This is a genomic window from Synechococcus sp. CCY9202 (genome assembly GCF_034931685.1).
In the GTDB taxonomy this organism is placed as follows: domain Bacteria; phylum Cyanobacteriota; class Cyanobacteriia; order PCC-6307; family Cyanobiaceae; genus CBW1002.
On sequence record NZ_JAYGID010000024.1, the window covers coordinates 1 to 52628 of the forward strand.

At 65.8% G+C, this 52628-nt stretch carries 67 protein-coding genes and 1 tRNA gene; 28 read left to right on the top strand and 40 right to left on the bottom strand.

The window, feature by feature from the left end:
- Nucleotides 1-537 precede the first annotated feature (537 nt).
- A complete protein-coding gene (locus tag VB777_RS02600) occupies nucleotides 538-1374 on the bottom strand; it encodes an alpha/beta fold hydrolase (protein ID WP_323246909.1) in 837 nt (278 codons plus the stop codon).
- Nucleotides 1375-1560: 186 nt separating this feature from the next.
- Here VB777_RS02600 and VB777_RS02605 point away from each other — a divergent pair, with 186 nt between their 5' ends.
- Nucleotides 1561-2862 (top strand): cation:proton antiporter, encoded by a 1302-nt coding sequence (locus VB777_RS02605; protein WP_323246911.1) that lies wholly within the window; start codon nucleotides 1561-1563, stop codon nucleotides 2860-2862.
- On the opposite strand, the gene VB777_RS02610 is transcribed toward VB777_RS02605, so the two are convergent.
- Both VB777_RS02610 and VB777_RS02615 read right to left on the bottom strand, forming a co-directional pair.
- Nucleotides 2843-3541, bottom strand: a complete 699-nt coding sequence (locus VB777_RS02610) for a Coq4 family protein (RefSeq protein WP_323246913.1) — start codon at nucleotides 3539-3541, stop codon at nucleotides 2843-2845. The two genes, VB777_RS02605 and VB777_RS02610, sit on opposite strands and share 20 nt — an antisense overlap.
- A 628-nt stretch (nucleotides 3542-4169) precedes the next feature.
- Nucleotides 4170-4234, bottom strand: a tRNA-Ser gene (locus VB777_RS02615).
- Nucleotides 4235-4490: 256 nt separating this feature from the next.
- Between VB777_RS02615 and VB777_RS02620 the strand changes: the two genes are divergently transcribed.
- Complete coding sequence (locus VB777_RS02620; RefSeq protein ID WP_323246915.1) at nucleotides 4491-5582, top strand: site-specific integrase; 1092 nt, start codon at nucleotides 4491-4493, stop codon at nucleotides 5580-5582.
- 18 nt (nucleotides 5583-5600) lie between these two features.
- Here the strand turns inward: VB777_RS02620 and VB777_RS02625 are convergent, their stop codons facing one another.
- The 8 genes from VB777_RS02625 to VB777_RS02660 all read right to left on the bottom strand — a co-directional run bounded on the left by VB777_RS02625 (nucleotide 5601) and on the right by VB777_RS02660 (nucleotide 9747).
- Nucleotides 5601-5804: a hypothetical protein gene (locus tag VB777_RS02625; RefSeq protein WP_323246917.1), complete on the bottom strand. Its 204-nt coding sequence runs from the start codon at nucleotides 5802-5804 to the stop codon at nucleotides 5601-5603.
- Between the two features lie 326 nt (nucleotides 5805-6130).
- Nucleotides 6131-6442 carry a hypothetical protein gene (locus VB777_RS02630; protein ID WP_323246919.1) on the bottom strand — a complete coding sequence of 104 codons (312 nt, stop codon included), beginning with the start codon at nucleotides 6440-6442 and terminating at the stop codon, nucleotides 6131-6133.
- Nucleotides 6442-7095, bottom strand: coding sequence for a hypothetical protein (locus VB777_RS02635; protein ID WP_323246921.1), 654 nt, complete (start codon nucleotides 7093-7095; stop codon nucleotides 6442-6444). Before VB777_RS02635 ends, VB777_RS02630 begins: the two co-directional genes overlap by 1 nt.
- Nucleotides 7085-7324 (bottom strand): hypothetical protein, encoded by a 240-nt coding sequence (locus VB777_RS02640; protein WP_323246923.1) that lies wholly within the window; start codon nucleotides 7322-7324, stop codon nucleotides 7085-7087. Before VB777_RS02640 ends, VB777_RS02635 begins: the two co-directional genes overlap by 11 nt.
- Complete coding sequence (locus VB777_RS02645) at nucleotides 7321-8091, bottom strand: hypothetical protein (protein WP_323246925.1); 771 nt, start codon at nucleotides 8089-8091, stop codon at nucleotides 7321-7323. Before VB777_RS02645 ends, VB777_RS02640 begins: the two co-directional genes overlap by 4 nt.
- A gap of 115 nt (nucleotides 8092-8206) precedes the next feature.
- A complete protein-coding gene (locus VB777_RS02650; RefSeq protein WP_323246927.1) occupies nucleotides 8207-8890 on the bottom strand; it encodes a helix-turn-helix transcriptional regulator in 684 nt (227 codons plus the stop codon).
- A gap of 30 nt (nucleotides 8891-8920) precedes the next feature.
- Nucleotides 8921-9460, bottom strand: coding sequence for a hypothetical protein (locus VB777_RS02655; RefSeq protein ID WP_323246928.1), 540 nt, complete (start codon nucleotides 9458-9460; stop codon nucleotides 8921-8923).
- Complete coding sequence (locus VB777_RS02660) at nucleotides 9406-9747, bottom strand: hypothetical protein (RefSeq protein ID WP_323246929.1); 342 nt, start codon at nucleotides 9745-9747, stop codon at nucleotides 9406-9408. Before VB777_RS02660 ends, VB777_RS02655 begins: the two co-directional genes overlap by 55 nt.
- An 83-nt stretch (nucleotides 9748-9830) precedes the next feature.
- Between VB777_RS02660 and VB777_RS02665 the strand changes: the two genes are divergently transcribed.
- From VB777_RS02665 to VB777_RS02700, 8 genes are all read left to right on the top strand, one after another.
- Nucleotides 9831-10007, top strand: a complete 177-nt coding sequence (locus VB777_RS02665) for a hypothetical protein (protein ID WP_323246931.1) — start codon at nucleotides 9831-9833, stop codon at nucleotides 10005-10007.
- Nucleotides 9994-12510, top strand: coding sequence for an AAA family ATPase (locus VB777_RS02670; RefSeq protein ID WP_323246933.1), 2517 nt, complete (start codon nucleotides 9994-9996; stop codon nucleotides 12508-12510). The genes VB777_RS02665 and VB777_RS02670 overlap by 14 nt, the downstream gene beginning before the upstream one ends.
- Nucleotides 12511-12900: 390 nt before the next feature.
- Nucleotides 12901-13614: a hypothetical protein gene (locus tag VB777_RS02675; RefSeq protein ID WP_323246935.1), complete on the top strand. Its 714-nt coding sequence runs from the start codon at nucleotides 12901-12903 to the stop codon at nucleotides 13612-13614.
- A 97-nt stretch (nucleotides 13615-13711) separates the two neighbouring features.
- The gene (locus tag VB777_RS02680) at nucleotides 13712-14059 is read left to right on the top strand and encodes a hypothetical protein (protein WP_323246936.1); all 348 of its coding nucleotides are present in this window, start codon (nucleotides 13712-13714) and stop codon (nucleotides 14057-14059) included.
- Nucleotides 14060-14062: 3 nt separating this feature from the next.
- Nucleotides 14063-14467, top strand: coding sequence for a hypothetical protein (locus tag VB777_RS02685; RefSeq protein ID WP_323246938.1), 405 nt, complete (start codon nucleotides 14063-14065; stop codon nucleotides 14465-14467).
- Complete coding sequence (locus VB777_RS02690; protein WP_323246940.1) at nucleotides 14464-14997, top strand: hypothetical protein; 534 nt, start codon at nucleotides 14464-14466, stop codon at nucleotides 14995-14997. The genes VB777_RS02685 and VB777_RS02690 overlap by 4 nt, the downstream gene beginning before the upstream one ends.
- Nucleotides 14994-17681 carry an LAGLIDADG family homing endonuclease gene (locus tag VB777_RS02695; protein ID WP_323246942.1) on the top strand — a complete coding sequence of 896 codons (2688 nt, stop codon included), beginning with the start codon at nucleotides 14994-14996 and terminating at the stop codon, nucleotides 17679-17681. Before VB777_RS02690 ends, VB777_RS02695 begins: the two co-directional genes overlap by 4 nt.
- Nucleotides 17682-17689: 8 nt before the next feature.
- On the top strand, nucleotides 17690-18379 hold the full coding sequence (locus VB777_RS02700) for a sigma-70 family RNA polymerase sigma factor (protein ID WP_323246944.1): 690 nt from the start codon (nucleotides 17690-17692) through the stop codon (nucleotides 18377-18379).
- Between the two features lie 49 nt (nucleotides 18380-18428).
- On the opposite strand, the gene VB777_RS02705 is transcribed toward VB777_RS02700, so the two are convergent.
- The 3 genes from VB777_RS02705 to VB777_RS02715 form a co-directional block, all read right to left on the bottom strand.
- The gene (locus VB777_RS02705; RefSeq protein ID WP_322757562.1) at nucleotides 18429-18770 is read right to left on the bottom strand and encodes an NIPSNAP family protein; all 342 of its coding nucleotides are present in this window, start codon (nucleotides 18768-18770) and stop codon (nucleotides 18429-18431) included.
- A gap of 62 nt (nucleotides 18771-18832) precedes the next feature.
- A complete protein-coding gene (locus VB777_RS02710) occupies nucleotides 18833-19306 on the bottom strand; it encodes a GNAT family N-acetyltransferase (protein WP_323246946.1) in 474 nt (157 codons plus the stop codon).
- A 62-nt stretch (nucleotides 19307-19368) separates the two neighbouring features.
- Nucleotides 19369-19893, bottom strand: a complete 525-nt coding sequence (locus VB777_RS02715) for a GNAT family N-acetyltransferase (RefSeq protein ID WP_322757564.1) — start codon at nucleotides 19891-19893, stop codon at nucleotides 19369-19371.
- 445 nt (nucleotides 19894-20338) lie between these two features.
- Here VB777_RS02715 and VB777_RS02720 point away from each other — a divergent pair, with 445 nt between their 5' ends.
- From VB777_RS02720 to VB777_RS02745, 6 genes are all read left to right on the top strand, one after another.
- Nucleotides 20339-21664, top strand: a complete 1326-nt coding sequence (locus tag VB777_RS02720; protein WP_322757565.1) for a dGTP triphosphohydrolase — start codon at nucleotides 20339-20341, stop codon at nucleotides 21662-21664.
- Nucleotides 21665-22107: 443 nt separating this feature from the next.
- The gene (locus VB777_RS02725) at nucleotides 22108-23562 is read left to right on the top strand and encodes a DUF4055 domain-containing protein (protein ID WP_323246948.1); all 1455 of its coding nucleotides are present in this window, start codon (nucleotides 22108-22110) and stop codon (nucleotides 23560-23562) included.
- A 20-nt stretch (nucleotides 23563-23582) separates the two neighbouring features.
- The gene (locus VB777_RS02730; RefSeq protein ID WP_322757567.1) at nucleotides 23583-24080 is read left to right on the top strand and encodes a hypothetical protein; all 498 of its coding nucleotides are present in this window, start codon (nucleotides 23583-23585) and stop codon (nucleotides 24078-24080) included.
- A 3-nt stretch (nucleotides 24081-24083) separates the two neighbouring features.
- Nucleotides 24084-25253 carry a LysM peptidoglycan-binding domain-containing protein gene (locus VB777_RS02735; protein ID WP_322757568.1) on the top strand — a complete coding sequence of 390 codons (1170 nt, stop codon included), beginning with the start codon at nucleotides 24084-24086 and terminating at the stop codon, nucleotides 25251-25253.
- 69 nt (nucleotides 25254-25322) lie between these two features.
- Entirely contained in the window at nucleotides 25323-26270 is a 948-nt protein-coding gene (locus tag VB777_RS02740) for a hypothetical protein (RefSeq protein ID WP_323246951.1), read from the top strand.
- A gap of 21 nt (nucleotides 26271-26291) precedes the next feature.
- Nucleotides 26292-26591: a hypothetical protein gene (locus VB777_RS02745; protein ID WP_323246953.1), complete on the top strand. Its 300-nt coding sequence runs from the start codon at nucleotides 26292-26294 to the stop codon at nucleotides 26589-26591.
- Between the two features lie 179 nt (nucleotides 26592-26770).
- Here VB777_RS02745 and VB777_RS02750 read toward each other — a convergent pair whose 3' ends face one another.
- The 14 genes from VB777_RS02750 to VB777_RS02815 all read right to left on the bottom strand — a co-directional run bounded on the left by VB777_RS02750 (nucleotide 26771) and on the right by VB777_RS02815 (nucleotide 35650).
- The gene (locus VB777_RS02750; protein ID WP_323246955.1) at nucleotides 26771-27871 is read right to left on the bottom strand and encodes a hypothetical protein; all 1101 of its coding nucleotides are present in this window, start codon (nucleotides 27869-27871) and stop codon (nucleotides 26771-26773) included.
- 309 nt (nucleotides 27872-28180) lie between these two features.
- On the bottom strand, nucleotides 28181-28399 hold the full coding sequence (locus VB777_RS02755) for a hypothetical protein (RefSeq protein ID WP_323246957.1): 219 nt from the start codon (nucleotides 28397-28399) through the stop codon (nucleotides 28181-28183).
- A 274-nt stretch (nucleotides 28400-28673) separates the two neighbouring features.
- Nucleotides 28674-29009 carry a hypothetical protein gene (locus VB777_RS02760; protein WP_323246959.1) on the bottom strand — a complete coding sequence of 112 codons (336 nt, stop codon included), beginning with the start codon at nucleotides 29007-29009 and terminating at the stop codon, nucleotides 28674-28676.
- 115 nt (nucleotides 29010-29124) lie between these two features.
- On the bottom strand, nucleotides 29125-29406 hold the full coding sequence (locus VB777_RS02765; RefSeq protein WP_323246961.1) for a hypothetical protein: 282 nt from the start codon (nucleotides 29404-29406) through the stop codon (nucleotides 29125-29127).
- A complete protein-coding gene (locus VB777_RS02770; RefSeq protein WP_323246963.1) occupies nucleotides 29403-30134 on the bottom strand; it encodes a L,D-transpeptidase in 732 nt (243 codons plus the stop codon). Before VB777_RS02770 ends, VB777_RS02765 begins: the two co-directional genes overlap by 4 nt.
- 138 nt (nucleotides 30135-30272) lie before the next feature.
- Complete coding sequence (locus tag VB777_RS02775) at nucleotides 30273-30470, bottom strand: hypothetical protein (RefSeq protein ID WP_323246965.1); 198 nt, start codon at nucleotides 30468-30470, stop codon at nucleotides 30273-30275.
- Nucleotides 30471-30732: 262 nt separating this feature from the next.
- Nucleotides 30733-31080: a type II toxin-antitoxin system PemK/MazF family toxin gene (locus VB777_RS02780; RefSeq protein WP_254942885.1), complete on the bottom strand. Its 348-nt coding sequence runs from the start codon at nucleotides 31078-31080 to the stop codon at nucleotides 30733-30735.
- Nucleotides 31080-31298: a hypothetical protein gene (locus VB777_RS02785; RefSeq protein ID WP_323246967.1), complete on the bottom strand. Its 219-nt coding sequence runs from the start codon at nucleotides 31296-31298 to the stop codon at nucleotides 31080-31082. Before VB777_RS02785 ends, VB777_RS02780 begins: the two co-directional genes overlap by 1 nt.
- Nucleotides 31299-32195: 897 nt before the next feature.
- Nucleotides 32196-33470, bottom strand: a complete 1275-nt coding sequence (locus tag VB777_RS02790) for a 4Fe-4S dicluster domain-containing protein (RefSeq protein ID WP_197169793.1) — start codon at nucleotides 33468-33470, stop codon at nucleotides 32196-32198.
- Complete coding sequence (locus tag VB777_RS02795) at nucleotides 33467-34114, bottom strand: TetR/AcrR family transcriptional regulator (protein ID WP_323246969.1); 648 nt, start codon at nucleotides 34112-34114, stop codon at nucleotides 33467-33469. Before VB777_RS02795 ends, VB777_RS02790 begins: the two co-directional genes overlap by 4 nt.
- A 247-nt stretch (nucleotides 34115-34361) precedes the next feature.
- Nucleotides 34362-34637: a DUF1651 domain-containing protein gene (locus VB777_RS02800; RefSeq protein WP_197169795.1), complete on the bottom strand. Its 276-nt coding sequence runs from the start codon at nucleotides 34635-34637 to the stop codon at nucleotides 34362-34364.
- A gap of 10 nt (nucleotides 34638-34647) precedes the next feature.
- Nucleotides 34648-34935: a galactose oxidase gene (locus VB777_RS02805; RefSeq protein WP_197169796.1), complete on the bottom strand. Its 288-nt coding sequence runs from the start codon at nucleotides 34933-34935 to the stop codon at nucleotides 34648-34650.
- Nucleotides 34936-35009: 74 nt separating this feature from the next.
- Entirely contained in the window at nucleotides 35010-35345 is a 336-nt protein-coding gene (locus tag VB777_RS02810; protein ID WP_323246971.1) for a hypothetical protein, read from the bottom strand.
- Entirely contained in the window at nucleotides 35342-35650 is a 309-nt protein-coding gene (locus VB777_RS02815) for a hypothetical protein (RefSeq protein WP_323246973.1), read from the bottom strand. The genes VB777_RS02810 and VB777_RS02815 overlap by 4 nt, the downstream gene beginning before the upstream one ends.
- A gap of 224 nt (nucleotides 35651-35874) precedes the next feature.
- Here VB777_RS02815 and VB777_RS02820 point away from each other — a divergent pair, with 224 nt between their 5' ends.
- The 7 genes from VB777_RS02820 (at nucleotide 35875) to VB777_RS02850 (ending at nucleotide 40319) form a co-directional block, all read left to right on the top strand.
- The gene (locus VB777_RS02820) at nucleotides 35875-36846 is read left to right on the top strand and encodes a major capsid protein (RefSeq protein WP_323246975.1); all 972 of its coding nucleotides are present in this window, start codon (nucleotides 35875-35877) and stop codon (nucleotides 36844-36846) included.
- A 33-nt stretch (nucleotides 36847-36879) separates the two neighbouring features.
- Nucleotides 36880-37314, top strand: coding sequence for a hypothetical protein (locus VB777_RS02825; protein ID WP_323246977.1), 435 nt, complete (start codon nucleotides 36880-36882; stop codon nucleotides 37312-37314).
- Between the two features lie 10 nt (nucleotides 37315-37324).
- Nucleotides 37325-38023 carry a hypothetical protein gene (locus VB777_RS02830; protein ID WP_323246979.1) on the top strand — a complete coding sequence of 233 codons (699 nt, stop codon included), beginning with the start codon at nucleotides 37325-37327 and terminating at the stop codon, nucleotides 38021-38023.
- A gap of 77 nt (nucleotides 38024-38100) precedes the next feature.
- The gene (locus VB777_RS02835; RefSeq protein ID WP_323246981.1) at nucleotides 38101-38343 is read left to right on the top strand and encodes a hypothetical protein; all 243 of its coding nucleotides are present in this window, start codon (nucleotides 38101-38103) and stop codon (nucleotides 38341-38343) included.
- A 38-nt stretch (nucleotides 38344-38381) separates the two neighbouring features.
- Entirely contained in the window at nucleotides 38382-39059 is a 678-nt protein-coding gene (locus VB777_RS02840) for a hypothetical protein (protein ID WP_197169802.1), read from the top strand.
- Between the two features lie 12 nt (nucleotides 39060-39071).
- A complete protein-coding gene (locus tag VB777_RS02845; RefSeq protein WP_323246983.1) occupies nucleotides 39072-40121 on the top strand; it encodes a hypothetical protein in 1050 nt (349 codons plus the stop codon).
- A 3-nt stretch (nucleotides 40122-40124) separates the two neighbouring features.
- Nucleotides 40125-40319, top strand: coding sequence for a hypothetical protein (locus VB777_RS02850; RefSeq protein ID WP_323246985.1), 195 nt, complete (start codon nucleotides 40125-40127; stop codon nucleotides 40317-40319).
- Between the two features lie 11 nt (nucleotides 40320-40330).
- On the opposite strand, the gene VB777_RS02855 is transcribed toward VB777_RS02850, so the two are convergent.
- From VB777_RS02855 to VB777_RS02865, 3 genes are all read right to left on the bottom strand, one after another.
- A complete protein-coding gene (locus tag VB777_RS02855) occupies nucleotides 40331-40576 on the bottom strand; it encodes a sigma factor-like helix-turn-helix DNA-binding protein (RefSeq protein ID WP_323247097.1) in 246 nt (81 codons plus the stop codon).
- A 60-nt stretch (nucleotides 40577-40636) separates the two neighbouring features.
- Nucleotides 40637-40963, bottom strand: coding sequence for a sigma factor (locus VB777_RS02860; protein WP_323246987.1), 327 nt, complete (start codon nucleotides 40961-40963; stop codon nucleotides 40637-40639).
- Between the two features lie 362 nt (nucleotides 40964-41325).
- Entirely contained in the window at nucleotides 41326-41538 is a 213-nt protein-coding gene (locus VB777_RS02865; protein WP_323246989.1) for a hypothetical protein, read from the bottom strand.
- A 467-nt stretch (nucleotides 41539-42005) separates the two neighbouring features.
- Between VB777_RS02865 and VB777_RS02870 the strand changes: the two genes are divergently transcribed.
- Genes VB777_RS02870 through VB777_RS02880 form a run of 3 tightly spaced genes read left to right on the top strand, consistent with a single transcriptional unit; the run spans nucleotide 42006 to nucleotide 43315 of the window.
- Nucleotides 42006-42608 (top strand): hypothetical protein, encoded by a 603-nt coding sequence (locus VB777_RS02870; RefSeq protein WP_323246991.1) that lies wholly within the window; start codon nucleotides 42006-42008, stop codon nucleotides 42606-42608.
- Entirely contained in the window at nucleotides 42592-43092 is a 501-nt protein-coding gene (locus VB777_RS02875) for a hypothetical protein (RefSeq protein WP_323246993.1), read from the top strand. The genes VB777_RS02870 and VB777_RS02875 overlap by 17 nt, the downstream gene beginning before the upstream one ends.
- 25 nt (nucleotides 43093-43117) lie before the next feature.
- A complete protein-coding gene (locus VB777_RS02880; RefSeq protein ID WP_186696699.1) occupies nucleotides 43118-43315 on the top strand; it encodes a hypothetical protein in 198 nt (65 codons plus the stop codon).
- Here the strand turns inward: VB777_RS02880 and VB777_RS02885 are convergent.
- From VB777_RS02885 to VB777_RS02910, 6 genes are all read right to left on the bottom strand, one after another.
- On the bottom strand, nucleotides 43293-43697 hold the full coding sequence (locus VB777_RS02885) for a PPC domain-containing DNA-binding protein (protein WP_323246995.1): 405 nt from the start codon (nucleotides 43695-43697) through the stop codon (nucleotides 43293-43295). The two genes, VB777_RS02880 and VB777_RS02885, sit on opposite strands and share 23 nt — an antisense overlap.
- Nucleotides 43694-44254, bottom strand: coding sequence for a GNAT family N-acetyltransferase (locus VB777_RS02890; RefSeq protein WP_323246997.1), 561 nt, complete (start codon nucleotides 44252-44254; stop codon nucleotides 43694-43696). The genes VB777_RS02885 and VB777_RS02890 overlap by 4 nt, the downstream gene beginning before the upstream one ends.
- Nucleotides 44255-44726: 472 nt before the next feature.
- The gene (locus tag VB777_RS02895) at nucleotides 44727-44873 is read right to left on the bottom strand and encodes an excalibur calcium-binding domain-containing protein (RefSeq protein ID WP_323246999.1); all 147 of its coding nucleotides are present in this window, start codon (nucleotides 44871-44873) and stop codon (nucleotides 44727-44729) included.
- A gap of 144 nt (nucleotides 44874-45017) precedes the next feature.
- Entirely contained in the window at nucleotides 45018-45410 is a 393-nt protein-coding gene (locus tag VB777_RS02900) for a DUF302 domain-containing protein (RefSeq protein WP_186696702.1), read from the bottom strand.
- A gap of 8 nt (nucleotides 45411-45418) precedes the next feature.
- Nucleotides 45419-46150, bottom strand: a complete 732-nt coding sequence (locus tag VB777_RS02905) for a DUF305 domain-containing protein (protein WP_323247003.1) — start codon at nucleotides 46148-46150, stop codon at nucleotides 45419-45421.
- Nucleotides 46151-46258: 108 nt separating this feature from the next.
- Nucleotides 46259-46753, bottom strand: coding sequence for a heavy metal-responsive transcriptional regulator (locus VB777_RS02910; protein ID WP_323247005.1), 495 nt, complete (start codon nucleotides 46751-46753; stop codon nucleotides 46259-46261).
- A 169-nt stretch (nucleotides 46754-46922) separates the two neighbouring features.
- Between VB777_RS02910 and VB777_RS02915 the strand changes: the two genes are divergently transcribed.
- Both VB777_RS02915 and VB777_RS02920 read left to right on the top strand, forming a co-directional pair.
- Entirely contained in the window at nucleotides 46923-49022 is a 2100-nt protein-coding gene (locus VB777_RS02915) for a copper-translocating P-type ATPase (protein WP_416238298.1), read from the top strand.
- Nucleotides 49022-49498, top strand: a complete 477-nt coding sequence (locus VB777_RS02920; RefSeq protein ID WP_323247007.1) for a cupredoxin domain-containing protein — start codon at nucleotides 49022-49024, stop codon at nucleotides 49496-49498. The genes VB777_RS02915 and VB777_RS02920 overlap by 1 nt, the downstream gene beginning before the upstream one ends.
- A 35-nt stretch (nucleotides 49499-49533) precedes the next feature.
- Here the strand turns inward: VB777_RS02920 and VB777_RS02925 are convergent, their stop codons facing one another.
- The 3 genes from VB777_RS02925 to VB777_RS02935 all read right to left on the bottom strand — a co-directional run bounded on the left by VB777_RS02925 (nucleotide 49534) and on the right by VB777_RS02935 (nucleotide 52508).
- Entirely contained in the window at nucleotides 49534-51069 is a 1536-nt protein-coding gene (locus VB777_RS02925; protein ID WP_323247009.1) for a multicopper oxidase family protein, read from the bottom strand.
- A gap of 7 nt (nucleotides 51070-51076) precedes the next feature.
- Nucleotides 51077-51463 (bottom strand): DUF411 domain-containing protein, encoded by a 387-nt coding sequence (locus VB777_RS02930; protein WP_225875591.1) that lies wholly within the window; start codon nucleotides 51461-51463, stop codon nucleotides 51077-51079.
- Between the two features lie 307 nt (nucleotides 51464-51770).
- Nucleotides 51771-52508 (bottom strand): DUF305 domain-containing protein, encoded by a 738-nt coding sequence (locus VB777_RS02935; protein WP_323247011.1) that lies wholly within the window; start codon nucleotides 52506-52508, stop codon nucleotides 51771-51773.
- Nucleotides 52509-52628: the final 120 nt, after the last annotated feature.

A 52628-nucleotide genomic window follows, 5' to 3' on the forward strand; every position in this document is an offset into this window, starting at 1 on the left:
GCGCCGTGTTTGGCCTGCATGTAATCGCCTACAACCTGATCCGCCTGGGCAACCTGCTCAAACCTGAGCTGGAGGCGGCATGAACAGCCCATTGTCCAGAGGTGTGCCCAATAGGCCTCAACCAATGCCTTGCAGTCAGGCCAACGATGCCGAAATCGGTCTGTTTGCGGATCTGATAGCCACCGATCCGACTTTTTGAGCCAGAAATCCACTGATGCCTGTGGAAAACGGGCTCGTGGGTTGGTTTTTCAGCAAACTCCTAATCAACTGAGAAGCTTCCCAAGCTGAACGTCGCCGGTTCGAGTCCGGTCACCCGCTTTTCACTTCTGGGCTAATCATTGTGTCGCTCGGGCGACAGTCTCGCTTGGCACGCGCTGACTGCATATGAGAAGCCAACTGGGCACGAAAGGTGATAACAGCGATTGGTTCAACTTTCTTACAGGGCTTCTTGCTGCTTGGTCATGTCATGGCCCACTTCACCGACCTTGATCGTTCCGGGTCGCCGACATGGATCGGCAGAACCCGAGCCAAGTCGGCTCAGTCCTCGTGTGTCTGGAGGAATGCTTCTAGGTGAGCTCCATAGGCCTTAGGCCTCTCGAGCAGGGCATGGTGGGCCACTCCCGGAAGAACCACCAGGCGCTGATTCGCGAGTTGTTGCCATCCCTGCATCGAACGGGAGGTGACAAAGTCGTACTCCGCAGCGAGACGCAATACAGGTGTGGTGAAAGAAGCCAGGCTCGCCTCGGGCACACACCACTCCGCAATCACATCTACACCCCGCCAATGGCTGCCTGGGTGCCCTGGCGCATAGGCCGCCAGCAGTGCCGCTGGCCGGGGGATCGCTCGACAGACGTGGGTCGCATCAAAGCGGGAGCCGTCGTCGCCAAGATCCGCCAGTAGGGCCGCCACATCCTCAAGCAACACCGGCACCGAGCTCGGCACGTTGGACAGGCTCAACGAGCGCGGCGGCGGTGGACCACTGGCCGCATTGAGGGTCTCAAAGGCCAGGATGCCGCCGAAGGACTGGCCGTACAGGTGGTAAGCCGGACGCCCATCACGGATCGGGATCCAGGCCTGAGCCACCAGTGCATCGATCACCGAAACGAGGTCCCGCACGGAAGCGGCAATCGAGTACTCCTGATCAGCGGGTTCAGGCCGGTCACTGCGCCCACAGCCCAGTTGGTCGAAGAAAATCACCGGCCGCTGCAGCAGCTCCACCAAGGGAAACAAATAATCACTGGGGATACCTGGGCCGCCATGACACACGAGCAACGGCCATCCATCCGTAGAAGCTGCTGGCAGGTGCCGGCCAGCCCAGAGGCGGCAGGCGCCACCGCGCACCGGCAACATCAACGACATCAACTCAGGAGTCATGACTGTCTTCTCAACGGCAGTTCTGTCGGTACGCGCGAGATCGGAACGGGTCAGCCCCGGCCCTGCCAGTAGGGAGCGCATGGGATCAAGGCAATGCACCAGGTCTGGCAGACAGCTGACAAACAGCTGTTGGAGAATGGCATTCAGCGGTTGCGGCTTCGGCGGGTGATGCCAGTGTTGATAGCCGTGTCCCAGTCCAACGCTCACCTGGCAGGCACCCTGTTGCCACGTGGCTTCTTTCTAGGCGTGGGCCTGGTCTATCTGGCGGCATTGGCGCTCGACCAGCTGGCTGCACGCTGGCGGCTCCCGGGGGCTGCGGCGATTCTGCTGCTTGGCTTTCTCATTCCGAGTGATCTCGGAGCAGTAGGCCAGAGTATCGGCCCGATGCAGGTGGAAACCCTGCACCGGGTGGCGCTGGCCCTGCTGATCTTCTACGCCGGTCTCAACACCGACCTGCGCCGCATCCGCGGCATGACCGCGGCGGGCCTGAGGCTTGGCATCCTGGGGGTGCTGATCACCCTGGCGATCACGGGGCTGGCCCTGCTCGGGCTGACGCCGCTGGTGGCCAGTGGCTTGCCGATCTCTGCCGCCTTTCTCACGGTGTGCTGTCTTGGGGCCACCGACAGCAGAGCCCTCGAAGATCTGCTGGCGGCGCTGCACCATGGCATCCGCGGAGGTCTCCGGCACCTGCTTGAGTTCGAAGCCGCGGTAAGCACGGTGATCACGCTGCTGGCCTTTGGCTTGGTTGCCGGTGTGCTTCGTGAGCAGCCCCATGGCGGCCATCTGGCCGTGCAAGGGCTGTTGACGAGCCGTCTGCCAGATGAGCTGGGAGCGGTGGGGTTGCACGTGATCGCCGGCCTGCTGGCCGGTCTGGTTGTCGGGGCTGTGGCGCCGCGCCTGATCGATGCACTGGCGCGCTCCGAGCAGATGCTGCTGCTGGTGGCTGTGGCTCTGGCCTTTGTGACCTATGGCTTCGGCCAGCTGCTGGGGGGCGGTGGGCTGATCGCGGTGTTCGTGGCCGGGGTGCTGCTCTCGAATGGCCGCTACCGGATCGGCCGCTTTGAGCAGCAGGCCCTGGGCAGGGTGATGCACCCCTTGAACACCGCTGCCGAGATCACGGTTTTGCTCCTGCTTGGCGTGCTCGTGCAGCCCGCCGCACTGATCGCGGTGCTGCCGTTGGGGCTGCTGCTCGCGATCGTGCTGCCCCTGGCGCGCCTGCTCGCAGTGTCGGCAGTGCTGCCGGCAGCCCGCTTCCCCTGGCCAGAGCGCCTGATCGTCTCGGGCTGCGGCCTGCGGGCGGCGGTTCCCCTGGCCCTGGCCGTCTCGATGGCCGAGGAACTGCCCCACCTGCGCGGCATCACCCCGGAGCTGGCGGAACCTCTCGCAGCCCAGCTGCTGGCGCTGATTTTCGTGGTGGTGCTGGCCGACCTTTTGCTGCAGTCGCTGCTGATGCGCCGCCTGCTACCGATCAGGCTCGAGGGGGCGTGATCTCCCGAAAGGGTGAACGTTCCACCAGCGCGGCAATGCCCAGTTGCTGCCGCCACTGGGCCAGCGGCCGCGCCCAGCCCTCCTCCCAGCGCTGTGCCAGCAACGGCGCGCAGACCCTGCCCAGCTCCAGGCCGTAGGCCACCGCTTGACCCAGGTCGACCTCGCCACTGGCCGGCCCCTCCAGGCACCGGTGCAGCAGATCGGCCCCCAGCAGCATGGCGCTGCCCGGCCAACGCAGCTGCATCACGTTGACGGCACTCATCGCTGCCTCCCCAGCCGCTGTGGGCGGGCAGCCACACACCACATGCCAGAGGTCGTGGGTGTGGCGAACGCGCTGGTGCAACCAGATGTCGTCGCCCTCACTGCCGGCCTGCAGCTCCGGATCCGGCAGGGGCTGGCCGCCGGCCTGGGCGAACCAACTGGCGTAGGCATGGCCAAGGCTCTCTGTCTGCAGCGCCAGCAACTCGACCTGGCCTGGCCAGGGCCCCCAGTAACGCTCTGCGATCAGTGGTGCTATCGCCGGGTCGTGGCGCAGGGCAGCGCGGGCGGCATCGGCCACCGGGGTGGCGTAGCTGCGGGTGAGCAGATCGAAGCCGTGGCCCAGGTCATCGGGGTTCGCCGTCAGGGCTGAGAGATCGGTGGCGAGGTGCAGCAGCTGGCGGCGCAGGGAGGAACGCATGGGAGGGGAAGCCGACAGGAGTGGGAAACGTTGCGGCGGTAAGGCTTGTGGAAGGTGGTCAGGATGAGGCCATCAGCAGCAAGCATTGCCGAAACCCAGATCGGACCGACCCGAAGAAGCCCTGGTGCCGGTCGAGCCCCATGCCTGGCCCCGGCAACCCCAGCGCTGGATCCGCCACAGGGCCTTGCCGATTTGAAGTTGGATCGACACCCCCCGAAATCCAGTTCACCTGAATTCCCACCTGGCCGCGCAGCCGCGCGAGGAGGCATGGGGCTCACCTCTGCCCGCATTGATGCGGACGAATGCCCGGCCACCGCAGCCGCGGGAGAGGAGCCCTGCCCACCACACCCACTCCGGCCCCGGAGCGGAGGGCGTCCGTCGCCGACCGAAGCCCTGCGGTGCCTGCAAGCCCGCAGCAGCTCCGCACAGACGAAGGGCTGCAAGAGATGCAAGAGAAACTCGGACCTTGCGCCTTGGTCAAAACGGATGGACCTGACTCCAACCAGCACTGACCCATGCCCTCACGGGAGGAACGCGAGGCCTGAAACCCCTCTGTTCTCTTGCACTTTCTCTTGCAGGCAAGAAAAAAGGGTTCCCGGCATCGCCGAGAACCCTTGGTGTGATTGATCGGGGCGACAGGATTCGAACCTGCGACCTAGTGCTCCCAAAACGAAAGGCACTATCTGTGGCCCCAAGGGTGCTCTAGTCATAGCAGCGCTTCTGGGGGAGTCTGTCTTGCCCTGTCCGGACCAAACGGGCTAGTTTTGGGCACGTTTTGGGCACGCCCTTGCCGATCGTCTCAAAGCACTCGCCCTGGGAGCTGTCATTCCGCAAGCAGGTTCGTGCCCTGGCCAGTGGCTGGAATGTGGTGGAAGCCCGTGGGCGCATTCGCCTGAAAGTTCGACCTCCAGGTCTATCTGAGCAGTCAGTTGTGCTCCCCTTTCGCTGGGTGGAGACCGATGTTGGTGATGCCTATGTACGCATCCGCAATATCTATAAATTGATGGCGGGCGGCCTTGATCTCCGGACTGCTGCTGAACAGGCAGATGGGAACGCTCCGCAAGTGGTGCGCGACTGGAAAGGTGCCGTGGAGCGGTTTCAGCAGCAGAAGCTCAACCACGGCAACACGATCTCCATGGCGACGTGGAACAAGGCCTACGGACCGGTTCTGGAGATGGCCGTGCTGTTGCTCACCGGCCCAAAGCCTCCGGGGCGCCCCGTGGATCTGATCGATCGCTGCGTGGCTGACTGGGAACCCGGTTCCCGCATGCGCCAGATCCGCTGCCAGTCCCTCGCCCAGTTCCTGCGCCACTGCGTCCAGCGGGAGCAGTTCCCGGGTCACTGGCTGCCGCCAACAGACCTCTCCCACCACGTCGGCCGCCAACCGGCCGGTGTTGAGGCCAGGGGTGGTGGAGACCCGATCAGTGATGCCGAGATCCTGCGGCTCATTGACGCCCTGCCCGAAGACAGCGCCGGTCAGCGCTGGCGTGATGCGATCCGGTTGCTGGCCGAGCTTGGCCTGCGCCCCGTGGAACTGCTCCACCTGAGCGTGCGCACCGACCGCACAACCGGTGTTCCCCACTGGTGGTGCAGCTACCGCAAGCGCAGCGGCGGTGGCATCACCGAGCCGCGGCGGATCTACCCCTTGCCCCTCCAGGACGACGGAACGGTGGTGAGCTGGCATCTGCTGGAGCGCTGGCAGGCCCGACTGATCCAGCTGCCACCACTGCAGTCCGGCAACGGTGCCGCCGATGGGCTCGGCACTTATCTCAAACGCCAGTCCGCCTGGAAGAGCCTGCGGGCGGAGCTGGAGGCTCGTGGCGAGCGGCTGGTGCCTTACTGCTTTCGCCACAGCTACAGCCTGCGGGCCCACCGGCGCAACATCGATGCCGGCTCCGCCGCCCGCTCCATGGGCCACAGCCTGGAGGTGCACCTCCGCTCCTATCCCTGGGCGTCGGCGGCAGGAACGGAGGCGGCCTTCGAGCGGGCGAACCGGGCCTTGCTGGCTGCGGCACACCGACAGCAGCAGAGCGAAACCTGAAGACCTGAGACCCGACCCTTAGGTTTCCAGTACGGCCGCGCTGCGGGCTGTGACCTCATTCATGGTTCGGTTGCACAGCTCCAACTGGTAGAGAACGGGTGAATTGGCGCTGGGGAACTTGCGACGCCAGTGGATGCCGACCTGCAGCAGGCCAGCTTTGCGCCAGCGCGCCAGCGTCTTCTCGCTGACGCCCAGGGCCCTCCCTGTAGCGCGAGCATCCAACCACTGGAGATCTACTCCGGTTGAAGATGACAATCGCGATGGTTCCGACGGTCGCGGGCGGGGTCGTGGCAAGAACATGCATCAACTCCGGATGCGGGGTGAGCGGTGTCTTAACTCCGTCGCGATCGTCTTCACCAAGGCGTCCCTACCGCAGAGGAGGCTCAGATCAAGGGCCGTGGTCAGTGCGTCGGTGGGGCACTCTCTGAGGTGGGTCATCAGCCGTGCGATCAACTGCTGCTGCACCTCTCTTCCTCTCTCCTCAACACCTCCTCCACGACCGGTTTCCAGACGATCTGGGGTCTGCTGATTCTCAGAGCAACAGGGCTTCAGTGTGGATGTGTTGCTGTCCATCGTTGCGGATATGGAGTGACAGAAGGCGCGGACCCGTCATGGACGACGGCCGTGGCGTTGCTCAGGGAGGGGGCAGTAGCTGGTCGTAATGGCCGTGGCGGCACAGGCCCGGCGATCATCAGCAGGATCGTGCTCAGCTGAAACACGAGCACCAGGAGCACGAGGCGCTGCAGGGCGGCCAGGCTGCTGACGCTGACCGTGACGGTGGGGCGTCGGGTGCGGCAGAACGCCGGCAGTTGCGGCCGGTTGCTACGAGGCGCAACACGGGCGGGGGGATGGTGGCTCATCAGAACGGCACCTCCTCATCGGCGAACTCATCGCCGTAGTCCTCCCCATCCGCCAGCGGGATCGCCTGCTGCTGGCGGGCAGCGGCTTCATCGGAGCGGTAGGCCTGCTCCGCCGCCTCGATCCAGGCCGCATCGGTGCCCTCGCGGATGCTCAGTGGGCCGTAGAAGCCGATCGTGACGTTGCGCGGCACCGCATCGGCGGCCGCCTGGTCTTCGATCTTGGGGCCCTTGGGGTTGCCGTCCTGGTCGTACTGCTGGGCCCAGCGGGTCTCCAGCACCAGCACATCCCCCACAGTCAATCGGCCGCGGCGGTGCTGACGGCGTGCCTCGATCCACTCGCCGAAACCCTTGGCCTTGAGGATCAAGCGCACTCGGTCTCCCGGTGCTGGAACGCCGCCCTCATCGCCGATGCGGGCCTCCATCGTCGTGCCCGGCATGGCGATCGCATGCACCACCATCTCCTGCTTCACCTTCGGCCGGCCCTGGCGGTCGGTGCCGTTGGGGATCGGCTCCATCGCCCCGGTCGTCAGGTTCTTGCGCAACCGGTCGCGCTGCTCGGGGCGCACGATCGCCAAATAGGCCACCTCACCGAGGCGCTGCTGCCTGATCACCGGCGCCGCGATTCGGCTGCCGTCGTTGAGTTCAATCGCCATGGGACTTGCTCGAAAGAGTGGACGGGGAAGAGGTCAGGGGCAGCAGGGGCTCCAGGCCAGCGCCCAGCCGCAGCAGGTGATGGGCGGCGCCGGAGAGGCTCAGCTGGTGCTCGGCGGACAGCTGCCGCACCTGCCGGTAGACATCGCTGTGCACGCAGACGCACAGGTAGTGGCGGCCGTGCTGCGACCGCTGCTGGGGCCTGGCGTAGGCGCGGCGGCAGACGCTCATGGCGTTCCCCCCGCCAGCTCGCGCTCGAACACGTCGATGAAGTCCTTGTGCCGCCGCTGGGTGATGCGGTCCTTGATCGTCCGCACCTCCCTGGGCACCTGGAAGTGATGGCGGAACTCGATCGTGAAGCGCTTGCGCGCCGCCTGAGGCATCGCCCCAAGGAACTGGTGCAGGGTGGCGATCTCCTCTGCCGACAACGGCTCCAGGCCGGAGTCGCTGGCTTCGGGGCCATCCGGGGTGCCGGTGTCCCACTCGTCCTCTGCAGCTTCAGGGTCGTCAGCAGCGGGGGCGGCGGCCGCAGCGCCGGTGGCGGCAGAGGTCACGCCTGCGGAGCCCGAATCCAACGGCCGAGGCTGTTTCGGCTCGATAGTCCGAGGCAATATGCCCACGGGAATGCCCAGCAGGCCCGCCAGCAGGGAGGCGGTGAGCGCATGCCAGGCCGCACTGCCCTCCTGGGGTGCCTGGGCTTCGCTGAACTCCTCGGCGCCGCCGCGGTGCCGCAGGGTCACCCGCAGCACTTCATGCTCCTCGTTGATCAGCTTCTGGGCCGAGAAGGAAAAGCCCAGGGCAAAGGCCGGCGCCGCTGCTTGAACGACCTCCTGCATGGAGGTTTCGGCGATGGCGGCCATCTGGGACTGGAACTGGGCCAGACCCTCGGCCCACTGGGCGCGGGCCTGCTCGCGGCTCTGCAACAGGGCCTGGTTGAGATCAAAGGCGGCGGTGGGACCTGGCGTCGGCTCCATCCGCCCGCAGGGGGTGGTGGTCATCGAAGGCACTGCGGGACCGGCGCCCGCTTGTCCAAAATATTAGCGGCTCGCTAATCCGAATCTGTATCTTGCACAACGCAAGATATGGCGTACACCGAGCCTGGTCGTGCTTGCCTCAGCTGGCGCTCGACTTGGTGGACCATTCCTCCAGCCAGCGCTGCGGCAGCCACGCCTCTCCGTCCCACATGCCCTGCAGCTGCTCGGCGGAGTACGGCTCAAAGCCGGCCAGCATCGCCTGAAAGGCCTGCCGCTGCTTGGCTGGCGCCGCCTTGGCGGCGGAACTCAGGGCCTCCATCACGCCGATGCCGTGCTGCTTGGCGGTCTGCACCAGCTGGCCGCGCCACTGCTCGCTCAGCTTCGCTGCTTCTGCGGCATCGACCTCTGGTTGGGTCGGCACCGCAGGCGCCTGGTAGGTGGTCGGCACCGCCAGTAAGCCCAGGTGGCAGCTCCAGAACTCTGCTGGTCCCCACACCCGCCCCTCGTCATCCATCAGGGGTTTGGCCTGGCTGATCAGATCCTTAAGGGCCCGGGTGCGCACGCCACTGAAATCCCTGGCGGCCAGGCGGCGATTCACCTCGGCGAGGGCAAAGAAGCTCTCCGGGCGGGGCTTGGGGGCCTTGCCGTTCTCGAACACGCTCAAGGTGCTGGGGGCCATCACTTCAAAGCCGGCCTCCTTGGCCCACTTGTAGGCCGTGTACTGGGTCCAGTTGTTCAGCTCCCGCCAGCGCCTCAGCATCCGGCCGAACTGCTGACCGGCTTCGAGCTGCTTGGCCTCGATGTACCGGTACTCAGAGGACATCAGGACTGGGATCTGGCCATTAGCGAAAGGCTAAGGCTTCTGCTGCCGATTGGAATTGACAGCACCGTGATGCCAACGGCCATGGGGCCTGGCCCGCTGCCGCCAGTGCCGGCCCTTGCCGCGCCGAACATCAGGCTCCACCAGGCCAGAGGAAACGGCTTGATCGGGAGGGAGCAGCGGCGCTGGCCAGCAGATGGCCTCCTGCAGCCGCCGCTCCAGGTGTTGGCGTTGCTCCGGCTCCAACAGCGCCACCGGCTCCACGATGCGGCTGTCGGGTCCGAGGGTCCAGTCGTCGCGCTGACAGCCGAACTCCCAGTTGCGCCCATCGGCGGCCCGGGCCCAGAGCAGCGCCCCAAGCTGGTCGTGATCGATCGCGATCTCCAGCTGCCAGCCGCTGGCCAGATCCAGTCGCATTCGCCCCCACCAGACCTCACTCCAGGGCCGATCCGCCAGGAAGGCCTCCCCTGCCAGCAGCGCCAGCAAGGTCTGCTGGATCTCGGCGGCGCAACAGCGGCTCAGGGGGAGCAGAGCAGGTGACGCAAGCCATTGCCACGGCACCAGAGCGCCCACTCCCCCGGGCCGATCGGGCTGCCGCAACAGCGGCAATGGCCTGGATGGCGCACGCGGATGCGGCGAAAGCCCGCCTGGCCTTGCCCCTGCTCCATGCCCGTCGCCACCGGTGGCTTGGCGGGTGAAGGGCGATGGGTGGCGATCTGCAGCCCGTGCTCGCGAATCAGGCGACAGGCCAGGAAGGCGCTGGTGCGCGCCTCCTCCAGGTGGGGCGAGGCGCTCATCGCCACCAGTTTCTCGACCTTGGCCAGCGCTTTCTGCGCTGCTGCTCCAGCGTCCATCGCCATTCAGCTCATCGGTTCAGCCTAGCGAGCCTGAGTCAGTGTCGATAGGCTGGTTCGGTTCATCGAAGTCCCCCATGGCTCCGCTGATGACCCCGCTCTCGGTGCAGTTCACCCCCGAGCAGCAGGCCTGGCTGGACCGGCGCACCCGCGGCGGTCTGCTGTCGCGTTCCTCCGTGATCCGCCTGATCGTGGCCGAGGCGATGGAGCGCGAACAGTTGAGCGCCACGGCCCTGCAGCGCCAGGGGCTCCATGGCCAGCGCTGAACCAGCTGCACCCACACAGGCCTGCATCGACCACGGCGCCGCCCAGCAGTTCCTCTCCCTGCTGGGCAAGAACCCGGCCAGCGCTCGGTTGCGCGCCTTTCCCCACCGCGCCAATCCAGCAAAGGGGCAGATCGGCGCCCGCAAAGGGCCCTTCGATCTGGCGGTGGCAGAGCAATGGCAGCGGGAAGGCCGCGGCATCTACCTGGTGATCAACGACGGCGGCGACCGCAAGAGCGAGATCACGGCCTGCCGGGCTTTCTTCGTGGAATGGGACGATCGGCCGATCGACTGGCAGCTGAACGCCTGGCGGCAGCTGGCCCTGCCGGAGCCCTCGCTGATCGTGCTCAGCGGCGGCAAGTCGGCCCACTGCTACTGGCTGCTGGAGCAGCCCATTCCGCCGCAGGAGTGGGCGCCACTCCAGGCCGAGCTCATCGCCTACGCCGGCGGCGATCCCCACTGCAAGGACGCCTCACGGGTGATGCGGCTGCCGGGCTGCTGGTATGTGGATGCCAGCGGGCAGCCTGTGGCCCCGGTGGAGCTGGTGCACGTGAGCGGCCAGCGCTACGTGCCGGAGGACATCGCCTTGGCGCTGCTGCCCGATGAGTTCGCCGAAGCCGCAGCAGGCACCGCACCGCCACAAGAGATTCCGCTGGAGCAGCCCAGAGAGAGCCCAGGCACTGGCATTCCGCTGCCTGAGCTGGGCGACGAGGACTTCGGGTCAACCCGGCCGCTAGAGCAGATCCGCGCTGCCCTGGCGGCCATCCCTCGCCGCGTGGCGGGCAGCAACACCTACGCCGACTACCGCAACCTGCTCTGGGGACTGATCCAGGCCTGCGAGCAGGCCGGCCACGACCGCGAGCTGGCGATCGCCCTGATGGAGGCCCACAGCCCATCGGCCAGCTGCGGCTGGGACATCCGCCAGGTGGCCAGCTCGGGCGGCGAGCAGATCAGCGCCGCCACCTTCTGGTTCCACGCCCGTCAGCACGGCTGGCTGCCGCCGGAGCCGGCCCACACCCCCAGGCCTCCAAGGGCGCAGGCCACAGGCAGCCGCCGAAACCAGGGCGACGCCGGCGGGCGCCATCCCGGTGGCAAGAGCAGCGACCACTCCAGCAGCAGCAATGCCAGAGGCGCCCAGGGGGCTGGGTCTGGAGCTGGTCCGCAGCGCTTCTCTCCTCGGCCCGACACCCAGGTGCGCTGGGGAAAGGTGCACCTACCGATCAACCGCCGCCTCAATGCATTGGAACACTGCATCCGCTCCCTGGTGGGGCGTGAGCGCAACAGCCTGCGCCGCTCCGCCCGCGTGCGGGAGGCCCATTCAGCCCTCCAACTCAAGACCGCCCTGCGGCTGCAGGAGATCGGCCAGCTGATCCTCGAGGCCCACGACCTGCGCAACGGCAACCGCTTCCGCGGCCTCGATCAGGCCGAGCGCCTGGCGATGCCGCAACCGGTCGTGGCGTGGGAGATCCCCGGCTGTATCCCGCGCCGCGACCTCTCGATCGTGGGCGGGCGGGCCAAGGTAGGCAAGACGCGGCTGGTGCATGCCCTGGCCCGCTGCCTGCTCTGCGCCGAGGACTTCCTAGGCTTCGGGGGGCCGGAGGAACCGCGGCCGGTGATCCTGGTGACCGATGACCAGGGCGACGGCGACACCGCCCAGATGCTCCAGCAGCTGGGGATCTGGGATCACCCGTTGCTGCTCTGGTCACGCCGCTTTCGCGCCACCGAGGCCAACCTCGATGCCCTGCTGGCCTGCCTGGCCGCACACCCCGGCGCGGTGGTGATCCTGGACTCACTGCGCTCGATCACGCGCAGCTGCTGCTTTGGCGAAAACGACCCAGAGATGGGCTCCTTGATCTACGACCTCAAGCACCAGATCACCGATGCCGGCGGCACGCTGCTGCTGATCCACCACTGCAACAAGGCCAACGACACCACCGGCACTGAGGCCCTCTCGGGCCACAACGCCATCGCCGGGGCTGCCAACACGATCCTCACCCTGCACTACCTGGCCAAGGGCAATCGGCTGATCAAGGACTCCCCCCAGCGCCGCCTGGTGCGTGAGGCCCGCTCCGGCCCGCCGGCGGATCTGGTGGTGGCGATCGACGGCAGCAGCGGAGCGTTCGCCCGACTGGGCACTTACGACGACCTGCAGGAAAAGCAGGAGCAGGAGAGCGATCTCGATCGCGCTGGCCAGCGGGTGCGCAAGGCGAGCGAGAAGCAGAAGGAGGCTCTGCGCTATCTCCAGGCCCTGCATGCAAGCGGCCTGGCCGGTATCGGTTTGCTGGAGCTGTTGCAGGCGATCGACGCGGCGCCGGCGGAGGCGCGCTTGAAACGGGATCTGGAGGGAGAGGCGCTGAGCACCTACAACGCGCTCGGCCGTTTCCTCAGCAAGCTCGACGGCCTGGTGACGACCACCCGGGTTGGCACGAGCGGCCAGAGCTACTACCTCCGCTACGGCCTCAGCGATGCCGGCGCGGAGTGGCTGGCGCGTGAGTTCGATCTGTAGTGGGTGCTTCTTTGCATTCTTTGCACTCCCCTGCAGCGCAACCGATCTGGCTGGTTCACCAGCGTGCGATCTGCCCCACACGCTTTGGATTCTTTGCTGCCATCCCGGAGCCTCAGCAACGCAACACCGCTGCTGCCAACGCTCATCCCATAGGGGCTGAATTCATCGCTTTCTTTCCCCTGCACTGCGCCGCAAGCGTTCTCAGGGAGTCCATGGGTTCATTTCTTTGGCCACTCTTTGCCTTCTTTCAGTGGCGGGGTCTGCGGCCTGCTGGGGGCCAAAGAATGTCAAAGAATCGAAAGAATGCGGTGCGCCCAGACCGGTTAGAACCCCTGCGCCAGAAGGGAATACAAAGAAACGAACGAATTTGGTGTATCACGTGAGGTTCTGGTGATCAGGCGTTCTCCCACACCAACCAGCAGATCTGCTGCCGCTTTCCCCAGCGACTGGCTGACACCGATCCCAGGCCTGCGGCGCACGGATCCGGAGCACCGCTACTGGCTGGGGGATCACCTGTTCGCCGTGTCCGTCACCGGTGTGGTCGGCTCCAGCAAGAGCGACTGGGCGATGGCCCGCATCGAGGCCACCCGTCACATCTGGGAGCCGCGGGGCCACACCGTGCACCTGGCGCTGGAGGCGCTGCTCAAGGTGCGCTTCCATCCCCTGCCCCAGCAACGCCAGCAAGCAAGCCGGCAGCTGGAGAACCTGCGCTCTGGCGACTACCGGGACTGGATCGAGCCCTTGCTTGCCCACCCCCACTGGCGGCAGGTGACGGTGATCGCTTCTGAGCGGCCCACCTGCTGCCTGGTCCGCAACCTGGCCGGTACCTACGACACCGGCTACATCCAGCACGCCAGTGGCCAGCGGGTGCTCGCTGACCTCAAGACCCTCTCGCGCCCAGGCTCGGGCAGCTACTGCACCCGCGCCCAGCTGGGCGGCTACATGGCCCTTGAGGCGACCTGGGGGGTGCACTATGACGCCGGCCAGACGATCTGGGCCCGGCCCGGTGAGACCCGCTTCTCGCCGCTGTATTCCCGCGAGGAATGCCTGGCGGCGTGGGCAGCGGCATGGGCGGGCTACGTGTGTCGCTTTCGCCCGTGGTGACGCGCTATCCGAATCGCTTTATTCGGACTATCGAGCCGCTATCCTGCATGGCAGGCCCTGCTGCCTGCGCCGCACGACGCTCCCCTTGTTCTCGCCCATGGCTGCCAGCTCCACCACTCCTGCAGCCGCTGGCGCCGGTGATCTCGATACGCTGCTGGATCGCATCACCGTCCTCAAGGCTGAGCAGAAGGCGATCGAGGCCGCACTGACACCGCTGCTGGAGCAGCTCAGCGGCGCCCTGGAGGCCGGCGAGCTGGATGCGAACTTCTCCCACAACGACTGCAGCTTCTGCTGGTCGGCTGGGCGGATCAGCTACGTCTACCCCGAGCCACTGCAACAGCAGGAGCAGGCCCTGAAGCAGGCGCAGCGGTTGGCGGTCGCCAGCGGGACGGCCAACCGGAAGCAGGGCAAGGCGTTCTGGACGATCAAGCCGGGCCGGAGCTGAGCGATGGCCAATCCCCAGAAGCGCAAGGGGGATGCGGCGGAGCGGGAGGCGGCGCTGCTTTTGAGCGAGCTGCTGGGGATGACGGTGCGCCGCCGGCTGGGGGCAGGGCGGACCACCAGCGCTGGCGGTGACACCGGTGATCTCGATGGCGTGCCCGGCCATGTGATCCAGGTGGCCAGCTGGGCCAACACCGCCGCCGCGGCCCGCACCAAGCCCGAGGAAGCCGCGCTGCAGTCCATCCATGCCAGTGCGCCGTTCGCAGCGACGTTGGTGCGCTTCCGAGGCGGCACCTGGCGGGTTGTGCTCACCCCCGAGCAATGGGCTGCCTACGTGAGCTGGATCCTGCGGCAGTCGCCCCAGGGGACGGCGCTCCCTGATCTGCCGCCAAGTAGTGGAGGTGGAGCATGAGCCCAGAGCAGCCACCGACAACGGGCGCTTGCTCAGACGCGGGCGCTGAGTCGCTGGAGGAGCTGCGTGCTGCCCCGCCCCAGCAGGACGACGACGGCAACCCGATCTGGCCGGCCGCCGACCCCAGCAGGCCGGTGGGCAAGGGCAACCCACCGCGGGGCCGCCGCAGCAAAACCCACAAGCCCCGCGCCACCCACATGGAGGTGGAGACCCGCATCGCTGAGGCGCAGCTGTGGATCGCCCAGCGGCTGCCGCTGGCCGTAATCAGGGAAAAAGCAGCCCAGAACTGGGGAATCACCAACATCAAAACGGTGAGCCGCTACCTCGCCCAGGCGCGGCAGCGGATGGTGGAGGAGCTGATCTCAGACCGCCGCCGCCACCAGGCCGAGCAGATCTTTGCCCTGAACGATTGCGCCCGCCGGGCGATGGACGCCGAGCAGTTCAACGCTGCCGTGGGCGCCTTCCGGGTGATTGCCGAGATCGGCGGCCTGCTGCGGGCACCGATCAAGCCGCCGGAGCCACGGGCATGACGGAGAGCACCACCGCCACCGCGATGCCACCACCGGTGCTTACGTCACCGGCCGCTGCAGAAGGCGGCCTGCTGTTGCCTGAGCTCGACCCCTGGGGTGACGCCGGCCTGCTGCACCTACCAGCCAGCAGCACCCCGATTCAGGCAGAACCTCAGACCCTGCGCAGCTTCATCGCCGAGGCCTACCCCCGCTACGGCTTCCACCGCTGGGCCGACGTCCTGATCGAGCTGCTCCAGCAGGTGGCCGATGGCCAGCTGAGCCGGCTGATCGTCACCTGCCCGCCGCGGCTGGGGAAGCTGTGCGCCCACGACACGCCCGTACCGACGCCCGATGGCTGGCGGCGACATGGCGACCTACAGCCTGGTGATCTGGTCTTCGGGCCGGATGGGCAGCCGACGCCCGTGCTGGCCGTGTCGGAGGAGCAGCGGGCCACGATGAAGGTCACCACCACCCGTGGTGAGCAGATCTGGTGCCACCCCGGCCATCAGTGGCAGGTGCGGAACCGCCGCAGCCGCCGCTGGGAGACCCTCGAGACCCGGGAGCTCGCGGCACAGCCACTGCACAGCGGGCAGCTCGGCCGCCGCGGCTCCCGCTTTCTCTTCCAGCTGCCCCTGGTGCTGCCGCTGCAGTACCCCCGGCAGTCGCTGCCGATGGATCCCTATTCCCTCGGCTACTGGCTGGGCAATGGCACCGCCGGCAAGCCACTCGTCACCCATGACCGCAGTGACCTGGCACCGGTTGCCGCAATGGTCCAAGCCGGCTACGCGGTCTCGGCGGTGCATCACCACCGCGGCCCCGGCTACGAGCGGGTGCAGGCCACCTCCCTGGCGGGGTTGTTCACCAGGAAGGGGCATCCCAGCCCCCTCCGCTCTCACCTGCTGGCAGCCGGGGTGCTGCACCACAAACACATCCCCGAGGTGTTCTTGCGCTCAGCGCTGGAGCAGCGGCTGGCACTGCTGGCTGGCCTGATCGACAGCGATGGCACCGTTGATGCCAAGGGCCGGGTGTGCTTTTGCACCACAAGCCCCGAACTGGCCGAAGGGGTGCTCGATCTGGCGGAGGGTCTGGGCTTCCGGCCGTACCGAACGGAGATGCCGCCGTGCACCAGCAGCAGCGGTGTGGTGGGCCGCAAGGCGGTGATCACGGTGGGCTTCCAGCCGACCCTGCCGATCCCCACCCGGCTTGCTCGCAAGGCCATCTCTCGGCTGGCGCCGCAACGGCGTGCCGCTATTGCTCGCATCGATCACGATCCCGCCTCACCCCGCTGGGGACGCTGCATCCAGGTGGCCCGCGCCGATGGGCTCTACGTGGTGGGCCGTCAGCTGACGGTGACCCACAACAGCCTCCTGGTCTCCAAGCTGTTCCCGGCCTACTTCCTGCAGCGCTACCCGCAACTCTTCGCGGCGATTGCATCATACTCGGCGGAGCTGGCCTATGCCCACTCCCGAGAAGCCCGCCACTTCTACCGGGTGACCGGGCACCTGCTGGCCCGCGATTCTGCGGCGGTGGGCAACTGGCTCACCCGCCAGCGGGGCGGCTGCATCGCTGCGGGTGTGGATGGGCCGTTCACCGGCAAGGGCTACAGCCTGGGGATCATCGACGACCCCTACAAGGGCCCCGGCGATGCCGCCTCCCCGGCGCTCCAGCAAAAGCTGATCGACTGGCTGCGCTCGGTGTGGCTCACCCGCGCTGAGCCCTCCTCGGTGCTGGGCCCAGACGGCAGGGAGCAGCCCAACCTCTCGGCCCAGGTGGTGGTGCTCACCCGCTGGGACCACCAGGACGTGATCGGCTGGCTGTACGAGCAGGAGCTGGGGGAAGCGCCGCAGCAGTGGAACGTGCTCGATCTGCCGGCCATCGCCGAAGACCCGGCAGAACGGCCCAAGCTGCCGCCCACCTGCACGTTGATTCCCGACTGGCGGCAGGCGGGAGAAGCTCTGTGTCCGGAGCGGTTCCCCCTGCCGGAACTGCTCAAGATCAGGGCCCGCCTCGGCGCCTACTGGTGGGCGGCGCTCTATCAGCAGCGGCCAAGCCCGGCGTCTGGGTCCATCTTCCTGAGGCAGTGGATCCGGCCGCCCTTCCCCCGAGAAGGCGGCAGCCAGCGCCACTACGCCCTGCTGGCGCTTTCGTGTGACCTGAGCTTCAAGGGGGAGGCGGAGAGCGACTACTGCGGCTTCTGCCTGGCCGGACTGCTGGCACCACCGGCCCGACCTGCCATCCCCCGATCGGGTGAATCTCAGGGCCCGCAGGGGCCAAAGGAACTGGAGATCGAGGTGCTCTGGGCAGCCCGGCACCGCTTTGGCCTGCCGGAGGTGATCCGCTTCCTGCTCGGCTGCCTGGAGGCGCTGGAGCAGCAGGGCCTCAGGCCCAATGCAGTCCTGATTGAGGACGCCGCCAATGGCCCGGCAGTCCTGCAGACGCTCAGGCGCCGCGTGCCGGGGATGCTGCCGATCACCGCCCGGGGCAGCAAGGAAACCCGCGCCCATGCCGTTGCCCCCCTGGTGGAAGCAGGGCAGATCCGTTTCCACCACCGTGCCCAGCCGCTGGTGGAGGAAGCGATCCGCTTCCCCAAGGGCAGCAAGGACCTGGTGGATGCCTTCTGCCACGGCGCCTTGTGGCTGGAGGGCCGCTACTGGAAGGCCCAGGGCATCCAGCCGCTGGTGACGCCGTTGCTGGTGAGCCGGTGAGCGAGCCGATGGTGTCCGCGGTGCGGGAACATCCAGTGCCATCCCCCCTGAAGAGCCCACAGGCAGTAGGGCCGACGCCGATTGTTGTGCAGCTCAGCCTGCCGATCACCGTGGTGCTGGTGGGCGATGCCGCTGGTGCTGCCAGGATGCTGCGGCAACGGCGCTACCACCGGCCGGCGTGCCATGCGCGGGCGGAGCAGCTGGAGATCAGTCTCCACGCCTCAGTACGGCACCACCCCAGAGTCCAGGGTCAGCGGCCTCCGCGGTGCAGGCCCCGGCGAGAACGGCCGGTGCGGCCCCATGCCGCTGCCGATGCCCTGGCGCTGGAGCACAGGGACCTGGCGGAGAAGATCGCCGGCAACTTCGCTCGCCGCACCGTTCATCCCAAGGAGGACCTGCTGCAGCTGGCAATGATCGGCCTGATCAAAGCAGCGCGGCGCTACGACCCCTCAAGGGGCCCATTCCGGCCTTACGGGCGCACTTATGCGAACGGGGAGATCACACACTTTCTGCGGGACAACGGCTTCCTACTGAAGGTGCCGCCGACGTGGCGGGAGATCCATACGCGGGGGCAGCGGTTGCTTACCTCAGGGGTTGACGTGGGTGAGATGCTGAGGCGAATAGGAGTCAGCCGTGAGCAGTGGATTCAGATTGTCGATGCATGCTCAGTACGGGTGGTTGCTTTCCCTGTTGAGTGAACGCCTGAATTAAGCCGCGCCGCGAAGCGGCGTCGGCTTGAATGAACTGCTAGCCCTCAAAGACTGGGCGGAAGAAGCTGCGCTCATAGCTAATAATGCAGCGCGTTTCCTCAGCATACTTGAAGGCAGCTAGACACTCAGGGTCTTGGAGCGACTTGATGCGGTACTCCTCATAGAGCGCCATGCTGGGAAACGTGAACATTGCCAACGCGACATTGTTTGCGCCCTCGGAGGGCAAGAAGTATCCGTGATGCTTGCCGCCAAATTTTTCGACGAGTGGAATCCAGACCTTGCCGTAATGCTCAAATTCTTTGAGCTTGAACGGGTCGATGATGTATCGAAGATAACAGGTAATCATGATCTCTTTCTTGAGGACTAACGCCCTGCTCACCTGCCGCAGAGATCTTAAAAGACTAGCGGGCCTTCGTGGAGGCGGACAAGTCTAGCGGGATGTTATGCCGATATCTTCAGGCTATAAACATAGAAGTCTTGATCGCGAATCCAACCAGCCTGCTCATACAGATTTTGAGCGGCCTGGTTGCTGATAGCAGTTGAAAGCGTGAGTCTTATGGCTCCGAGCTCCTTTGCAAGCTCAGCCGCGGCCTTGAGGAGCATAGTTGCAATGCCTTGCTTGCGAGAACTCTCCACTACATACAAGTCATTGAGGATAAGGGTTCGTGCCAATGAAACAGAGGAAAAGCTCGGATAGAGTTGACAAAAACCCACAGCAGTCTCCTCGATCGTCGCAATGAAGAGGACTGATTCTCCATGTTTGAAACGCTCCAGCAGGAATCGCCTAGCTGCCTCAACATCACTATCGCTTCCATAAAAGACACGATAGGCATCCAGCAGCGGCGCGAGAAGCTGCAGATCCGAGAGGACGGCTTGTCTAGCTTGAACTTGCTTCATGACCTCAGTATGCAGCATAACGCTTGGCGGATGAACTGTACGCGTCTCAGCCGCGTACAGTTAGATCTGCATGCTGGGCATCACCGTTCGGTGTCATGAGTATCCAGGTCCTTCATGAAGATCACGCGGTCTTCACCCTCCCCGTCATAGCCCAAAGCGACGGGCACGCCGTCGACCTTGTAGTCGAATTCAAGGAGAGAGAGGCCAATGCGACGATGAAAGGCAATCGAGTTGCGATTGACCGGAGCTGTCACGCATAGAGCAGTGCGACAGCCAAGCGAGGCGGCCGTGGCAAAGAAATGCTCATAGAGGAGGCGCCCCAAACCCTCTCCACGACGTGCGGGATGCACGCCGAGGAATTGGATGTAGGCCTGGTCGGGAAAGGTCTGCGAAACGAACCCGATGAGGAACCCAACGATCTGACCTTCATCTACGGCGGTGAAGCTGGTGAAGCTGAAGTGGACGAAGAAGAGTTTGGGGAGCATTGCGGCCATATGCCGACCACCCCACCATTCATCAACTACCGAGATGATCGGTTGATAGTCGCCCTGCTTCACATGTCTGATGAAGACCTCGGTCATAGCCTCCTCCTCAGCAGACAGCATGTCCAACGTTTTAAATCAGCGGCGGGCTGAATTCTCCAATGTTGACAACCATCTGTGGTCCCGTCCGCTGCATTTGAATGTTCGGCGGCAAGTGTCTATAAAACCGCCTCGCATCCTTCCAGTCAATACGACATAACAATTGCCATCAGCATTGACAAAGACCACCAGCCAACCTAACCTAAGACAAGTCAAAGGTACCGCTTAAACCATGGCAACGCTTGAGCGTCCCGCGAAAGCCCAGCTTGACGAGGAGATCATGACTTCGCTTGGTAGCGAAAGTTCTCCCATTACTCTTGAGCAGATTCTTGCAAAGCTCAGAAGTACAAGCAGCAGCTCAAGATCTGTCTACATGCATGAGCTCGCCAGATCAATATGGCGATTAGCCGACGAAGGCAAAGTCATTGTCGAATCTGGACTAATCCGCAAACGTCATTAGCCTCCCTGCATGACTGCCCCTTCTCGGCACGATCGGCAGCACCCAATCTCAGAAAGAATAGATCAGCGCAATGAATTTCAGCGCGACAGAGATCGCATTCTTTATTCTGAGGCTTTCCGTAGGCTGCAGGGTGTAACTCAGGTTGTTTCTGCGGACGAAGGTTGGGTAGTCCATAATCGACTAACGCATTCGCTTAAAGTCGCACAGGTAGCAAGGAGGATTGCTGAACGGATTTTGGATGAAAATCCAGATCCTACTCTCCTAGAAAATCTAGGCGGACTGGATCCTGAGGTATGCGAAGCTGCTGGACTTGCTCATGATCTTGGACATCCGCCATTTGGCCATGTGGCTGAGGAAGCTCTTCAGCTTCTTACTGAAGATTCAGGCCACTTTGAAGGCAATGCTCAGACTTTTCGCATTCTTACAAAAATTGAACCGCACAGCAGTTCCTATCGCGGGCTTAACTTAACTCGAGCCACGTTGGCTGCCGTGACTAAGTACCCAATGGCAAGGACGCGGAGTGGTGGACCTCCTAATTCAAAGTACGGATATTATTCTCAATCCGAAGCTGATGAGTTTACCTTTGCCCATGCGCTGTTTGAGCCAGGAGACAGATTCAAATCTTTGGAGGCCGAGATTATGGACTTCGCAGATGATATTACATTCGCTATTCATGACACCGAGGATTTCTATCGTGCTGGCTTAATTCCATTGAATGAGCTGGGGTCTGACCTCGCTAGCGTTTTAACTCCTGAGGCTCTGCGATTAAAGGAAGATATTGATCGTCGCTGGAGAAAGCGTCCTTCCCCAGCTGTTTTCGAGGACAAGCATCTTGATGCCTTGAAAATGGTACTTGATCCCCTGCGCATGAGTTCTTCCTACTCCGGGCTTCAGGAAGAACGGATTGATATTAAGAAAGCGGCTTCACATTTGATATCTGACTGGATTCGACGAGGAATCAACTTAAATCCGGATTACACCAAAGGCCAGAGAAGAGTGGTATTTGACAGTAGAATACCTCTTCAAATCAAAATGCTCAAAGAACTTGTATGGACATACGTAATTGACAGGCCAAGCTTGGCCCTTCAGCAGGCTGGTTACAGGAGAATTATTAAAGTACTATTTTACTTCTTTTTGAAGAATCTAAAAAGGGGAGAGCTGCGAGCCATTCCGTTACAGTTTCATGGCTTGATAGCTGATCGAGATATGGGGAAGGAGTCTAACCATAGGATTGCCGCAGATATAATCTGTTCATTGACTGATAATCAGGCGCTCATTCTATATCGAAGAATTACTGGTAGCGATCCTGGAGGTATTCTCCGTGGTGCCATCTAGGCAACATGCTGGCTGCCGAACGCTATATGGGCGGACCCTCGCTAAGAGATGCTCCGGCCCTTCGTGGTACGCATAAGATCCCGAAATCATTACCAGTTGACCCCTAATCCCACTGCGTGCCAGCCACTTTCAGGCAGATCGCTCATCCAGCCTGGTTCTTATACGGGTCCGCATATGAACCCATGCCCCACGGTCTGTCCGACATTCTTGCGCCTGCCCGGATGATCTGACTGGAACCATGCAGATCCTGCATGGACCGTCCCGCCGCTCATTGCTCCCTCTGGCAATGGCTCTGATCTCACCAGTAGCCAGTGCCCAGTACCCGCCGCAGGTCAGTCACCTCAAGCAGCCCCACCTCCCCAACCACACCGCAGGCTCAACCCCCAGCTCAGCCCCCCTGGCTGGAACACCCAACCCTCAGCGGCCTACGTGACCGACTCCAGTTGGTCTACGACTGCTGGACCCTGCTGGAGCTCCCCGACGGCACCAGCCGCCGGCCGGTCTACCTGCCCCGCGGCATCGAGGAGCCCGAGACCTGCTACTTCAAGCGCCTGGAGGCGGCCCGTCCCACCGGCTTCTTCCGTGATGCCCTGCGCACCTACGCGGGGATGCTGTCGCGGCTGGCCTGGCAGGAGCTGCCTGATTCCCTGATCCGGGTGGCCACCGATGTGGATGGCCAGGGCACGGACCTGGGGGTGTTCCTGTTCTTGGCCGACCTGCTCACCCTGCGGGATGGCGGCTGCCTGATCCTGCAGCTGCCGCCCCAGCACCGCTGGCCCTCAGAAGGCGACCGGCTTGAGGCCATCGCCAAGGGAGACAGGCTCTCCCTACCCCGCCTGCAGCTGGTGCCCCGTGGCGACCTACTCAACTGGCGCCTGCCCACCGATACCGCCAGTGCGGCTCCGGCGTCGGGCCCGGTGGAGATCGTCTGGCGCGAACCGCGCCGTCAGGCCCTGCCGCCCCGTTTTGCCAGTGGCAATGCCGCAGTGCCCACGGTGGTGATCGACGCCCACGGCGGACTGGTGCCAGACCCGCAGGCCTGGCTCTACCGCAGCCTGTCGGTGACGGATGACGGCCTGGTGCTGCGCAGCTGGCAGGCCAACCCCAATCCCGGTGCTGCCGCTGGCTACGACGTGGTGCCAGCAGGGGAGCCGGAGCGGATGCCGCAGCGTTTTGATCTGCCGGCCCTCTGGTACTCGGTGGATGGCACCGCCTTTGGAGAAGGCGATCTGCCCCACTTGGGCCTGGCCCACCAGTACCTCAACCACTACCGCTGCCGCAGCGAATACGAGGATCTCCTCTCCCGCACCGCCCTGCCGGTGGGTGTGCGCACGGGGCTGGTCGATGCCTACGGCTTCCGGCGCAGTGATGGCGCTCTGGGCTCGGGTTCGGCTACTGGCGGCGCAGAAGGCCAGCGCCCCCAGCGCCTGGTGCTCTCCACCTCCTCCTTCATGGACCTGCCGGAAGGCGCCAAGTTCCAGTGGGTCGAGATTGAAGCCCGCTCGCTGGCTGAGCACCGGGCCTACCTGCAGCAGCTGGAGGAGGCCATGCGTCGTGACGCCCTGATCCCCGCCGGCGGCCACGGTCCAGCCCGGACCGAGCTGGAGGTCTCGCTCACCGCCGGCCAGAGCTTTGCGGTGCTGCAATCGCTGGCAGGCCAGAAGGCCTCGATGCTCAGCACCCTGCTGCGCCAGTGGACCAGCCTCACCGGCGAGAAGCTGACGGATTCGCCGGCTTGCAGCGTGGAGATCAGCCCGCTGGTGCCGCCCCAGCCCCCGCGCCAACCCCAGCCATCGGTGCAGGAGTGGCTGGTGCTGCATGAGCGGGGAGTGATTGACGGCGTGGAGCTGCGCCAGCAGCTGGGGCTGGGCGAGATCAATGGGGGCAGCGGCAGCTGAGCTGGCTGGCAACGGAGGGCATGACCCAGACCTCCCCGCCCACCTGCACCTGGCTCCCCGGTGATGCTGAGGCTCTACGCGTCGCCCTCTCCATCCCCGTCACCAGTGCTGCCCTTGCGGCCCTGAACCGGGAGATGGCCCTGCTGCAGGCCCATTACCCCACGGGGGTTTGCACGGCTCAGGGCCACCTCGATGCCATCGCCCTCCTGGATCAGCAGCTGGCGGCGCTGACCCCGGCACAGGTGAACAGACCGGTGCGCACCAAGCGCAAGGGTGTTGCCGGTGGCGTTGTGCCCAACCCCCTGCCGCTGAGCAAGTTGGCAGTGGTCGAGTACGCCACCGAGCTACTGCTGGAGGAAACCGAGAGTGAGTGGAACCCTGCGGGGCCGTCCCCGGCGATGGTGCTGAACCGGCAGCGCAGCCAGCACATCGGCCAGCTGGCGCTGCTGCTGCCGCGGCTGCAGAACTGGCGCCTGTGCAACCCAGATCCCTTCCGGGGATCCCTGGTGCGGGGCTGAGCGATGGAGCAGCCCCTCTCGCCCCTGAACCAGGGCCTCAATCCTCTGCGAGGTGCTCCGCTGTGGGGCCAGCTGGTGTCTCTGCCTGAAGCCGCCCCGGCGATCGACAGCCGGGTGGCTCAGCCTGCTGCGACTCCCCTGTGGCTGGCGCTGCAGCCCTACGCCAATGCCCGCCTCTGCCTGTTTGAGGTGGACCGGCCCGAGAGCCGCAATCCGGTTCCCATCCGCCGACATGTGATCGACTGCTTCTTGGAGCAGAACGGCATCGTCAGCGGCTACAACGACACCGCTCTCACCGACCCAGGCGACGTGCTGCTGCGCGGCTACCTCTGCCGGGCGGCGATCCTGCCGGTGAGCACCAGCAACACCTTCGACTGGCTAGCGGCCGAGCTGAATTGGGCCACACCAGGCTTCCGCGACGAGGCGCCGCTGCCCTGGGACCCAACGCTGCTGGGCACGGTGCAGGCCCCCTGCCAGGGGGTGATGTGGCTCGGGGACCTGGCACTGCTGCAACCGGAGGGCGGGCTGCCCAGTGGCGGGCGGGCCCAGTTCGCCGGCTGCCAGGTGATGCACTTCGGGGCGGATTACGGCCCCGGCGGTATCGGGCTGCTGCTGCAGCCGCTGCTGGGGGAAGCGATCCAGCTGGTACTCAGGCCGCACAGCGTCTTGGTGCTCAGGGATGGCGACACCCTGAACCTGATCGCCGAGCGCTACGGCACCACCGTGGCCACGCTGCGGCGGATCAACCCCCAGCTGGAAAGCACCCAGACCATCACCTCCATTGATGGGGATTCGCTGGCCGTGCTGGCTGGCCGCCATGGCACTACCGAAACCAAGCTGCGCAGCCTCAACCCGGTGCTGCAGCAGAGCGAGACCTACATCAGCGTCGAAGGCGACACGCTCAGCAGCGTGGCGGCCGAGCAGAACCTCAGCCTCTCTCTGCTGCGCCAGTTCAACCCGGAGCTGAGCAGCTGGCCCAGCGAGGAACCGCTGCCGGCTGGCACCACCCTGCTCCTGCCCGTCTACCGCTCCACCACTTCCATCCCGGCGGGGATGCAGTTGCTGGTGCCTGGTTATCTGCCCTCCACGCCGCTACCGGCGGGGGAGTGGACCTACCTGCCGGCCCGGCGCTCTGCTCCCGTGCTGGATGAGCTGCCTGAGCAGGGCTTTTGAGGAGCTGGCAACAGGGAGAGCGAGCGCAGCCCGGACGGGGCGCCCGCAGCACCACAGCCGTGATGGGTGATGCCCTCCTCCTTCTTCTCCTCTGATTCCAGCGGCGCCAACAGTGGCGCTGCTCCAGGTCCCATGGTCCCTCCTGGCCGATGGCAGACCTACCGCCAACAGCAGCAACAACCCAACCAGGTCCCTGCTGGCTCTGCTCCACCTGCCGCTGACTCCGACCTGCTCGACAGCGACGGCGCCGTTGACGTGGCTCTGGATGCTGCCGACGGCGACGACACCCTCGACCTCTCCCTGCCACAGGACTCCAGCCCCAGCGACAACGACGAACCTCCTGCCGCTGCTCCCAGCAGTGCTGATCCCCTGCGGGCCGAACGCCGCCGCAGCAACCAGCTCGAAAAAGAACTGCGCAAGGCCCGAGCCCAGCTCTCGCGCTTCTCGGAGATCAACCCGGACGAGTACGCCCGCCTGCAGGACGCCGAGCGCAAGCGCGAGGAGTTCGAACGCCAGGTGGGCGAGCGCGAACGCCAGCTCAACGAGGCCAACCTGCGCCGCGTGCGCAGCGTCGAAAAGGAACGGGACGAGGCCCGCTCCCAGGTGCAGAACCTGCGCAAGGAGCGCTTGATGGAACGGCTGTTTTCAGAAGCGGAAGGCCGGGTGGGCGGTGATGAACGGGGGACGTTCTTTGACACCTTCGTGACGCTGTGCGGTGGCCACTTCCAGCTGGGCGAGGTGGACGGCCGCGAGCGGCTGCTGCCGGTGGATGGCAAGGGCCAGCCCCTCACAGCCGACGGTGTCGCCCTCAGCGATGGCGACTACATGGAGGAGCTGCGCCGCCACCCGGTGTACAGCTTCCTGTTCCAGCAGCGCAGCGGGCTGTACTCGGCGGCTGTGCCTGAGAGCGGTCACGAGCACGGCGGAGCCGTGAACCTGCAGACCCTGAGCACCGCCGAGCTCTACCTGGAGGCCGTCAAGGGCACCACCCCCCGGGCGGCTGCACCGCGGCGCTGATCAACCCGCCGGGAGGGAGCAATGGCCTGGTACCTGGTGTTCTGGCGCAACCGATCCACCGCCACGGTGGTGCCGGCCGCCAGTGCCAGCCAGGCCCGTTCCCGCGCCCAACGCAAACAGAAGCGGGGTTACGGGGCGATCGTGGCCGCCCGCCGCGCCAATCCAAACGACACTCGGCTGATTCGCCGGGGTGTCTGGGTACGCCGCCGCCGCGATGGCTCCAGCCCCCAGTTCGGCTCTGCTCGCTCCAAAGCCCGTGCCGGGCGGTATCGCAGCCGTTACCGGTACTGGCTGGGTGCTCACCGCCAACCCATCCCTTGAGCAGTCGGGCTAGTTGGAGTGAGTGGCGCCCAACGATCTGCAGGACGTTGGGCGGTACGCCGATCGGTCATAGCCGTGCAACGGAGCTGGCGTCGGCAATGCGGCTCCGCTTTGCTGTGCCTCAGCGCTTTACGCAACTCGCGCAAAGGATCAGGAAATCCATCGCCTCAATTCCAGCCTCAGCAGTGCTGGCCATTGCCCGCGGCTTGTGGCAGAGGAGTGACGGGAAGAAGGATCTGCGCCTCCAAAAACTTCTCAATTTCTCGGGCGTCTTCGAGTGTTAGGACTCGCTTTCGTTCGGGGTGGCTTTGTCGTCGTGATTGAGCGGCTTGCCATGCACCAAGAAGTCGCTGCCCACGTGCCATTCCCCAGGCAGAGAAGAACTCTCGCTCAATTGTCTGCTGCGTTGTGATTGCCTCATCGCGCCCAAGTTCTATGGCCGTTAGAACCGAGCGTGCGATCGAGTGCAATCTGCGATCCAGGCTGGCCAGAATTACGATCTTGCCAGTGGTGGCGATGTTGCGACAATCTTCCATCCAGGCATAGATCAAGGCGAGATCCCATGCTTGGTTGCGAATTCCTTTAAGAGCCTTGCCTCGATCTTGGCTGCGCAGTTGCTTGAACAAGCCGCCACGGCAGGAATTGGGCGCGAGATACCGATTGGCAAGAATTAACCCTGGCAAGAGGAAGCATAGATCTTCCTCCATCCAGCGGATTAACTCCAGCATCCTGGCCTCGGCGCCCATCTCACTCAGTTCCAGGGTGGCAATCTTCAGGCAAGCCGCATAACTTGCGCTCCACCGATTTAATCTTTTGGCGTAATTGTCCTCCCTCGCGCTGTTTCCTTCCCAGTCGCCAAGTCGCTCTGCTTTGAAGCGATCAGCTCGACCCGTTGCCAGGTCGGCCCAGTGCTGCGGATGCGTATGGTCGATGCGACGAAACAGAGCTAACTGCTCCTCAGCATCTGCATGCGAGCAGCCAGATCCCAACTCATAGAGCGCCGTGTTTGGCTCCACCACGGCCTCCGTGATCTGCGCCAGCACCTGGATGCCGCAGGCCACCCGATGCTCTTCGCTCAACGGCTTACCTTGAACCACCTCCACTAGGCGGCTCAGCACATTGCGGTCGTAGCGGAAGCCGAAGCTCGTCTCCTCCAGCAACTGGTCATGCAGATAGGTCGCCGGGTCATATGCGTCCACTCCTACGCGCTCATACCCAGTAGTGAACACATCCCGCTGCCTCAGCTGCGCCTGGATAACATCCAGGGTGGGGTTGTCCACCGGGAGCCAGACCAACGCTTGCATCAGGGGTTGGCTGGCTCAGGGGGTGAGGTAATTCTGGCGGGGGCGGTCGTCTGACGTCAGTGGGCGCTTGGCCCCGCTTCCCTGGGGCGTAAGGAGTTGTGGCAGACGGTTGCATAGGCATGCAGCAGGGTCTCGGCCTGCTTCTCGATGCCGTCTGCTCGCTGTGCCTTCCCCAACTCTCGCGACTGATGGTTTGCTTGCCACTGATGTCCATGTTGGCCGGCTCAGCCTGTGAAGACCGGAAAGCCCGGCCACCAACCGGCAGCCGGGCCTGCGCCCCCAGGCTCAGCAGACCGAGACGGTGCAGCCTGGGGTGCCCTGCAGCTTGCGGGCAAAGGCGAACGCCTTCTCGGCAGGGATCAGCCGCCTCTTCTTGACGGGCTTGCCGCGGCGGCCCAGGAACTCGACCTCACAGGGGGTGGTGCCGAGCTTCTGGACTCCTGGCTGATAGCGGTGAACCACAAGCAGGCGGACTTCGCAGACGGGGCCTTGGGGAGTGGCCATGGCTGGGGTGGAGCGGAGAACACCGACCAGACGCCCCGCAGGCGCAGTGCTGGCCAGGGGCGAGCAGCGCGAGCCTCGCGTCAGCCCTGGCCAGCGCAAGCCGCAGGGGCAGGCTGCGGAGGGGTTTCGCTCCGCCCGGCCAGCCACGCCCCACTGGCCCTCATGCGGATTCGTGCTGAGCACCCACCGCGCCCGAGGACAGGCGCTGCTCCGCCAACCCTGGGATCGAGGCACAGGCAAGGGGGCCGCAGCTGCAGCCCCCAAACCATGGCGCTCAGGCCATCTGCAGCTTCTGCACAGACAGTGGCTGGCGCTGCAGCTCGAGCTCACAGCGCTGCATCAGCTCCTGCTGGGCTAACAGCCGCTCATCCAGCGCATCGACCCGTGCCAGACACTGCTGGATCGCGGGGATCACCTCCTCCTCCAGCAGGGTGATCTCTTCTTCTCCATAGGGCTGCTCGATCCAGGTGCGGCGCAGCGGCAGCCCACGACGCCGCAGCAGGATCTCCTCCACCGCGCGCAGCGTGGATTCGAGCAGCAGGAACGGATCTTCTTCTGGCCTGCAGAACGGGGAGGTGGCAGCGGAATTGCCTGCAGTGAGCGTGGCCATGACGATCGGCGCCAGGTGTGGCGCAGCGACGGGACCGATCCCAGCGGAGGCGCGGCCGCAGGACGGGCCTCAGACTGGAGAGGCCCGGAGCAAGCCCTCCTCCCGCTCCCAGGCTTTAACGGTCCATGCGCGTCAGCGCTGCACCGCCCAGCAGCGCCAGCAGCAGCTTGAGGGTGGAATCAAAGCCGCCCTGCAGCTGCTCCAGCGTGCCGGGGCAGATCTGGCCAACAGGCCGGCCCTCCAGCGCCCGCTGACCGCAGACCCCAGCGGCGAGGGAATGGATCAGCAGCTGGGTGCCGATCACCACCGCCAGGATCTTGAAGATGAACCGCTCGCGGTCGAACGGCGGCTTGGGCGGTCTGGCCCCAGCCGGTGGCAGCACCAGCCCCGGGGTCACTGTTTTTCCTGGAACACCCCCACATAGACGGTGCCATGCCGGTAGAGGGGCAGCACCTTGTCGCGCAGATCGGCGTTGTGCAGGCGAACGCAACCGAGGGTGGGGTGCAGGGGTTGCTGCGCTGCCCAGGCGCCGGGCCAGCCGCAGGCTGATCCACCACCGTGGAGCATGATCCCGGCCCGGCCGTGGGCGGCCTCCTGGCCCTCCAGCTCCTCCATGTCGAAGGAATACCAGCCGTAGCCCATGGCGGTATCGGAGCAGGGCGGGTTGGGGTTCTGCTCGTAATCGGCGTAGAGCTGGCCAAGCCTGTAGAGCCCTGGCGGGGTGTCGGTGCTGTTCTGGCTCCAGTCGGTATCCGCCCCCTGGCCGCGGGCCAGGCAGGGGATCTTCCAGAGGAACTGGCCGGTGTGGTCGTAGGCCTCCATGTCCTCATCCCGGTCATTCACCAGCAGGTAGGTGTCTCCGGGCTGGACGGGGGCTGCCAGCTGCGGGCCGGCCATGCCAGCTTCCTCTGAACCGCGGGGATCGAGGCCGCCGTCGGGGACTGCTGGTGCCGGGGGCGCAGCGGGTTTCTGGCTGAAGGTGAGCGCCCAGGGGGCCTGCTCATCAAGGACGGCCTCGCTGCCGGGCAGGGCAGCGATCGCGGCATGAAGGGTCCAGACGCCGGAAACCTGCTGGGGTTCACCGCGAAAGGCTTCAAAGCGGTCCTGGAACCGCTCGGGGGTCATGGGGCTGGCCATCGGCGTGGTGCTGCTGAGCCCTGTTGCCAGTGCTGGCTTGGGGCCGCCGGCTGCGGGCAAAAAGAGAGCCCCGGCCGCAGCCGGGGCCAAGGGCCCGAAGACCAAGGGCCCGAGGGATTCGCCCCCTCAGAAGGGCAGCTCGCTTTCGGGGAAGGAGCTCACCAGCGGCGGATTGAGCCGCTGGCGATCAAAGAGGACATCGGCGCAGAGGCGCTCCAGCCGCTCCAGGGGGGTGGGGAGATGGGTGGAGGCCTCCTCGCAGAGCAGCTCCAGGGTGCGGGAGCTGAGGAGCTGGAAGGCGCGGATGCGGGATGCGGAAGCCATGGCAGGCGTAGCGGAGACCCCGAAGCAGGCCGGGCGGGGTCAAGGGGCAGCCCCCTCTGCAATGCGGAGCGCAGCGAAGCCAACGCACCAGTCCGGCTGACTCGCGTCAGCCCTTGAGGCCGCCCGGACCATGAGGAGGGCTGCGCGTAGCCGATCCACCAGGAGCTGGTGGGGCAGGGGCCCAGGCCGCTACCGGGCACGGGATTGGAAACCGGTGCCGCCCACTGCTGTCACAGCGACGAACTGGCCAACAGGGGAACGCTCAGCCTTGGCCGCCGATCACCCGCTGCAGCACCTGCTGGGATTCCGTCTGCAAGGCCAGCGGCAGCAGCCCGATGCGCCGTTTCACCAGTGGCATCGCCAGGGTTGTCATGCGGCTGAGCCGGATCCTCGAGCTCACCTTTAGGCCGGTGTCTGAGAAGCCTGGATGATCGGCAGGGATGTCGAGCTCATCGCGGCCTGGCGGCCCGCTGACGTTGGAGCTGATGAAGGCCAGCAACACATCCCCATGGCGCTCACTGGTGGTGATCACCAAGGCCGGCCGAGGCTTGGCCGCAGGCCCATCCGTGAATGGGAAGGCGACCAGCACGATGTCGTAGCGGCTCAGCATCAGCAGGCGCCGATCGCTTCTCCGTCCGAGAAGCTGTAGAGGTCAGGCTCAGCCGCCAGGTCGTCAAAGGCACCCCCGGCCATCGCCATCTCAGCCAGGGCCCCGTGACTCAGGTCGCTGCTGTCCTGCTCCAGCTGCCTGAGCAGCCAGCGGCGATCGTCAGCCGGCAGGCTGCGGATCACCGCAAGCAGGTTCTCAATGAGCTGGGGATTGGTCATCGCCCCAGGCTAAACAGCCTGAACCTCAGGGTTCACCCTGCCCACAAGCGACCTGGCAACAGCTGCTGTTGTCACTGGGGCCAGGCCCCTGGAGCGTGCCCTTGGGCCTGACCTTGATCGAGGCGCAGAAATACGCCCGCAGAGCAGCTCCAGGGTGCGGGAGCTGAGGAGCTGGAAGGCGCGGATGCGGGATGCGGAAGCCATGGCAGGCGTAGCGGAGACCCCGAAGCAGGCCGGGCGGGGTCAAGGGGCAGCCCCCGCTGAGATGCGGAGCGCAGCGCAGCCATCGAACAAGTCGGCTGACTCGCGTCAGCCCTTGAGGCCGCCCGGACCATGAGGAGGGCTGCGCGTAGCCGATCCACAGAGCGCCGGTGGGGCAGGGACTGGATCAGCCCTGTCCGGCACTTAGCACCTGCGGCGAGAAGGCCCGCATGACGATGCGTTGCAGCTGGTAACGAGGGATGTGGATCCCGCCGCTGCTCTTGCTGTCTCCAGCCGCCGGATCCATTCTGGCTGCAACGGGATTCGGAGGCTCCATCGATGGAAGACACCCCCCCTGAGCAGCAGCCAGGAGTGCGCTGACGATCCGGCCCCTGCTCCAACACTCTCGACGGATTTCTGACGTTCCTGGCGTGTAGCCAAGTCGCCGTCCATTGCACCGCCTGAGGTGCCCCGGACCCAACGGAACGTCCCGATTGACACCTGGCCCCAGGTGCCAGCGCCGGCAACTCCGACCACAACCGAAGACACCCTGATCTGCAAACGATCAACCGACCGCGCAGCTGCGCCCGTCCCCCTTGGGACGGCACCACGGCTGAGCAGACAAACGCCCGGGGCCAGCACTCCGGGCTTTGTTGTGCTCTGCACCCAGGTGGGGCCTCATTCCGACAAAGCTGCTCACTCGCTGCCCGTAACAGGGTGGCGGCGACCAAGCAGGGTCTTTGTGAGCTCCATACCTTTTCCGGGCTCACTCCAGGGGCACACTTCAATACAGATTCCGCAGCCACGTGTTTCAGCAAAATAGGGTGCGCACTTGTCAAAGTTGACATACCATCTCTTCTGGCCTCTCACAGTCTGCTTTTCGGAAAAAATCGCGTGAGGCGGGCAATTGGTTTCGCAAATCCGGCAGTTACGGCAAAGGTCGTCAACACCCAGGTCGCGCGGCTGATCGATCGCAAGGGGCAAATCGGTCAGCACCGTGGCCAAGCGCACGTTGGAGCCGAATTCAGCAGTGATCAAGGATCCATGTTTGCCGAGCTGGCCAAGACCAGCCTCAATGGCAATGGGAACATGAAGCACTTCAGTGCTGGAGCCTGGGGCTAGATTGGTGGACGCCTGAGCTGGGTGGCCCAGGGATCGAATGAAGTTCGCAAGCTTGATGGCTACTCGATTGACCTGCCGGTAGGCATCCATGATCTCCCGATTGGAGCGCTGGCTCGGCGTATGCAGCATCTCTTCTCGATCCATAGGCCATGCCACTGAGATCGCATACTGAAAATCGGGCGATGAGTCCCGGTAGCAAAAACTTGCATCCATCTTGGTGATGCCCGCCAGGCTCGCGCCGAAGCGCCTCGCCGCCTCTTTGATCAGGAGGGCGGCATCTGAAGGGTCTGGAGGGGCGGTATTTCTGCGTGCCACAATTCCAACGCGACCACCGTCCTGCCAAAAGATTTGTGCAATCTGTCGGTGAATTGAGGTGGGCTCCATAACCTGGAAATACCAGTCCAGCTTTCCCCAGGCGCGCTTGTAGGAGTCACCGAAAAATACATGGTCAGGCTGGCGGGCAGCCTCCTCGCCCAAGCCATTGATCACATTGCCTGAAAGTGGCGTCTTACGGTAAGCAAATGGATAATCCGTTGCTGGGTAATCGACTTTCATGTGGCGAGCACGCCTTCGAAGTAGCCCGGCATTAGGAGTCAGATCAGCCGGTTGAAATGACAGGTGAGGGAAAGCCTGACTTTGTGGCGGCCCAGGCATGTCTTCCAGCCAGATTGTCTCGCCTTTGTCGATCTTCCGCTGCTGCAGCCAGCGAAGGAGCGGGAATATTGAGTGGGTGGCGATCCCGACAGCAATGGTGAAAGACTTGCTTTTGAAATGTACCATCAGAAGCTTGCTGTAGTCGTTCAACCGGTCGCCAAGCGACGCCGGAGGCGCGAATTTGTGAATGCTCATGGCTTTCGTTCATGAATGAAAGTGCGATCGAGAAGGTTCGGGCTTCCTGTATGCCCGTGCAACAAGATGCGCACACAGGATCGGCTTCTTTCTTCGGGATTTTCAAATGGTTGGCTGGTCAAGCCAAGAAGTGCGCGCACAAATCCAAAACCCTCCAAAAGCCCGAGAAGCTGTTCAGCAAGATCATTGGCACTGTGTTTAGACTTCAGATAGCCAAGATCAACGCCTTGCTGGATCAAGCGTGATAGATCATCTTGTGTTCGACCATAGGCGCAGGAGTAAAAGTCTCCGGCGAGATCGCGGTGTGAACGCGCCTCTTCAAACATCAGCTGTGAGAATCTGATGATCTCAGGTTGATTGAGAAATCTCAGAAGCTTCGAACCAAAACTGATCAGGGCTTCAACGAATTCTTCCTCTGTCTCAACATCAGTAGGAACACCCTGCTCAAAGCTTTCAACCTCAGCTTCCACGACTGCTCGAAGGACCCCATTGAGTCCCTCGAAGTGCCGGTACAGCGTCGCCTTGGAAACCGACGCAGCCTGGGCAAGGTCATCAGTCGAGACCCTGGCGAAACCTTGGCTGAAAAACAGCTCTTTGGCCGCCAGGAGGATTCGAGACCGGGGAGGGCTTGCGGCGCGGACCATCGGACAAAGCAATCGAAGGACGACTTGGCACCAGCATCAATCAGGCCAAACAGTACCGTACCGTACTCATGTTCACACTGTGGCTCGCTTCCGACGCTCCGGCTGGCTTGGCTGCTACGGCTGGTGTTGGTGGTCGCTTGCTGCAGGGGGGAATCGAGGGAGGGCTGTGCTTCTTGCAGCAGCTCCTCAGCCAGGGCTCGCTGTCGAGCGCGACTCGAAGACCCGGTACGCCTCTGCCCGTCGGCGCTCAGTTCCTCGGTGGCTCCCACTGCGGCGCACAAACCTTCCAGCCGGCCTGCAGCTTTTGGGTCCAAAGCTTGATCGCTTCCCCGCGGGTGAGCTCCTTGCGGCGCTTGAGCAGCGCCGGCTCCCCGGCAGGCATCACCTCTCCCAGCGTCACCTCCAGCGACTGGCTCCAGCGGTCGTAGCGGAGCGGCTTGAAGTGGAGCACGTTGCGACCGTCGCTGATCCAGCCCTCCCGGGGCGAAAGCGGCGGGCGACCGGGCCGGTCGACGACGTTCATTGAGCTCTGCTCAGGCCACCTCCGGTGCCCAGCCCGTCTGGCGCACCATGTCGTCGGTCCAGCCCTGGCAGCGGTTGGTGAGGTGCTCGCCCTGGGCGATCAGGCCCTGGTGCAGCTGGCAGGTGAGCAGTGGGATGCAGTTCGCTCCGGCGTGATGCCTGAACCAGTGGCAGGTCATGCAGACCTTGCGGCTGCGGGCTGGCACCAGCACCTCCTGTCCCAGGTAGGGCCACTCCTCGATCGGTGCATCAAGCCGTTGTTCCAGCGGAGAAGCCCCCCGACTCGCAGCCACTCCCATGCAACCACTCGATGCGTACGCCTGTACTAGCACGAAAGGTCTGGGTTGGCGGCGGCTCTGGACGGCCGCAGGCTTCAAGCGCGCAGGGCCTCAATGGAGTCCGGCAGCTCCTCGTAGCTGATGCCTGGGCCATAGGCCCGGATCAGCGGTTGCAGTCCGATCGATTTCCGTCCTCCATGCAGCTTTCCCGTGGGGACCACCCAAAACCGCCACTGGCTGAGGTCCTGGGGATCCACCAGTTCGGGGTCCTGCTCTGCCAGCAGGCAGAAGACGTAGGCGCTGGCAACCCGGTGCTCTCCGGAATCGAGGCCCAACGCCCGGTGGACCAGCCACTCGGCATAGGCACCTCGGGTGCGGTTCTCCAGCAGGTGGCCGGAGTTCCAACGGAGGAACGCGTCGAGGTCGCTCATGGCCGGTTGGTCTCTGGGCGCAACGGCACAAAGATCCGATTGCCGTTGGCCTTGTTGGTGAAGACGGCATTGCCCTGCACGTAGATCTCCCGCACCCACAGCCCGCCCAGACTGTCCCGCAGGGTGGAGAGGGGGAAGCCTTCCTGAATCAGCCGGTAGGTCATCGCCTTGCCGTCCTTCCAGACGATCCGCACGGTGCCGTCGCTGCTGTGGCTGTCGCGGCAGGGGATCGGCCGGTCGTTGTAGGCGCAGTTCTTCCAGGGTTCGGCGCGGCTGGGGGCTCCGCCGATCAGCAGGGCCGCCATCGCGGCGATCCCCCAAGCCGACCTGGCACGGTGGCACCGGCCAAGCGCGGAAGGTAGGCACCGCAGCCGCTCACGCATCAGTACCACCATCCACCGCTTGCACTACCCGCAGGATGGAGGCGGTGGACCGTGACGCGCACTGTTCTCGATGCGGTGCTCGCCGAGGGGACGGGCCGATGTGGCGTGATCAACAGACACCCCTCCGCAGAGCGGCGCAGAACCGGATGGCCTGCAGGACCTGGCAACAGGAGCTGTTGTCACTGGGGCCAGGCCCCTGGAGCGTGCCCTTGGGCCTGACCTTGATCGAAGCGCAGAAATACGCCCGCCGCGCTGAACAGCTGGCGGTGCTCAAGACCTTCGCGGAAGGGGAGCTACTGCGCCGCCTTCCCTTCCGCAACCTTGTCGGTGGCTCATTGAGCTTCCCGGCAGAGACCAAGCTGCCCCGCGTCGGTTTCCGGGCCGTCAACGAGGGCTACCGCCAGAGCTACGGGGTGATCAACTCCGATTCGGAGTTCGTGCACCTGTTCGGCGGCGACCTGGATGTGGACCGCTCGATCGTGGACCTGCAGGGTCCTGAGGCCAGAGCAGCCCAGACCGAGATGAAGGTGCGCTCGATGCGGCTGACCCTGGAAGCCGCAATCATCAACGGCGATGACACCTTCGATCCGCGGGCGTTCAACGGGCTGAGCAAGCGCCTGGCGCCTGGCGAGGACCAGACGATCGACAACGGCGGCAGCACGCTCAACCTGCTGGCGCTGGAGGCGCTGAGCGACAGCGTGATCGGCTACGGCGGCGACAAGGTGCTGATCGCCAGCAAGGCCGCCCGCCGCCAGATCAGCACCGCCTCCCGCCAGGCCGGCGGCGACCTCTATGAAGTGATCGACGGCCGCCACTATTTCGAGGGGATCGAGATCCTGCTGGTGGAGGAGGACGCCGAGGGCAACGCGGTGCTCGGCTACGACGAACCCGCTGGCACCACCTCCATCTACTGCTGCGTGCTGGGTGATGCGGCGGTCTGCGGCCTGCAGGGCCCGTTCGAGGGGCGCTACGGCATCTCGGTGCGCGACTTCGGGGAGGTGCATGACGCGCCGGTGTTCCGCACGCGGGTGGATTGGTACGTGGGCTTTGCCGTGTGCAACCGCAAGGCCGCCGCGCGCCTGTTCAACGTGGCGCCCATGCCGCTGGTGCTGCCCTGAACCCTTCATCCCATCCCTACCGGAGACCCTTCCATGACCTCTCACGCCACCCGGCTGCTCGACGCCCAGACGGTGCTCGTCGGCTGGATCAACCACTCCGCCACCGACTGCTATGAGCACACCCGCAGCAGCGGTGATGTGGTGAACCTCGGCACCGATCTCGATGCCTCCGCGTCCTTTGTGTTGGTGGCCTCCCACCCCGGCCACAGCGAGGCCGTGACCGTGACCCTGGAGCTGGCGCCGCTGCTGGCCGATGGCAACGCCGGCAGCTGGATCACCGCCGCGGCCGTCGCCATCCCCGCCGCTGGCGGCAAGGTGGAGGCGATCATCAGCGGCGCCGCCCTGCTGATCAACCCGGCCGACAGCGCGCTGATCACCCCGCCCTGCCTGCGATTGGCGCGGGCGACGGTTTCGCCTGGCACTCCTGCCGGGATGACCGTGGCGCTCACCGCCAACCAGGGGCTGTGAGGTGAGCGCCATGGGCAACCCACTCGACACCCTCAATGTGGCGGCCGGAGCCGAGGCCCTGCCGCTGGAGCTGCTGCAGCCTCTCGACAGCAACAACCCCGCCTCCACGCCTGTTCGCCTCTCGGGCCCGGAGCAGCGGCTCAACGTCACACCGGATCCGGGTGTAGGCGATGCCTCGCTGCTGCCGCCCAGCCAGCTGCTGATCGGCAAGGACGGTGCGACTCGCTCGATCTGGCCGGTGCACCTGGCCGGCTGGCAGGCCCTGGGCTGGCAGTTGCTCAGCCCTTCCGGTGGTGGCGAAGAACAGGCCCCACCCGAGCAGGAGCCGCCGGAGATGGAGCCAGAGCCCGTGGATCTGCTGGACCTCGAGCCTGAGCCGCCGGACGCGACGGAGCCTGCCTCGCCAGTAGATGAGTCCACGCCCACCGGTGAGCCGACGGACACCAGCAGCGCGGCTGGCGAGGCCCTGCTGGCCTCACAGCCCACCGACTTCCAGGCCATGACCAAGGCCCAGATCGTGGAGTTCTGCTCCACCGTCTACGGCGTGGAGCTCGATGGCAGCCAGACCAAGGCTGAACTCGTGGAGCAGGCCACGGCGCTGGAAGCCCAGGCCAGCGGCAGCAGCACGGCCACCAGCGAGGGCACTGGTGTTGCCAGCAGCGATCCTGCCGATCTCGCGGCCCTGGAGCTGGGGGATGCCCTGCTCTGATCCCAGCCAGCGCTGCCCCGGCCAGCGGATCCCTGGCTGGGGGCTGGCAACAGCTGAGCAGCACTGCCCTGGCGCCAATGGCCACTCCCAATCCGGCTGTGCTGGCCGAGCTGACGGCCCAGTGCCGCAGCAGCAGCCGGCCGCAGGGGGTGATCTTCCTGGGCCAGGCCCAGCTGCAGGACGGCGGCACCCCTGAACCACCGCCGTCCGGGGGTGTCAGTGCCGTGCAGGCCCTGGCGCCGCTCATCAGTGCCACTGCCGGCGATGGGGTGGTGGTGATCGCGCTGGACCTGCGCCTGCTCAGCCCCCTACCTCCTTGATCTTTCCTCAACCGCCTTCCCCTTCTGCACGGATCACCATGGCCACCACCACCGAGAGCCGCACCGCCGGCCGTTCCCTGCCCCAGCCGACCGATCTGCTGCTGGTGCAGCGCGGCAGCACGCCCTACCGGGCCACTGCTGATGAGGTCAAGGCGTTCATGCTCAGCCCGGCCACCGCGGCGGCGATCGGGGCGATCAGGCCCGGTACCAACCTCTCGGTGGATGCCGACGGCACCCTCCATGCCGCCATCCCCGGCGCGCTCACCTACAGGGGCGCGATCGACCCCACCACCACCGAGGCCCCGGCTGGGGCTGTGGCCGGAGATGTGTACCTGGCCAGCAGCGCCGGCCCTGCCCTGGCGAGCTGGAGCGGCATCGCCGGAGCGGAGATCGCCCAGGGGGATCTGTTGCTGTTTGACGGCACGAGCTGGAGCGCCAACGCCGCCCTGGGGCCCGATGGCGCCGGGGTGATCCGCATCCAGGTGGCCGTTCCGCTGGCCGTCGATGAGAGCGATCCCGCCCAACCGCTGCTCAGCGTGGTCCTGGCCACGGCCGAGGCGTCGGGGGTAGTGCAGCTGGCCGACCCATTGGCGCTGGCAGACGGCACGCCCGGGCGGGTGGTGGATGCGGCCCAGCTGCAGGCGGCGATGGCCACTGCCCAGCCGGCCGGGGACTACATGCCGCTGGACCTGAGCACCCTGCCGGCTCTGCCCTGAGCGCCGCAGCAGATGACCCTCCAACCAGGCGACCTGCTGGCGATCACCCGTCCCGCTGGGCCCCAGGCCGGCACCTACCAGCTGCCGGCAGCGGCGCTGGCAGAGCTGGCTGGCCCGATACCGGTGCTGGGCATCAGCGGCGTGCTCTGGTCGACCGTGCGCTCGGCGGCGGACAACAGCTGGCAGGCGATCTGCTGGTCGCCGGAGTTGCAGCTCTACGTCTGCGTGGCCAACAGCGGTAGCGGCAATCGGGTGATGACCTCCAGCGATGGCATTCGCTGGAGCCCCCAACCGGCGGCCGCTGATCAGAACTGGGTGGCGCTCTGCTGGGCCGCTGCGCTGGGGCTGTTTGTCGCCGTCAGCGACAGCGGCACGGGCCAGCGGGTGATGACCTCTCAGGATGGCCGCAGCTGGAACCTGCGCCAGACGCCGGCCGACAACAACTGGACCTCGATCTGCTGGGCGCCCGAGCTAGGCCTGCTGGTGGCCGTGGCCAGCAGCGGCACGGGCAACCGCGTGATGATCAGCTCCAATGGCCTCACCTGGACGGCCGGCCCTGCTGCCGCGGATCAGGAATGGCGCTCCATCTGCTGGGCGCCTCAACTGGGGTTGTTGGTGGCGGTGAGCAGCACCGGCAGCAACCAGCGGGTGATGACCTCAAGCGATGGCCGCAACTGGACGCTGCGCACAGCCGCCGCAGCCAACAGCTGGACGGCGCTCTGCTGGGCGGCTGAGCTGGGTCTACTGGTGGCGGTGAGCAGCAGCGGCCGTGGCAACCGGGTGATGACCTCAGCCGATGGCATCACCTGGACGAGCAGGACCTCGGCGGCCGACAACGCCTGGACCGCCCTCTGCTGGGCGCCGGAGCGGGAGCTGTTGGTGGCGGTCAGCAGCAGCGGCACCGGCAACCGGATCATGACCAGCGCCGATGGCCTGAACTGGACGGTGCGCAGCTCCCCCGCCGATCTGGGGTGGCGCTCGCTCTGCTGGTCGCCCCAGCACAGGCAGTTTGCGGCAGTGAGCAACAGCGGTGCTGGCAACCGGGTGATGGTGAGCCCCTGACCCATGCCTGACACCACGACACCCCTGCCGGAGATTGGCTCGCGCTGCTGGCGCAACCTGATCAGCCCAGAGACCGGGGCCACAGTGCTCAACCTGGCGGCAGACAGCAGCGACACCGATCCGATGGTGGAGCTGACCTACGACGAGGGCGGCAGTGGCTGGTGGCCGCTCTCCACGCTGGTGTTTGAGCAGAGCTGAGGGAAGGGGCCTCAGCCCGCCCCCACCAGCTGCTGGCGCAGGGCAGCAATGGCCTTCTTCTGAGCCCGCTGCACCGACATGGCGCTGATCTCCAACCGCTCAGCCGCAGCCCGCAGCGACAGGCTCTCCAGGACCGTGAGCCGGAGCGCTGTGGCCTGGGCGGCAGGCAGCTGCTCGACGAGCTGCTCCAGGGCCGGCCCGGCGAGGGAGGACTCCAGCGCCGGCTCAGCGGCAGGAGCCGCCAGCTGCTCAAGCAGGGAGTGCTCACCAGCGACGGGGGCATCGAGGCTGGTGTGGCCGAGCGGGCAGGTGCCTTTCTAATGCTCGCGGCGTGAGACCCGCACCAGGCGGACGCGATCACGCAGGTGGTGCTGCAGGGCCCCGGCGATGCAGCGGCGCAGATAGGGCCCAGCGGGCTCACCTGCCCTGCAGCGGGGAGCGGAGCGCACCAGGGCCTCCCGTGCCACCTGGATCAGATCCTCCCGCTCCACCAACGGGAACAGGCGCCGGGCGGTGGCGGAAGCCAGGGCATCGGCGAGCGACAGGTGCTCCAGCACCAGGGCATCGCGGGCCCGCAGGGCAGAACGGCTGAGAGCCGGGGACTGCTCCTGGCGGCGGCGGAGGGAGGAAGCGGGGGAAGCCATCGGCAGGACGGCGGAGAATCCCACCCCCACCGGCCGGCCGCAGCGCCGTGACAAGGACGCCCGACAGCGGAGGGCGCCTGGCCCGATCCTTGACGCGACGTGAGGACTGGACGAGGGATGCGGTGGGTGTGCGCCGGCCCAGTGGCCAATCCCCTCCCCTACTGCCGGTGCTGCAGGGCCCCAGCTGAGAGACCGCCAGATCGACCCGTCAGGACGTTGCTGTGAGCCGCTTCGGGCTGGGACCTGCTGCTTTCACCCGCTGGCTTGGGAGAGATTTGATCCATCGCTCCAGGAAGCCCAAGCCCACGGGCGATGTGGCGACACCCGAAAGCCGGAGGCGGAGTGCCTCCGGCCACGGGGGCTCAGAGCACCCGCACCTCGGCCTGGGGACCGAGCGCCCGCTGCTGATTGGCAGCCAGGATCAGGGCCTCTTCCCGGGGCACGTAGTGCGGCTCGGAGGTGATGTGGCCCTCGCGATCGAGGAAGAGCACACGCAGCAGCTGACCGGCGGCATCAAGGAGATGCACCGAGATGATGCGGATCGGGCAGGAGCGGCTGAGGGGAGTGGCGGCCATGGCTGGGCTGGCGAACGACACCGCCGTCAAGCCCCGGCGCCGCCTGCGCCGCGCAAGGGGCGCGGAGCGCAGCGCAGCGACTCGCTTCAGCCCTTGCGCGGTGCGCAAGCCGGGGCAGGCCGGGTGGCGTGATCGCCAGACCACAGGGACGCCTTCCCGTTTCGCTGCCCGGAGGTTCAGCTCTACAGGAGGAACTGGCTGGTGGAGTATGCGCCTATCGGCAGCGGCCGCCAGGTGCACTGGGCCACGACCGGGCTGGACCAAGGCGGATTCGGTATGGGCTGGCGTTGTTGCTGTGAGGGTCTGTGAACCTCCGCTGGCAGTCGCAGCTCCCGGCGGCAGCGCCATAACCCCAGTGCTGCAGGGCATCGCCGCAGGCGTATGCAACTTCTGGATTGTTCTCTGACTCGATGTGGCCTGGGGCAGGGTGCGGCACGAGGCAGAATTGACCCTGAATGGCCAGCCGCATGGTTTTTCTACCCCCCACCTCGGATTTTCCGCCTGACCCCGAGCCCTTGAGTCGGGAGGATCTGAACAGCACCTACCTCGAGCTACGCAACTGCTACAAGAGCTCGATTCGCAGCCGCGGCCAGCACCGCAGCTTGGCCAACAAGGCACGAGATGAAACGGCACAGCTCAAGCAGCGCCTGCTGGATCTTGCCGCACGGGAAGCATCAGTCCGCAAGGACGTGTACGAAATGCTGGAAATCGTCACCGCCCTGGCCGGTGACATTGAAGACGCTGGCGACGATCTGGTGAATGAATTCGGCCGCTACAAGCTCGGCCGCAAGACCTATCAAGGCGGTTCTTTCCTTGGTGGCCTCGTGCAGGCCGTGATCCGCTTCATCAACCGCTGGACCCACACCAAGGAGCGGGTGGTACAGCTGGATCAGAAGCGTCAGGAGTTCATCGAGAAGACCAAGAATCTGCCGCCGCTCCCCCTGGGTGGGAACGGCCACGGCGGCCCCGTGAACCAGACGGAACCGTCTTCTCCCGCCAAGGTGGAGCTCGTGGACAGCCCAGCAGCCCAGCAGGCCCAGGAGGTCAAGGCCGATGGGACAACTCACTGACACCCTGCGGGCCACGTTGCGGGACCTGGCCCAATCCGACGCCAGGCTCTACCGCGGGTTGCACGAGGAGCTGGGCGACACCAAACCAGCCAGCAACTCGCCCGCAGCGCTGCTGGACGGTGACGCCCCTGCCAGTCGAGAAGAACTGGAGGGCCTGTCGATCGCTGCACTCTGGACACTCTGCAAGGCGCGCGGCATCAAGGGCCTCAGCAAGGGCCCGGTGCCGAAACAGGTGGATGCCCTGCTCAGCCACCCGGATGGGCCGCCCCTGCGGAGCGCCCTACCCGTCAAGGCCACCAAGGGCAGCAAGGGTGGGGCATCTGGCGGCAAGGCCATGGCCAAGGCTGGCGCCGCCGAGCTGCAGCTCCTGGAGCAGCGCCTCGATCGGGTGGAGCAGCTGGTGGTGCTGATCGCCCAGCAGGTGGGGGTCCCCCCTGCAGCGATCGCCCAAGTGACGACACCTGCAGCCCTTCCGTCAACCTGAATTACTTCTGTGCTGGCGCCAGCCCATGGCGGTGAACCGAGAGACGCTGGAGAAGCTGGGCCGCTTCCTGCTGCGCGGCCTGCGCATCGGCGCCAGCACGGTGTCGATTGTGGAGCTGCTGCGCAACGACTGGACCGGCGGCATCAGCGCCGGTGTGGCCTGGTTGGTGTTCCTGCAGGTGGAGCGACGGCTGCCGCCCCTCAGCTCGGAGCCCGAGGACTGATCCGCAGCTCGGAGTAGCCGGTGGCCGGGTCGAGCTCCCGGCTGAACTGCCAGTCCGGCAGCAGGCCCAGCAGCAGCTCGGCGGTGGTGCGCACCAGCGAGCCGGCGCAGAGGTGACCGCCGATCACGGCGCCGCTGCTGTCGGCAACAGCGATGTGCAGATGGGCGCCATCGGGCGAAAGCGTCCCGGCCAGGCTGAGGATCTCCAGGTCGCCGCGGATCACCGTGGCCTCGGCAGCTCCCGCCAACCTCAGCTGCACCACCGTCAGGCTGCCCACGGAGCTGATCACGCAGCCGGCCTGTGCGTCTTGTTCGGCCATCCAGGTCTGCAGTGCCCGGCGCAGGTCAGCGCCCGGCTGCAGGCGCAACGGCACCACCTTCATGGGGGCGGCCCCTCCACAAGCCCCTGGACCATCACCAAGGCATCGACGTAACCCAACTGCTCGTGGCGGAACGCCCCCGGCAGGGTTCCCACCAGCTGAAAGCCGTTGCGCTGCCAGCAACCGATGCCGGCGCTGTTGGTGCTCACCACCAGGTTGTACTGCATCGCCCGGAACCCCAGCCGCCGCGCCGCCTGCAGGGAGTGCTGACAGAGGCGGCTGCCGACACCCTGGCGCCGGCACTGCTCGGCCACCACATAGCCCGCGTTGGCCACATGGGCACCGAGAGCCAGGGAGTTGGGCCTGAGGTAGTACGTGCCCACAAGGGCACCGGTCGCATCCACGGCCACCATCACCGCGTGGCTCTGCTCCACCCAGGCCACCCGGGCCTCGGCTTCGCAGATCGCCGGGTCGTGCGGGAAGGTTTCGCCGGCGCGGAACACCGGCTCCAGCAGCGCCCACACCCCCGGCCAGTCGGCCGCCTCATAGGGGCGGATCTGCAGGGGCGATCGGGAGGAGGTCAGAGCAGCGCAGGTGTGACCATGTGATTGTCTCGCCAACAGGAAGGCGCCCCGTGGGGGGCGCCTTAGCACCGGTCGCGGATCTGAGCCTTGGCATCTGGGACTCGATCGGGTCGGGTGTCTGTGGTTCACGCGTTGTCTGTCTGGGGCCTGACAGGAAAGGACTGGAGATCACGTCTGGGAGAAGAGATGCTCGGGGCTTGACCTTCTCGGTTGTGATCCCGGCTCGGGTTATGCAGCCCGAGATTTAAGAACGCGGGAAACAGAACTGGCGTATCGCTCTCTGCGGTTACGGGATGACGCTCGCGCCGCGTCACCGAGTTCACCTTGTGTGTGTCGCATCGTTGGCGCACCTCCGCTGAGCGCACCGGCTCGGGTGTTCCCTGGCCGGACTCTGTTGGAGGGCGAGGGTCGGGTTGGCTCCCGGGCCTCCCCTCAAGTTCAAGGTACGTCGTTTTTCAGGTGGTAGTGGCCCTTTGGAGTGCCTGTTCCCGTACCGCCAGAAACCCTGTCAGCGCAACGCTTCACAGGCTTGTCCATCGCCGTTGCCATCGAGATAGGTGTGCCCCTGGCGCAGCAGCTCCTGAGCACGGGCATAGGAGCCGATCTCCTTGCAGCTATAGCGGCGGCCGCCAGGGGTTGTGCCATCGGGGATCACCGTTGTGCTGCGACATCGCCGGAAATCTCAGGTCTGGGTGATCCCACCCGGCACCTGCCAGACCCCGTAGCGCAGCCGGCTGGCGCGAAACTCGGCGCACAGAACCTCCTTAGCATCGCAGCCGCTCAGATACTGCCGCTAGCGCTAAGCCGCAGCGTCCTCGATGATCGCCGTGGTGGAGGCCTCCACCGCGCGGGCCACCTCCTTCAGGGCGGGATCGGCCGAGAGGCTGGCGAGCATCGCCTCGGGCCGGATCATGCCGATGCGGGTCTGGCCAGTTTCGGTGTAGACGGAGATCCGGCAGGGCAGCGCCATGTTGAGCGCCATTGTGGTGCTGAGCAATGCGGCGGCCTGCTGGGGGTTGCACACCTCGAAGATGCGGCACTGCTCCAGGAACGGCTGACCTTTACTGCGCAGGGTGTGGCCCAGATCATGCACGGCCAGCACGCCGAAGCCATGCTGCGCCACCGCCTTCTGTAGGGCGGCGCTGGCCTCCTCGAAGGATTTCGGCGTGTCGATGATGAAGAACTGATCCATCGGTGGCCTCAGCGTGTGCCGTACCAACTGCGATACCACTGGGACATCTGCTGGATTTCATCGCTCTGCACCCGCACCATGGCCTGCTGCAACTGACGAAGCTCCGGGTGCTGCGAATTGGTCTGGGCCATCGAGGCCATCATCACGCCCATCTGGTGGTGGGGAATCATCTGCTCAATGAAGGCACGGTCGAAGTCAGGGGCTGCGCTCAGGGCAGAGAGGTTCGTGCCACCACCCATCTGTCCCATGCCCATGCCCATGCCCATGCCCCCGCCCATGCCCATTCCTCCACCCATGCCCATGCCGTTCTGCCAACCCCAGCCTGTGCCCGGTCCCCAACTGGGCACATCTTTGCCGTACCACTGCTCGTACCAGGCACGCATCTGGGCGTTCTCGCGGGTCTGACTGGCCTTGATGCTCTTCGCCAGGGCCTTGATCTCGGGCCGCTGGGCGCGGGTGAGGGCGAGATCGGCCATGGCGATCGCCCCGTCGTGGTGGGGGATCATCATCACGACGAACTGCTGATCCGAATAACCCATCCCCATCTGGCCCGGGCCACCCACGCCTCCTCGATACCCGGGCATACCGGCACCGCCCTCGTAGCCGGGCATGCCGGCACCGCCCATACCCTGGGACAGGCACCGGGTGCCAGCCCAAAGGGAGACCGCGATGATGCCTCCCGTGGCCAGCAGCAGGGCTGGCCGTCCGAAGACTCTTCGGCGTGGTTCGATGTTGGCCATCCTTTCGACGCCGCCCGCGAACTGTCCATCTCCAAGGTGGCCACGGGCTTGCGAGTGGATTGACAATCCAGCCAAATGTTCATGCGACCTCCGCTGGCCGGGGGCTGATCAGACGTTGAGATTCGGGCAGATCACGGCCATGTTCGGCGCTGGATCGCTCTGCCAGTTCTGCAGCAGGCTTTGCAGTTCCCTCCTGAACAGACGCAGCTCCCGCAGCCGTTCGTCCACCAGATCGATCTGCCGTTGGAGCTGCCGCTGGATGTCGCCGCAGGGGAGCTCACCGGCATCGTGCACCGCCAGGCACTCCTGAATGTCATCAAGAGTCAGTCCGAGGCTCTTGAGCCGCCGGATGAAGTCCAGGCGCCGCAGGCTCTCCTCACCGAACAGGCGGTAACCGCCTTCGCTGCGGCCCACCGCCGGCAGCAGGCCGAGCTCTTCGTAGTAGCGGAGCGTTTTCACGGGCAGGCCACTGCGGCTGGCCAGGGCGCCGATCTTCATGCCGACAGGCACTGGCGCCGCCCCTGGAGGGCGGCCGGCCCCTGGCGTGGCGGCGGAGCGGGAGGCGGCGGGTGCAGGTGCGGGAGCGGGAGTGGCGGCGGCCATGGGCAAACACACTCTCCATTACTGGGGAGACTCTAACCATCTCTGTCCGCCGTCGTTCCCCCGGCAGGCCGTTTCAATCCACCAGGGCCTTGACTCTCCAGTCCACTGGACCCCATAGGTTGAAAAGTACGTCCCCTGCAGCGCCTCGGCGCTGCCTCCAGGCCTCCTGATGAGCACCCCGACCGCCAGCCCTCCCTGCTGCCATGCCGAGGATCCAGCCGGCGCGGCCGATGGCATGGAGCGGGAGCTGGCCCGCGAACTCACCCAGCTGCGCCGCAAGGTGAGTGTGGCGGTGGTGCTCACCGCGCTGGTGATGCTCTCCAGCCTGCCCCACATGCTCGGGGTCCACAGCCTGCCCTTTCTGCAGGCCTGGTTCACCAGCCCCTGGACCCAGCTGATCCTCACCACGCCGGTGCTGTTCTGGTGCGGCCGGGGCTTCTTCAGCGGCGCCGCTTCGGCCTTTCGGCATCACAGCGCCGACATGAACACGCTTGTGGCGGCCGGCACCGGCATCGCCTGGTTCACCTCGCTGTTCAGCACCCTCTTCCCCCAGCTGCTGATCGCCGAGGGCCTGCCGGCAGACGTCTATTACGAAACCGCCGCCGTGATCCTCACCATGGTGCTGCTGGGCAACCTGCTGGAGGCCCGCGCCCGGGGGCAGACCTCCGAGGCGATCCGGCGGCTGCTGCAGCTCCAGCCCCCCACGGCCCGGGTGCTGCGTCACGGCCAGCCGGTGCAGATCCCCGTCTCACAGCTGGTGGTGGGCGATCTGGTGCAGGTGCGCCCGGGCGAGAAGCTGCCCACCGATGGGGTGGTGAGCGAAGGCAGCTCCTGGGTGGAGGAATCGATGCTCACCGGGGAGCCCACGCCTGTGGCCAAGGCGGTGGGCGATGCGGTGATCGGCGCCTCGATGAACCGCAGTGGCAGCTTCAGCTTCCGGGTCAGCCGGGTGGGAGGCGACACGGTGCTGGCCCAGATCGTGGAGCTGGTGCGCCAGGCCCAGAGCTCCCGTACCCGGGTGCAGCGGGTGGCCGATCAGGTGGTGAGCTGGTTTGCGCCGGCGGTGATCGCCCTGGCCATCGCCGCCTTTGTGGTCTGGTTCCTGGTGAGCGGCAATGCCGTGCTGGCGATGCTGTTTCTGGTGAGCGTGCTGGTGATCGCCTGTCCCTGCGCCCTGGGTCTGGCCACCCCCACCTCGATCATGGTGGCCTCCGGCAAGGGGGCGGAGAACGGCCTGATCTTCCGCAGCGCCGAGGCTCTCGAAACCGCCGGCACGCTGCGCACCATCGTGCTCGACAAGACCGGCACCCTCACCCGCGGCCAGCCGGAGGTGACCCAGTTCGAGCGGCTCTCCGGTGGGGCGCTGCCGGCTGACACCCTCCTGGCCCTGACGGCCGCCCTGGAATCCCGCTCGGAGCATCCCCTGGCCGAGGCGATCGTGGCCTATGCCATCAGCCAGTTGGGCTCGGGCGACCTGCCGGCGGTGACGGACTTCGAGGCCGTGGCGGGTCGCGGCGTGCAGGGGGTCATCGATGGCCAGCAGGTGCGGGTCGGCACCCCCCGCTGGTTTCCCGAACTCGGCATCGACACCGCGGACCTTCAGCCCCTGGTGGAACGCCTGGAGGCCCTCGCCTGCAGTGTGGCGGCGGTGGTGGTGGACGGGCGGATCGAGGCCTGCTTCGGGGTGGCCGATCCGCTCAAACCCAGTTCGGCGGCGGCGGTTGCGGCCCTGCGGCGGCTGGGTCTGCAGGTGGTGATGCTCAGCGGTGACGCCCGCCGCACCGCTGAGGTGGTGGCCGCCCAGGTGGGGATCGAGCGGGTGGTGGCCGAGGTGCGTCCCGCCGACAAGGCCTCCGTGGTGCAAAGGCTGCAGGAGCAGGGGGAGGGCCCGGTGGCGATGGTGGGCGACGGCATCAACGACGCCCCTGCCCTGGCCCAGGCCGATGTGGGCCTGGCCATGGGCACCGGCACCGATGTGGCGATCGCCGCCAGCGACATCACCCTGATCTCCGGCAACCTGGCCGGCGTGCCGGCGGCGATCGAACTCAGCCGCCACACCATGGCCAACATTCGCCAGAACCTGTTTTTCGCCTTCGCCTACAACGTGGCCGGCATCCCGATCGCCGCGGGTGTGCTGTTCCCCCTCACCGGCTGGCTGCTGAGCCCGATGCTCGCCGGCGCCGCCATGGCCTTCAGCTCCGTGTCGGTGGTGAGCAATGCCCTGCGGCTGCGCCGCTTCCAGCCGGCGCCCCTGCCGAGGGCTGCCTGATGACACTCCCAGCCCTGATGCCGCTCCTGTCTGCCGTCGCCGCCACCGCTGCCACCAGCGCCTCCACCGCCGAGCCGCTCTGGCGCAGCATCGAGCAGCCCGTGCTGCTGAAGGTCCTGGTGGCCGGCGCAGGGGTGGCGCTGATCATCTGGGAGCTGTGGTGGTTCCTCGGCCGCCATGGTGGTGGCGTGGCGGCCCGCGAGGGCGAGCACGGCCTGCAGGAGATCACCATCACCGTGGATGGGGGCTATGCGCCCTCACGGATCCGGGTGAAGGCCGGCCAGCCGGTGCGGCTTACGTTCCACCGGGTCGATCCGAGCGGCTGCGTGGCCAAGGTGATCTTCCCTGATTTCCACAAATCCCTCGATCTGCCCCTGGATGCCACCACCTCCGTGGACTTGCCGGCCAGGGCTGCCGGCAGCTATCCGTTCCACTGCGGCATGAACATGGTGCGGGGCAGCCTTGAGGTGGAGTGACCCAGGGCGGCGCGGTCCAGGTTGGTCGCGAGCGCTCAGGCGCTGATCTCCAGGGTGCCCATCATGCCCAGCTCCTCGTGATCGAGGATGTGGCAGTGATACACCGTGCGTCCGGCGAAATCATCGAACCGGGTGCGAACCCGTACGGTTTCGCCTGGGCGCACCAGCACCACATCCCTCCAGGCGCGCCACGGCTCCGGCGTGCCGTTGCGACTGATCACCTGGAAGGGGTTGATGTGCACGTGGAAGGGGTGGTCCATCACGCCGTCGTTCACCAGCTCCCACTCCTCGGTGTCACCGAGGCTCACGGAGGTGTCGGTGCGGCCGTGGTCGAAGGCCCGGCCATTGATCAGGAACACCATGCCCAGGCCGGGGGCCATGCCGTGGTTGAGCACGAAGCGGCGGCGGCGCACCGGCGCCGGCAGGGGCTCCACCGGCAGCAGGCGCTCGGGCAGCGGCAGGGGCGTCACCGAGCCCGCGTAGTTCAAGGTGGCGATCGGCACCGGAGCCTGCTGCTCAAAGCCTGATCCCATCCTTCCTCTGCCCATTCCCATTCCCATTCCCATTCCCATTCCCATTCCTCTACCCATGCCCATGCCCATGCCCATGCCCATGCGGCTGCCCCTACCGCCCATCATTCCGCCGGCCCCCCTGGCGTAGGGAAGGTTGAGCAGCCGGTAACGACCGCCCTGGCGCTCGCCCCGCACCAGCACCTCAGCCCGCTCGCCGGGGGCCAGCAGCAGTTCCGACAGCTCCACTGGTGCCTCGATGGCACCGCCATCGGTGGCGATCAGGTGGAAGGGGTGATCCTCGAGGGCCAGCCGCCAGAAGCGGGCATTGGAGGCGTTCACGATCCGCAACCGCAGCAGACCCCCTGAGGGGATCGTCAGCGCCGGGTTCACCTGACCGTTGACGGTGAGCACCGCTCCCTCACGCCCCAGCATCATCCCCATGCCCATCGGGCTGGAACCCGCCTCACCGGGAAGGTCTTTGAGGAAAAGCACCTGCTCCTCGGCGGCGCGGACTTCGGGGATCTGATCCAGGGCACCGCGCACGATGAACACCCCTCCGAGGCCGCCGAACACCTGATCGGCCACCGTGCCATGTCGGTGGGGGTGGTAATAGAAAGTGCCGGCAGGATGGTCGGCCGGCAGGGTGAAGGCGTAGCTGTGGCTTGCGCCGGGGGCCACGCTCACGAACACGTTGTCAGCACTGCCGCCGGGAGAGATGTGGAGGCCGTGGTAGTGCAGGTTGGTGGGGCGAGACAGGCGGTTGACCAGCTCGATCCGCACTGCATCGCCGGGTTCGGCCTCCAGCAGGGGCCCAGGCAGCAGGCCGTTGTAGGTGAGGGCCCTGGACGGGCCGCCCGGGATCGCCACATTGGTTTCCTGGGCCACCAGTTCCAGGTCCAGGCGTCCGCCGCTGGAGCGCAGGCGGGCCTGAGCTGGTACACCCGTGCTGGCTTGGGATCGAAGCTGGGCAGTGCGTCCCAGCAGGGCTGAGCCGGTGGCGATGGCTGAAGCACCACCGACCATGGCAAGAAAGGAACGGCGACCAAGATGCAAGACCATCTCTCCCTCAGGCCTCGATCTGCAGGAAGGTGCGGCGGGAGCCATCGCGACCGAAGGAGTAAACCGTGTAGGACTCGCTACGCAGGGATGATTCCATGCCCGGCGAACCGAGGGGCATTCCCGGCACGGCGATTCCCACCACCGCCGGTCGCTGCCGCAGCAGCTGATCGATCGCCTCGGCAGGGACGTGCCCCTCGATCACAAAACCAGCCACCTTGGCGGTGTGACAGGACGCCAAGTCTCCTGGGACGTTCAATGAGCTCTTGACCGCTTCCAGGTCGGCCACAACGTGATCCTTCACGCTGAAGCCGTTGGCACGCAGGTGGTCGAGCCACCCCTTGCAGCAACCGCAGCTGGCCGTGCGGTAGGCCGTCACCTGGCGGCTGGTTGCCAAGGCGTCAGTCGACGCTGCACTCCGAGCCACTGACGTCCGGACGGTGGACGGCGAGAGCCAGTAGCCGACGCCAACCGCGGAGAGCCCGGCCAGGACCGTGGCCAGAAGCCACCCCCGGCGGTGCGACCGCGACGCACCGCCAGAGGTGGAATGATCTGGATCGGGTTGCGGCACGTTCATTCCTAGCCGATGAGTGAAGGATTGAACTCATCCTAAAGGCTCCATCTGACTGGAGAGTCAAGGGATGACTGATCTGTGGCCTGCAAGCAGAGCCACTCCTTTGCGGGCGCCCGGCTGCCTGGAGGGCTCAGAGGGCAAAGAGCCTGTCGTATTTGTAGTACTCCGGTTTGCGCAAGCCCTCCAACGCCAGCATCCGCCGCAGCTCGATGATCTCGGCCCTCTGGGCCACGATCACCTCCCGCGCGAAGCGCCGGATGGTGGGGTTGGTGCTCTTGGCCCGGGCATCGTGGGCCATCATCAACGCCCCCGCGTGGTGCTCGATCATGCCCTCAAGGAACCAGACCACCCGGTTCTCCTTTGTGGGTCCGTCGCCCATCATCCGCATGCCGTCGATCTGGGACTGGCTCATGCGGGTCAGGCCCGCGAGGCTGTTTGGATCGCCGCCGCTCGCCAGCGTCACTGGATAAACGGGGGCCTGGGGATACCAGGCCTTGCGCCACAGCCCCATCGCCCGGATCTCTTTGGCCTGATCCCTCCAGATTGAATTTCCGAGCGCCCCAACACCGGGTTGGCCGATCCCGAAGACGAACTCGCTCATGCGCAGGGCCCCCGTGTGGTGCTGCACCATGCCGTCGATGAAGCGCAGGTCGTAGGTGGAGCCAGCCGGGCCCACGTCATGAGCATGGGCGCCTTGGGCAGGGGCGGATCCAGCAGGGGCAGACATCCCAGGCATGTCCATCATCCCTGGCATGCCTTGGTGTCCTTCGTGATTCATGCCACCGGGCATCTGGGCCAGGGCAGGAACTGCCACGGTGAGGGCAGAGGCGAGACCGATCAAGGTTGGCGTGAAGCGGGAAGGGCGCATGGCGGCAGGTTGAGGCCACCTCACCGTATAGTCTCCTGTGGTCTGGAGAGTCAAGGGCAAGGGCGCAGCAAATCCGCGCCGGCCGATGCCGGTCCTCCAAGACTTGACTCTCCCCCCTCA

Excerpts from the sequence above, each read along its gene's own strand:
- VB777_RS02600 (WP_323246909.1), bottom strand. The coding sequence starts at position 1,374 with ATGACTCCTGAGTTGATGTCGTTGATGTTGCCGGTGCGCGGTGGCGCC.
- VB777_RS02610 (WP_323246913.1), bottom strand. The coding sequence starts at position 3,541 with ATGCGTTCCTCCCTGCGCCGCCAGCTGCTGCACCTCGCCACCGATCTC.
- VB777_RS02630 (WP_323246919.1), bottom strand. The coding sequence starts at position 6,442 with ATGAGCCACCATCCCCCCGCCCGTGTTGCGCCTCGTAGCAACCGGCCG.
- VB777_RS02635 (WP_323246921.1), bottom strand. The coding sequence starts at position 7,095 with ATGGCGATTGAACTCAACGACGGCAGCCGAATCGCGGCGCCGGTGATC.
- VB777_RS02640 (WP_323246923.1), bottom strand. The coding sequence starts at position 7,324 with ATGAGCGTCTGCCGCCGCGCCTACGCCAGGCCCCAGCAGCGGTCGCAG.
- VB777_RS02645 (WP_323246925.1), bottom strand. The coding sequence starts at position 8,091 with ATGACCACCACCCCCTGCGGGCGGATGGAGCCGACGCCAGGTCCCACC.
- VB777_RS02650 (WP_323246927.1), bottom strand. The coding sequence starts at position 8,890 with ATGTCCTCTGAGTACCGGTACATCGAGGCCAAGCAGCTCGAAGCCGGT.
- VB777_RS02660 (WP_323246929.1), bottom strand. The coding sequence starts at position 9,747 with ATGGCGATGGACGCTGGAGCAGCAGCGCAGAAAGCGCTGGCCAAGGTC.
- VB777_RS02665 (WP_323246931.1), top strand. The coding sequence starts at position 9,831 with ATGACCCCGCTCTCGGTGCAGTTCACCCCCGAGCAGCAGGCCTGGCTG.
- VB777_RS02670 (WP_323246933.1), top strand. The coding sequence starts at position 9,994 with ATGGCCAGCGCTGAACCAGCTGCACCCACACAGGCCTGCATCGACCAC.
- VB777_RS02680 (WP_323246936.1), top strand. The coding sequence starts at position 13,712 with ATGGCTGCCAGCTCCACCACTCCTGCAGCCGCTGGCGCCGGTGATCTC.
- VB777_RS02685 (WP_323246938.1), top strand. The coding sequence starts at position 14,063 with ATGGCCAATCCCCAGAAGCGCAAGGGGGATGCGGCGGAGCGGGAGGCG.
- VB777_RS02690 (WP_323246940.1), top strand. The coding sequence starts at position 14,464 with ATGAGCCCAGAGCAGCCACCGACAACGGGCGCTTGCTCAGACGCGGGC.
- VB777_RS02695 (WP_323246942.1), top strand. The coding sequence starts at position 14,994 with ATGACGGAGAGCACCACCGCCACCGCGATGCCACCACCGGTGCTTACG.
- VB777_RS02700 (WP_323246944.1), top strand. The coding sequence starts at position 17,690 with ATGGTGTCCGCGGTGCGGGAACATCCAGTGCCATCCCCCCTGAAGAGC.
- VB777_RS02710 (WP_323246946.1), bottom strand. The coding sequence starts at position 19,306 with ATGCTGCATACTGAGGTCATGAAGCAAGTTCAAGCTAGACAAGCCGTC.
- VB777_RS02715 (WP_322757564.1), bottom strand. The coding sequence starts at position 19,893 with ATGCTGTCTGCTGAGGAGGAGGCTATGACCGAGGTCTTCATCAGACAT.
- VB777_RS02720 (WP_322757565.1), top strand. The coding sequence starts at position 20,339 with ATGACTGCCCCTTCTCGGCACGATCGGCAGCACCCAATCTCAGAAAGA.
- VB777_RS02730 (WP_322757567.1), top strand. The coding sequence starts at position 23,583 with ATGACCCAGACCTCCCCGCCCACCTGCACCTGGCTCCCCGGTGATGCT.
- VB777_RS02735 (WP_322757568.1), top strand. The coding sequence starts at position 24,084 with ATGGAGCAGCCCCTCTCGCCCCTGAACCAGGGCCTCAATCCTCTGCGA.
- VB777_RS02740 (WP_323246951.1), top strand. The coding sequence starts at position 25,323 with ATGCCCTCCTCCTTCTTCTCCTCTGATTCCAGCGGCGCCAACAGTGGC.
- VB777_RS02745 (WP_323246953.1), top strand. The coding sequence starts at position 26,292 with ATGGCCTGGTACCTGGTGTTCTGGCGCAACCGATCCACCGCCACGGTG.
- VB777_RS02755 (WP_323246957.1), bottom strand. The coding sequence starts at position 28,399 with ATGGCCACTCCCCAAGGCCCCGTCTGCGAAGTCCGCCTGCTTGTGGTT.
- VB777_RS02760 (WP_323246959.1), bottom strand. The coding sequence starts at position 29,009 with ATGGCCACGCTCACTGCAGGCAATTCCGCTGCCACCTCCCCGTTCTGC.
- VB777_RS02770 (WP_323246963.1), bottom strand. The coding sequence starts at position 30,134 with ATGACCCCCGAGCGGTTCCAGGACCGCTTTGAAGCCTTTCGCGGTGAA.
- VB777_RS02775 (WP_323246965.1), bottom strand. The coding sequence starts at position 30,470 with ATGGCTTCCGCATCCCGCATCCGCGCCTTCCAGCTCCTCAGCTCCCGC.
- VB777_RS02780 (WP_254942885.1), bottom strand. The coding sequence starts at position 31,080 with ATGCTGAGCCGCTACGACATCGTGCTGGTCGCCTTCCCATTCACGGAT.
- VB777_RS02785 (WP_323246967.1), bottom strand. The coding sequence starts at position 31,298 with ATGACCAATCCCCAGCTCATTGAGAACCTGCTTGCGGTGATCCGCAGC.
- VB777_RS02790 (WP_197169793.1), bottom strand. The coding sequence starts at position 33,470 with ATGAGCATTCACAAATTCGCGCCTCCGGCGTCGCTTGGCGACCGGTTG.
- VB777_RS02795 (WP_323246969.1), bottom strand. The coding sequence starts at position 34,114 with ATGGTCCGCGCCGCAAGCCCTCCCCGGTCTCGAATCCTCCTGGCGGCC.
- VB777_RS02800 (WP_197169795.1), bottom strand. The coding sequence starts at position 34,637 with ATGAACGTCGTCGACCGGCCCGGTCGCCCGCCGCTTTCGCCCCGGGAG.
- VB777_RS02805 (WP_197169796.1), bottom strand. The coding sequence starts at position 34,935 with ATGGGAGTGGCTGCGAGTCGGGGGGCTTCTCCGCTGGAACAACGGCTT.
- VB777_RS02810 (WP_323246971.1), bottom strand. The coding sequence starts at position 35,345 with ATGAGCGACCTCGACGCGTTCCTCCGTTGGAACTCCGGCCACCTGCTG.
- VB777_RS02815 (WP_323246973.1), bottom strand. The coding sequence starts at position 35,650 with ATGGCGGCCCTGCTGATCGGCGGAGCCCCCAGCCGCGCCGAACCCTGG.
- VB777_RS02820 (WP_323246975.1), top strand. The coding sequence starts at position 35,875 with ATGGCCTGCAGGACCTGGCAACAGGAGCTGTTGTCACTGGGGCCAGGC.
- VB777_RS02825 (WP_323246977.1), top strand. The coding sequence starts at position 36,880 with ATGACCTCTCACGCCACCCGGCTGCTCGACGCCCAGACGGTGCTCGTC.
- VB777_RS02830 (WP_323246979.1), top strand. The coding sequence starts at position 37,325 with ATGGGCAACCCACTCGACACCCTCAATGTGGCGGCCGGAGCCGAGGCC.
- VB777_RS02835 (WP_323246981.1), top strand. The coding sequence starts at position 38,101 with ATGGCCACTCCCAATCCGGCTGTGCTGGCCGAGCTGACGGCCCAGTGC.
- VB777_RS02840 (WP_197169802.1), top strand. The coding sequence starts at position 38,382 with ATGGCCACCACCACCGAGAGCCGCACCGCCGGCCGTTCCCTGCCCCAG.
- VB777_RS02845 (WP_323246983.1), top strand. The coding sequence starts at position 39,072 with ATGACCCTCCAACCAGGCGACCTGCTGGCGATCACCCGTCCCGCTGGG.
- VB777_RS02850 (WP_323246985.1), top strand. The coding sequence starts at position 40,125 with ATGCCTGACACCACGACACCCCTGCCGGAGATTGGCTCGCGCTGCTGG.
- VB777_RS02860 (WP_323246987.1), bottom strand. The coding sequence starts at position 40,963 with ATGGCTTCCCCCGCTTCCTCCCTCCGCCGCCGCCAGGAGCAGTCCCCG.
- VB777_RS02865 (WP_323246989.1), bottom strand. The coding sequence starts at position 41,538 with ATGGCCGCCACTCCCCTCAGCCGCTCCTGCCCGATCCGCATCATCTCG.
- VB777_RS02870 (WP_323246991.1), top strand. The coding sequence starts at position 42,006 with ATGGTTTTTCTACCCCCCACCTCGGATTTTCCGCCTGACCCCGAGCCC.
- VB777_RS02875 (WP_323246993.1), top strand. The coding sequence starts at position 42,592 with ATGGGACAACTCACTGACACCCTGCGGGCCACGTTGCGGGACCTGGCC.
- VB777_RS02880 (WP_186696699.1), top strand. The coding sequence starts at position 43,118 with ATGGCGGTGAACCGAGAGACGCTGGAGAAGCTGGGCCGCTTCCTGCTG.
- VB777_RS02885 (WP_323246995.1), bottom strand. The coding sequence starts at position 43,697 with ATGAAGGTGGTGCCGTTGCGCCTGCAGCCGGGCGCTGACCTGCGCCGG.
- VB777_RS02900 (WP_186696702.1), bottom strand. The coding sequence starts at position 45,410 with ATGGATCAGTTCTTCATCATCGACACGCCGAAATCCTTCGAGGAGGCC.
- VB777_RS02905 (WP_323247003.1), bottom strand. The coding sequence starts at position 46,150 with ATGGCCAACATCGAACCACGCCGAAGAGTCTTCGGACGGCCAGCCCTG.
- VB777_RS02910 (WP_323247005.1), bottom strand. The coding sequence starts at position 46,753 with ATGGCCGCCGCCACTCCCGCTCCCGCACCTGCACCCGCCGCCTCCCGC.
- VB777_RS02915 (WP_416238298.1), top strand. The coding sequence starts at position 46,923 with ATGAGCACCCCGACCGCCAGCCCTCCCTGCTGCCATGCCGAGGATCCA.
- VB777_RS02920 (WP_323247007.1), top strand. The coding sequence starts at position 49,022 with ATGACACTCCCAGCCCTGATGCCGCTCCTGTCTGCCGTCGCCGCCACC.
- VB777_RS02925 (WP_323247009.1), bottom strand. The coding sequence starts at position 51,069 with ATGGTCTTGCATCTTGGTCGCCGTTCCTTTCTTGCCATGGTCGGTGGT.
- VB777_RS02935 (WP_323247011.1), bottom strand. The coding sequence starts at position 52,508 with ATGCGCCCTTCCCGCTTCACGCCAACCTTGATCGGTCTCGCCTCTGCC.